This is a genomic window from Staphylococcus sp. 231237_7MaSpsaltlick (genome assembly GCF_043107035.1).
The window spans coordinates 1-57,671 of sequence record NZ_JBICNX010000012.1 but is presented as its reverse complement, the minus strand read 5'-3'; the positions used below and the strand labels follow the sequence as shown (position 1 = coordinate 57,671).

Annotated in this window: 47 protein-coding genes and 1 pseudogene (1 of these 48 running past the window's edge); 13 read left to right on the top strand and 35 right to left on the bottom strand. The window is 31.8% G+C overall.

The features are described 5' to 3' along the window. Window positions 1-675 carry the 3' portion of a lipoteichoic acid biosynthesis MFS flippase LtaA gene (ltaA, locus tag ACF91D_RS19940; RefSeq protein ID WP_039067745.1) on the top strand. 513 nt of this gene lie to the left of the window's left edge, so only the last 675 of its 1,188 coding nucleotides appear in the window; its start codon lies off the left edge, out of view; the stop codon is at window positions 673-675. A 362-nt stretch (window positions 676-1,037) separates the two neighbouring features. On the opposite strand, the gene ACF91D_RS19935 is transcribed toward ltaA, so the two are convergent. The 3 genes from ACF91D_RS19935 to ACF91D_RS19925 all read right to left on the bottom strand — a co-directional run bounded on the left by ACF91D_RS19935 (window position 1,038) and on the right by ACF91D_RS19925 (window position 4,046). Next, window positions 1,038-1,547: a YjcG family protein gene (locus ACF91D_RS19935; RefSeq protein ID WP_039067746.1), complete on the bottom strand. Its 510-nt coding sequence runs from the start codon at window positions 1,545-1,547 to the stop codon at window positions 1,038-1,040. A gap of 85 nt (window positions 1,548-1,632) precedes the next feature. Beyond that, window positions 1,633-2,379: an esterase family protein gene (locus tag ACF91D_RS19930; protein ID WP_039067747.1), complete on the bottom strand. Its 747-nt coding sequence runs from the start codon at window positions 2,377-2,379 to the stop codon at window positions 1,633-1,635. 95 nt (window positions 2,380-2,474) lie between these two features. After that, complete coding sequence (locus ACF91D_RS19925) at window positions 2,475-4,046, bottom strand: alanine/glycine:cation symporter family protein (RefSeq protein WP_327620685.1); 1,572 nt, start codon at window positions 4,044-4,046, stop codon at window positions 2,475-2,477. A 336-nt stretch (window positions 4,047-4,382) separates the two neighbouring features. On the opposite strand from ACF91D_RS19925, the gene cozEa reads away from it, so the two are divergent. Beyond that, window positions 4,383-5,468, top strand: a complete 1,086-nt coding sequence (gene cozEa / locus ACF91D_RS19920; RefSeq protein ID WP_039067750.1) for a lipoteichoic acid biosynthesis protein CozEa — start codon at window positions 4,383-4,385, stop codon at window positions 5,466-5,468. Window positions 5,469-5,608: 140 nt separating this feature from the next. Here cozEa and ACF91D_RS19915 read toward each other — a convergent pair. From ACF91D_RS19915 to ACF91D_RS19880, 8 genes and pseudogenes are all read right to left on the bottom strand, one after another. Then, window positions 5,609-7,283: pseudogene (locus ACF91D_RS19915) on the bottom strand (IS1182 family transposase). Window positions 7,284-7,560: 277 nt separating this feature from the next. Beyond that, window positions 7,561-8,331, bottom strand: a complete 771-nt coding sequence (fabI, locus tag ACF91D_RS19910) for an enoyl-ACP reductase FabI (protein ID WP_039067868.1) — start codon at window positions 8,329-8,331, stop codon at window positions 7,561-7,563. A gap of 400 nt (window positions 8,332-8,731) precedes the next feature. Continuing rightward, window positions 8,732-10,576 carry a monovalent cation:proton antiporter family protein gene (locus tag ACF91D_RS19905; protein WP_327620686.1) on the bottom strand — a complete coding sequence of 615 codons (1,845 nt, stop codon included), beginning with the start codon at window positions 10,574-10,576 and terminating at the stop codon, window positions 8,732-8,734. 9 nt (window positions 10,577-10,585) lie between these two features. Next, a complete protein-coding gene (gene mgtE, locus ACF91D_RS19900; protein WP_039067754.1) occupies window positions 10,586-11,971 on the bottom strand; it encodes a magnesium transporter in 1,386 nt (461 codons plus the stop codon). Between the two features lie 27 nt (window positions 11,972-11,998). Next, window positions 11,999-12,853, bottom strand: coding sequence for an RluA family pseudouridine synthase (locus ACF91D_RS19895; protein ID WP_101051349.1), 855 nt, complete (start codon window positions 12,851-12,853; stop codon window positions 11,999-12,001). Beyond that, a complete protein-coding gene (locus ACF91D_RS19890; RefSeq protein WP_039067757.1) occupies window positions 12,854-13,663 on the bottom strand; it encodes an NAD kinase in 810 nt (269 codons plus the stop codon). Between the two features lie 11 nt (window positions 13,664-13,674). Further along, entirely contained in the window at window positions 13,675-14,310 is a 636-nt protein-coding gene (gene yjbM, locus ACF91D_RS19885) for a GTP diphosphokinase (protein WP_017722299.1), read from the bottom strand. Between the two features lie 16 nt (window positions 14,311-14,326). Beyond that, a complete protein-coding gene (locus tag ACF91D_RS19880; protein ID WP_017722300.1) occupies window positions 14,327-14,674 on the bottom strand; it encodes a UPF0738 family protein in 348 nt (115 codons plus the stop codon). 188 nt (window positions 14,675-14,862) lie between these two features. Between ACF91D_RS19880 and ACF91D_RS19875 the strand changes: the two genes are divergently transcribed. The 3 genes from ACF91D_RS19875 (at window position 14,863) to yjbH (ending at window position 16,712) form a co-directional block, all read left to right on the top strand. Then, entirely contained in the window at window positions 14,863-15,447 is a 585-nt protein-coding gene (locus ACF91D_RS19875; RefSeq protein ID WP_101051350.1) for a CYTH domain-containing protein, read from the top strand. Between the two features lie 87 nt (window positions 15,448-15,534). Further along, on the top strand, window positions 15,535-15,906 hold the full coding sequence (locus ACF91D_RS19870; RefSeq protein WP_039067759.1) for a truncated hemoglobin YjbI: 372 nt from the start codon (window positions 15,535-15,537) through the stop codon (window positions 15,904-15,906). Window positions 15,907-15,923: 17 nt separating this feature from the next. Further along, a complete protein-coding gene (gene yjbH, locus ACF91D_RS19865; protein WP_039067761.1) occupies window positions 15,924-16,712 on the top strand; it encodes a protease adaptor protein YjbH in 789 nt (262 codons plus the stop codon). 397 nt (window positions 16,713-17,109) lie between these two features. Here yjbH and pepF read toward each other — a convergent pair whose 3' ends face one another. The 4 genes from pepF to spxA all read right to left on the bottom strand — a co-directional run bounded on the left by pepF (window position 17,110) and on the right by spxA (window position 21,632). Then, entirely contained in the window at window positions 17,110-18,918 is a 1,809-nt protein-coding gene (gene pepF, locus ACF91D_RS19860) for an oligoendopeptidase F (protein ID WP_069792445.1), read from the bottom strand. A gap of 53 nt (window positions 18,919-18,971) precedes the next feature. After that, on the bottom strand, window positions 18,972-19,970 hold the full coding sequence (locus ACF91D_RS19855; protein WP_101051351.1) for a competence protein CoiA: 999 nt from the start codon (window positions 19,968-19,970) through the stop codon (window positions 18,972-18,974). 211 nt (window positions 19,971-20,181) lie between these two features. After that, the gene (gene mecA / locus ACF91D_RS19850) at window positions 20,182-20,898 is read right to left on the bottom strand and encodes an adaptor protein MecA (protein WP_039067765.1); all 717 of its coding nucleotides are present in this window, start codon (window positions 20,896-20,898) and stop codon (window positions 20,182-20,184) included. 338 nt (window positions 20,899-21,236) lie between these two features. Then, window positions 21,237-21,632, bottom strand: coding sequence for a transcriptional regulator SpxA (spxA, locus tag ACF91D_RS19845; RefSeq protein WP_002483765.1), 396 nt, complete (start codon window positions 21,630-21,632; stop codon window positions 21,237-21,239). A 304-nt stretch (window positions 21,633-21,936) separates the two neighbouring features. Here spxA and trpS point away from each other — a divergent pair, with 304 nt between their 5' ends. Further along, entirely contained in the window at window positions 21,937-22,926 is a 990-nt protein-coding gene (gene trpS, locus ACF91D_RS19840; RefSeq protein WP_039067766.1) for a tryptophan--tRNA ligase, read from the top strand. Between the two features lie 77 nt (window positions 22,927-23,003). Here the strand turns inward: trpS and ACF91D_RS19835 are convergent, their stop codons facing one another. From ACF91D_RS19835 to opp3b, 5 genes are read right to left on the bottom strand one after another with little or no spacing between them, the layout of a single operon-like run. Next, window positions 23,004-24,653, bottom strand: a complete 1,650-nt coding sequence (locus ACF91D_RS19835; RefSeq protein ID WP_101051352.1) for a peptide ABC transporter substrate-binding protein — start codon at window positions 24,651-24,653, stop codon at window positions 23,004-23,006. Window positions 24,654-24,674: 21 nt separating this feature from the next. Continuing rightward, a complete protein-coding gene (locus tag ACF91D_RS19830; protein ID WP_039067768.1) occupies window positions 24,675-25,619 on the bottom strand; it encodes an ABC transporter ATP-binding protein in 945 nt (314 codons plus the stop codon). After that, a complete protein-coding gene (locus tag ACF91D_RS19825) occupies window positions 25,609-26,691 on the bottom strand; it encodes an ABC transporter ATP-binding protein (protein WP_392437591.1) in 1,083 nt (360 codons plus the stop codon). The genes ACF91D_RS19830 and ACF91D_RS19825 overlap by 11 nt, the downstream gene beginning before the upstream one ends. Before the next feature lie 18 nt (window positions 26,692-26,709). After that, complete coding sequence (opp3C, locus tag ACF91D_RS19820) at window positions 26,710-27,777, bottom strand: oligopeptide ABC transporter permease (RefSeq protein WP_069792448.1); 1,068 nt, start codon at window positions 27,775-27,777, stop codon at window positions 26,710-26,712. Next, entirely contained in the window at window positions 27,777-28,703 is a 927-nt protein-coding gene (gene opp3b / locus ACF91D_RS19815; RefSeq protein WP_039067772.1) for an oligopeptide ABC transporter permease, read from the bottom strand. Before opp3b ends, opp3C begins: the two co-directional genes overlap by 1 nt. Window positions 28,704-28,947: 244 nt before the next feature. On the opposite strand from opp3b, the gene ACF91D_RS19810 reads away from it, so the two are divergent. After that, window positions 28,948-29,322, top strand: coding sequence for a DUF3899 domain-containing protein (locus tag ACF91D_RS19810; protein ID WP_069792449.1), 375 nt, complete (start codon window positions 28,948-28,950; stop codon window positions 29,320-29,322). Between the two features lie 216 nt (window positions 29,323-29,538). Here ACF91D_RS19810 and ACF91D_RS19805 read toward each other — a convergent pair whose 3' ends face one another. The 3 genes from ACF91D_RS19805 to ACF91D_RS19795 all read right to left on the bottom strand — a co-directional run bounded on the left by ACF91D_RS19805 (window position 29,539) and on the right by ACF91D_RS19795 (window position 33,325). After that, a complete protein-coding gene (locus ACF91D_RS19805) occupies window positions 29,539-30,771 on the bottom strand; it encodes an MFS transporter (protein ID WP_101094337.1) in 1,233 nt (410 codons plus the stop codon). A 356-nt stretch (window positions 30,772-31,127) separates the two neighbouring features. Beyond that, on the bottom strand, window positions 31,128-32,372 hold the full coding sequence (gene fabF / locus ACF91D_RS19800) for a beta-ketoacyl-ACP synthase II (RefSeq protein ID WP_039067776.1): 1,245 nt from the start codon (window positions 32,370-32,372) through the stop codon (window positions 31,128-31,130). An 11-nt stretch (window positions 32,373-32,383) separates the two neighbouring features. Next, a complete protein-coding gene (locus ACF91D_RS19795) occupies window positions 32,384-33,325 on the bottom strand; it encodes a beta-ketoacyl-ACP synthase III (protein ID WP_039067777.1) in 942 nt (313 codons plus the stop codon). Between the two features lie 194 nt (window positions 33,326-33,519). Here ACF91D_RS19795 and ACF91D_RS19790 point away from each other — a divergent pair, with 194 nt between their 5' ends. Next, window positions 33,520-33,714, top strand: a complete 195-nt coding sequence (locus ACF91D_RS19790; RefSeq protein WP_101051354.1) for a YjzD family protein — start codon at window positions 33,520-33,522, stop codon at window positions 33,712-33,714. Window positions 33,715-33,932: 218 nt separating this feature from the next. Here the strand turns inward: ACF91D_RS19790 and clpB are convergent, their stop codons facing one another. Then, window positions 33,933-36,542: an ATP-dependent chaperone ClpB gene (gene clpB / locus ACF91D_RS19785; protein ID WP_039067781.1), complete on the bottom strand. Its 2,610-nt coding sequence runs from the start codon at window positions 36,540-36,542 to the stop codon at window positions 33,933-33,935. A 322-nt stretch (window positions 36,543-36,864) separates the two neighbouring features. Here clpB and ACF91D_RS19780 point away from each other — a divergent pair, with 322 nt between their 5' ends. Together ACF91D_RS19780 and ACF91D_RS19775 are read left to right on the top strand one after the other, a co-directional pair. Then, the gene (locus ACF91D_RS19780) at window positions 36,865-37,284 is read left to right on the top strand and encodes a nuclear transport factor 2 family protein (protein WP_039067782.1); all 420 of its coding nucleotides are present in this window, start codon (window positions 36,865-36,867) and stop codon (window positions 37,282-37,284) included. Window positions 37,285-37,387: 103 nt separating this feature from the next. Continuing rightward, complete coding sequence (locus ACF91D_RS19775; protein WP_039067784.1) at window positions 37,388-38,092, top strand: SDR family oxidoreductase; 705 nt, start codon at window positions 37,388-37,390, stop codon at window positions 38,090-38,092. A gap of 175 nt (window positions 38,093-38,267) precedes the next feature. Here the strand turns inward: ACF91D_RS19775 and ACF91D_RS19770 are convergent, their stop codons facing one another. Then, the gene (locus ACF91D_RS19770; RefSeq protein WP_327620687.1) at window positions 38,268-40,088 is read right to left on the bottom strand and encodes an acyltransferase family protein; all 1,821 of its coding nucleotides are present in this window, start codon (window positions 40,086-40,088) and stop codon (window positions 38,268-38,270) included. Window positions 40,089-40,310: 222 nt separating this feature from the next. Beyond that, window positions 40,311-40,619 carry a metal-sulfur cluster assembly factor gene (locus ACF91D_RS19765; RefSeq protein WP_039067787.1) on the bottom strand — a complete coding sequence of 103 codons (309 nt, stop codon included), beginning with the start codon at window positions 40,617-40,619 and terminating at the stop codon, window positions 40,311-40,313. Window positions 40,620-40,732: 113 nt separating this feature from the next. Here ACF91D_RS19765 and ACF91D_RS19760 point away from each other — a divergent pair, with 113 nt between their 5' ends. Together ACF91D_RS19760 and ACF91D_RS19755 are read left to right on the top strand one after the other, a co-directional pair. Further along, window positions 40,733-41,575: a Cof-type HAD-IIB family hydrolase gene (locus ACF91D_RS19760; protein WP_069792453.1), complete on the top strand. Its 843-nt coding sequence runs from the start codon at window positions 40,733-40,735 to the stop codon at window positions 41,573-41,575. A 32-nt stretch (window positions 41,576-41,607) separates the two neighbouring features. Continuing rightward, window positions 41,608-42,930 carry a CoA-disulfide reductase gene (locus tag ACF91D_RS19755; RefSeq protein WP_039067789.1) on the top strand — a complete coding sequence of 441 codons (1,323 nt, stop codon included), beginning with the start codon at window positions 41,608-41,610 and terminating at the stop codon, window positions 42,928-42,930. A 279-nt stretch (window positions 42,931-43,209) separates the two neighbouring features. On the opposite strand, the gene ACF91D_RS19750 is transcribed toward ACF91D_RS19755, so the two are convergent. Next, window positions 43,210-44,118, bottom strand: coding sequence for a ketopantoate reductase family protein (locus tag ACF91D_RS19750; RefSeq protein WP_101051360.1), 909 nt, complete (start codon window positions 44,116-44,118; stop codon window positions 43,210-43,212). Between the two features lie 137 nt (window positions 44,119-44,255). Between ACF91D_RS19750 and ACF91D_RS19745 the strand changes: the two genes are divergently transcribed. Beyond that, entirely contained in the window at window positions 44,256-44,777 is a 522-nt protein-coding gene (locus ACF91D_RS19745) for a TetR/AcrR family transcriptional regulator (RefSeq protein ID WP_327620688.1), read from the top strand. A gap of 150 nt (window positions 44,778-44,927) precedes the next feature. Here the strand turns inward: ACF91D_RS19745 and ACF91D_RS19740 are convergent, their stop codons facing one another. The 8 genes from ACF91D_RS19740 to ACF91D_RS19705 all read right to left on the bottom strand — a co-directional run bounded on the left by ACF91D_RS19740 (window position 44,928) and on the right by ACF91D_RS19705 (window position 57,147). Continuing rightward, window positions 44,928-45,317: a YisL family protein gene (locus ACF91D_RS19740; protein ID WP_039067792.1), complete on the bottom strand. Its 390-nt coding sequence runs from the start codon at window positions 45,315-45,317 to the stop codon at window positions 44,928-44,930. Between the two features lie 232 nt (window positions 45,318-45,549). Further along, window positions 45,550-46,455 (bottom strand): fumarylacetoacetate hydrolase family protein, encoded by a 906-nt coding sequence (locus ACF91D_RS19735; RefSeq protein WP_039067793.1) that lies wholly within the window; start codon window positions 46,453-46,455, stop codon window positions 45,550-45,552. Between the two features lie 222 nt (window positions 46,456-46,677). Continuing rightward, window positions 46,678-47,814, bottom strand: coding sequence for a DUF418 domain-containing protein (locus ACF91D_RS19730; protein ID WP_327620689.1), 1,137 nt, complete (start codon window positions 47,812-47,814; stop codon window positions 46,678-46,680). A 24-nt stretch (window positions 47,815-47,838) separates the two neighbouring features. Then, complete coding sequence (gene addA, locus ACF91D_RS19725) at window positions 47,839-51,495, bottom strand: helicase-exonuclease AddAB subunit AddA (RefSeq protein ID WP_327620690.1); 3,657 nt, start codon at window positions 51,493-51,495, stop codon at window positions 47,839-47,841. Continuing rightward, complete coding sequence (gene addB, locus ACF91D_RS19720; protein WP_327620691.1) at window positions 51,492-54,959, bottom strand: helicase-exonuclease AddAB subunit AddB; 3,468 nt, start codon at window positions 54,957-54,959, stop codon at window positions 51,492-51,494. The genes addA and addB overlap by 4 nt, the downstream gene beginning before the upstream one ends. A 477-nt stretch (window positions 54,960-55,436) precedes the next feature. Then, window positions 55,437-56,030, bottom strand: a complete 594-nt coding sequence (gene lepB, locus ACF91D_RS19715; protein WP_039067801.1) for a signal peptidase I — start codon at window positions 56,028-56,030, stop codon at window positions 55,437-55,439. Between the two features lie 18 nt (window positions 56,031-56,048). Continuing rightward, on the bottom strand, window positions 56,049-56,567 hold the full coding sequence (gene lepB, locus ACF91D_RS19710; protein WP_327620692.1) for a signal peptidase I: 519 nt from the start codon (window positions 56,565-56,567) through the stop codon (window positions 56,049-56,051). Window positions 56,568-56,571: 4 nt separating this feature from the next. Beyond that, complete coding sequence (locus ACF91D_RS19705) at window positions 56,572-57,147, bottom strand: TVP38/TMEM64 family protein (RefSeq protein ID WP_327620693.1); 576 nt, start codon at window positions 57,145-57,147, stop codon at window positions 56,572-56,574. Window positions 57,148-57,671: the final 524 nt, after the last annotated feature.

Genomic DNA, 57,671 nt, shown 5'->3' with positions numbered 1-57,671 from the left:
CTTGTTGTATTAATTGCTTGGATATTATATTATTTCGTAAAAATTAGACTCACAAATTATAATACTCGCCCCGTTAAACAGCAATTAGGTCAGATAGTAAATGTCACAAAACGACATTTACTTCTTTTTCCGGGGATTTTACTACAAGGTGCTTCAATTACTGCTCTTGTTCCTATATTACCTACATATGCAACAAAAGTTGTCGGTGTTTCAACAGTTGAATATACGATGGCAATCGTATTTGGTGGCATTGGCTGTGCGTTTTCAATGTTGTTCTTATCTAAGATAATTGATAATCATGGCACATTATTTATGTACAGTGTAATATTTAGTGGTTTTGTACTCTATACACTTATGATATTTGCTTTATCATTAATTACTGAAATTACATTAGTTTGGATATTAGCAGTATTTATTGGTCTTATGTATGGTATCTTACTACCAGCCTGGAACACATTTATGGCAAGCCATATACATTTGGATGAACAAGAAGAAACTTGGGGCGTATTTAATAGCGTTCAAGGTTTTGGCTCTATGATTGGTCCACTTGTCGGTGGTTTAATAACTGAGTTTTCAAATTCAGTAAATAACACATTTTATTTTTCAGCTTTTGTATTCTTATTCTTAGCAGTTTTTTATGGTATCTATTTTATCAAACATAAAAAACAACTTTAGAGGATTCTTAAATTTTAAAATAAATAGGAAAAAATGTTAAGCTTAATCAAGTTATCAATTGAAAATTATCATTAGCCAACCTTAAATATACATGTACGCATGAGTTATAACAACTCAAAAAATTTAGAACATGAAACTTAAAATGTATCTAGTTAAAAAAACGTCAATTTCTATTAAAAACATATAGAAATTGACGCTTTTTTTATTTTCATACAATTTTTCACCTTGCTCACGCCTAGATTGTATACCTACCAAAATTATAATATTTTAAATATAAAAGAGAGCTAACCTAAATTGATTAGCTCTCTATCTTTTTATGTCTAAACAAGAACTGTTCAGACAATAATCAAAATGAAACATGTTTACGCTAAATTAAAGTTTTCTAAAACTTTCCATTTATCTTCTTTTTCATCGTAATAAACTAAAGAAAGTTGCTCAATTGTTTCTTTGTAGTCAATTCCCGCTAGCTTCAATTGTCCATAAATATCTTCAAATTCTTGACTCGTCAACCCTTGGGCAATAGTAAAATGTGGTACAAATGAATGATCTGCAACCCCATAAAAATCGCCTTTGTTAAATTGATTAAATAAGTTTTCTAAAGTTTCTGTTTTTTCAACTTTAAAATAAATAACATTTGTAATCGGCGCAAAATTAGATGCTTTTGTTGCATGAACATCGACCGTTGGAATGCCTTCGATTCTCGATTTGATTGTCTCTTTTACAGACTCTAAATCGTCATCGTTTATTTTAAATTGCCCCTTTATCGTTATATGCGGCATAATAGATGCATAATGAGCATCATAACGCTTACGATATGCATTCACTTCATCTTGAAATGCTTTTGACGGAATTAATGCCAATCCTAAAATCATTTAAATTCCTCCTTTGTTTAACATAATTACATTATAGCAAATTTCAGAAAAATTCGTTACTCTAAAGTCAATTTATTTCAGAATATTAAAATGAAATATTATCAGATAAAAAATATTTTAACATTTCATCAAGTAAATATTGCCATGATTTCCATCTATGACCGCCTTCAAATTCTAAATAATGGTATGTAAAACCATTTGCTTTAATAATTGAATTTAATTCACGGTTTGGTGTTAAAAAATCTGCAGTTTTACCAGTAGTCGGTAACTTGAAATTTTCCTCTTCTAATCCAACCGCATGCCAAATTGAAAGTTGCTCTTTAAATTGACAGCGTTCAATCAATGTCTGGATAGCCTCATCATGTTGCGGACTTAATAATCCCACTTGACTAAATATACGCGGATACGACAATGCAGTAATTAAGGCCGCGCTACCAGCTAAACTATCTCCTAAAAGAACACGCGCATTACCTACTTTAAACGTTGGGAATGTCTTATCTATAAATGGTAATATTTCATTAGCCATAGCTTTCACAGTCAACGGTGTACGCGCACCTTGAGGGTGAAATTCTGCTCTTCTTTTATCAACGTCTTCATAGTGAAAACCTACAAAAATCGCTCGCTCAATTTCATTGGCTTCTCTTAACTTTTCATAAGTACGATGGATTCTACCAAAAGCAAAAAAGTCTGCCCCATCAAAGCAAAAAACAACTTTATATTTAAATAATTCTGTAAAATCCTTAGGTAAATAGATAGATAACGTAACATCTCTATCTAAAATCTCGCTAGGAAAATTAATCTTATTGATATTTCCTGGTTGAAAGTCATACATAAATCATGCGCCCCCTAGTAGTCTTATAGACATTGTACCAAGAGACACATGATTTTAAAATATTTCAACTTAACTTTTACAAATTGAGTGATTACTTAATCATCAATTTTTTCTTCTTTGAGGCGCTGAGGATAATCTTTTAGCCAGAAAACAGCATTAGGCACTTTACTAGGATCTGGTTTATAAATAGCGCGTTTACCTGATCCAAGTTTTTTCTTTTGCTTTTCATAATCTTTCAACGCATTGATTGCTGGCTTGTGTAGTATCCAAATAGCAATAATATTTAACCACGCCATCATACCTACGCCCAAATCCCCCATCATCCATGCTAAATCTGCAGTTTTAACTGCACCATATACTGTCGCTAAAATCAGAACGATTCTTATAATATTAATATATATAAAAGTGGTTTTCTTCGAACTTCTTCTAGTTAAGTACGTAATATTGGTTTCAGCAATATAATAGTATGCCAATATTGTTGTAAAGGCAAAGAAGAATAATGCAATTGCAATAAAGTATGATCCAAATCCTGAGAATGCAGGATCAAAATGATATCCACTGCCATGGAAAGCTTTATCAATACCCGCTTGCGCATACATCGCTGTACCTGAATAATCTTTATCTCCATTCGACATTTCTACAAATATTCCATTATCCTTAATCATACTTGCTTTACCATCTGACATCGATCCGCCATCAGTAACATTATATGTACCTGAGAGCAAAATAATTAAAGCAGTTGCTGTACAAACAAATAGTGTGTCTATATAAACTGAGAATGATTGTACTAATCCTTGTTTAGCTGGATGAGATACTTCTGCTGCAGACGCAGCGTGTGGACCTGTACCTTGTCCTGCTTCATTCGAATATAGCCCTCTTTTAACCCCAATTTCAATCATAGCGCCTACAATACCACCAAAAGCCGCTTCAAAACCAAATGCTGATTTAAATATCAAAGCAAATAGAGCAGGAACTTGTTCAATATTTATAAATATAATTATAACTGCCATTAATATGTAGGCAATTGCCATAAACGGAACGACTGCAGTTGCTGCATTTGCAATCCACTTAATACCTCCAAATATGATTAAGCCAATTAATACCGCTAAGAATAGTGCTACTATCCAAGGTTCTATACTAAACGCATTTTTCATCGAACTTGAAATTGCATTAGACTGCACGCCTGGTAATAATACCCCCACTGATATAACAGTAACGATTGCAAATATTAAACCGTATATCTTCCCTAATTTCCCCTTAATACCGTATTCAATATAGAATGCTGGACCGCCTCGATATTGTCCTTTCTCTTCACGTTTATATATTTGTCCGAGCGTGGATTCTATAAACGCACTACCAGCACCTAAAAATGCTGACGCCCACATCCAAAATATAGCGCCAGGTCCCCCAATAAATATAGCTGTCGAAACACCTACAATATTACCAGTCCCAACTCTACCTGCTAAAGATAAAGCTATTGCTTGGAAACTAGATATCCCTGTCGGTGATTTTTCCCCTTGAAACATTAAACGTATCATTTCTTTAAAATGTCTAAGTTGAAAAAACCGCAACATAAAAGAAAATAATACCCCAGTAACTAACAATCCATAAACTAATGGTTTGCTCCAAACAATATCATACAACCACGTAAGTAATCCCTCTAACATAACGTATCCCCCTTGTTGTACTATCATGTAAAATGATATATTTTTCATTATTATACACATATATAATATTCCGCGCAACGTATTCATTAAGTTATCTTTTTCACGAATTATATATTTTATTCTCTAATTTATATTAAATATTTCAGAGTACTATATTTCAATCGTTAAATAGTTTTACACCATTTAACACAAATTATTCTAATTCGTATGATTAACTTTCTATTTTTTTATAATAGTGGCACAGAAATTACTGAATTCTATTTTCATCTTTTGTTCTTTGTTTATTTGAGATATACTAAATAGTACTTAAAAAAGAAATTTAGGAGGAACTGTCCTATGCTAAATAAGGTTTGGTTTAGAACAGGAATTGCCTTATTAATCCTGTTTTTACTAATCAAATTAGTCATGGAAGTCCATAGTGTATTTTTACCGTTTGTAATTATTATTCAATCGGTATTGTTACCATTGTTATTAAGTGGCTTCTTATTCTATATTTGCTTACCTTTTCAAAAAATATTGGAAAAAAACAAAGTACCCCGTTGGGCTAGTATTACAATTATCTTTATCGCTTTATTTATCATTATCGGTATTATTATTAGGTTTATTGCACCACCTATTGCAGAACAAATTGAAAACTTAATTAATCAAATACCAGCATTGCAACATGAAATCCAATATATTATTAACTTTGCTTTAGATCAAATGGAAAGATTACCTGCTGATGTAACAGATAGAATAAATAAAATGGTTCAATCTATGAGTGATAACACTGCAGATATATTATCTAATTCATTTAGTTATTTAACTTCATTTATCTCAACGCTATTTTTACTTATCATGGTGCCATTTTTCTTAATCTATATGTTAAAAGACCATGAACGTTTTATACCTTTTATTGCTAAGCTATTTAAAGGCGATAGAAAAGTTTTTATTGTTGATTTATTAAAAGACTTAAACCATACAGTACAATCTTATATTCAAGGTCAAGTAACAGTTAGTATCATTTTAGGTATTATCTTATATATCGGTTATTCAATTATTGGTTTGAATTACACACTATTATTAGTTATGTTTGCCTGTGTAGCCAATATGATTCCGTTCCTTGGTCCATGGATGGCGTTTGCTCCAGCAGCCATTATCGGCATTATTCAAAGTCCAACTATATTTATATGGGTATGTATTATCACATTAGTTGCTCAACAACTAGAAGGTAATGTCATTACACCAAACGTTATGGGTAAATCTTTAAATATTCATCCCTTAACAATTATTGTTGTTATTTTAGCTGCTGGTAATCTCGGTGGCTTTGGCCTAATACTTGTAGCTGTCCCACTTTATGCAGTGATTAAAACGATTGTTCGTAATGTTTTCAAATACAGACAACAAATTATTGAAAAAGCAAACAGTGATGTTAAAGAATAGCTTAAAATAGCATTCTTGATAATATGTCATCGTTTTACGTTTAGTTACGTCACTTAAATCAGCTAGACAAATTATCTAGCTGATTTAAGTATGTATATTGAGGTCGTGATAAGTGCGCATCAAGACCTCAATTTTTTTAATTAAAAAAGAGCCTGGGACATAAAATTCTTAGACAAGTGAAAAAAGGCAATTTCTATTGAAATAATATAGAAATTGCCTTTTTCATTATTGTTTTGATTATAGTTAGCTCGTTGAGCTACTACTTTTCTTATATTAAGTGCCATTAATACAAATCCAAGTTCTCTTTTGACTTTATTTATGCCTCTAACCGACATTCAAGTGAAACCCGAAATAGCCTTCATAAATCCAAAAACAGGTTCTACATCAATTTTTCTTTGATTGTAGATTTCTTTTGTTTCTGGTTCTGAAAGCTTTTGATCGATTTGGGCTTTGAAATATTCCCAGTTATAATTTCTCATTATTTTTTTATTAGATTTTGAATTTGATTTCATACAATTGTTCTTCAGTGGACATTCTGAACAATTATCGCATTCATATAATTTAAAATCTCTCCTAAATCCATATTTATCATAGCGATAAGCATACCTTTTAAAACCAAGCCTTTTATGATTCGGGCATATAAATTCATCATTGATTTCATCATATTTCCAATTTTGAGTATTAAAAATGTCACTTTTATATTTGTTGGTTTTATCTTTAATAAACATGCCATAAGTTATGAGCGGTGTTCTATTAAATTCATCTATAATTGCCATATAATTAGGTTCACTACCATAACCAGCATCAGCTACGATATATTCAGATAAATGACCGTAGGTCTCTTTAATTAAAGTTAAAAAAGGCACCATTGTTCTTGTGTCTGTCGGATTTTGATACACATTATATGATAAAACAAATTGAGAATTTGTCGCTATTTGTAAATTATATCCTGGCTTAAGTTGTCCATTTTTCATATGATCTTCTTTCATTCTCATGAAAGTTGCATCATGGTCTGTCTTAGAATAACTATTTCTATCTTGGAGTATAGCTTTTTTGTTTTTTATATTTATACTTTCGTTCTGAATAATCAGCGAATTTCTTTTTATATCTTTTGATTTCAGTTCGCTTTTGACGTATTTGCTTTCTTAACCGAGTACATTTTTCATGTTCAATGTAATAATTTAAATCTTCGATTTCTTTATCCAAATGAGTACCAATTAAATCTATTTCTTCTTGTGTTAATTTATGATCATTATCTTCTTTAATCTTAGGTATGATTTTCTCTTTCACTAATTCGTAATATAGCGCTTTAGAATCTTCATTCATTTTTGATTCATAGTTTTGAATACTCTTTTTCCAAACAAATGTATATCTATTGGCATTAGCTTCCAGTTTTGTACCATCAATAAAAATAGTTTTATCATCTATAAGATTTTGTTTCAGACATTGGCTGTGAAATTGAATAAATAAAGATTCTAATAGCGCATCTACTTTAGGATTTACTCAAAAACGATTAATTGTTTTATAAGAAGGTGTTTGATTTTGTGATAGCCACATCATTCGGATACTATCATTAAGCAGTTTTTCTATTTTACGACCAGAAAATACGGATTGTGTGTAAGCATATAGAATAATTTTCAACATCATTTTGGGATGACATGATGTTGCCCCGAGATGATGTTTGAATTCATCGAATTCACTTTCCGGGATTGTTTCAACGATTTCATTAACATGTCGTGACATATCATTTGTGGGGATAAGAACTGAAGTTTCCATTGGTAGTGTAAGTTGAGTCATGTTATAATCTTTATACATAAGGCACCTCTCGTTAATTTAGTTTAGTTGTGTTTATTAAATTATACGAAAGGGCCTTGTTTTTTTAAAGTGTTTTAATGTAAAATTACATATTAATGAGACGTATTTTGGCGAGACTCTTGAGGGAACAGGACAAGCTGAAGACTACAGGCTGAAGCTGTCCCCTAAGAAAGCGAGCCAACAATACGAAGTATTGAATACAAAGGAAGCACTCAGATGAATTAAATCATCTGAGTGCTGTTTTTCTGGGATTTATGTCCCAACCTCTTTCATAATTTTATTTAACGATATGATAACCACTATCTACATGAATATTTTCTCCGGTCACACCACTTGAAAAATCGCTTAATAGATAAGCCGCAGTTTTACCAACTTCCTCTTGATCAATATTACGTTTTAATGGGGCACGTTCTGTTATTTCGTTTAAGATCGTGTTAAAACCGCCTACTCCTTTTGCACTCAATGTACGGATAGGTCCAGCTGAAATCGCGTTAACACGGATGTTTTCTTGTCCTAAATCTAACGCTAGGTAACGAACATTTGCTTCTAAACTTGCCTTCGCAACACCCATAACATTATAATTTTGAACTGCAAATTCGCCGCCTAAATAAGTTGTAGCTACAATACTACCACCTTCAGGCATAAGTTTTTTCGCTTCACGTGATACAAGCGTTAATGAATAAGAACTAATATCTTGTGCTAATAAGAAACCATCACGTGATGTATCAATAAAACGACCACGTAAATCTTCCATATTTGCAAAAGCAATTGAATGGTAAACGCCATCTATGTTGCCAACTTCTTCTCCAATTTTAGCAAACCCATTTACTACATCTTCATCACTTTGAACATCAATTTGGTACATATGATGTGTTTCTTGATTTAATTGTTCAACTAATTTTTCCAATTCTTTTTTACTACGATCTTTACGGTATGTAAATACTAATTTTGCACCAAGTTGATCCAATACTTTAGCAACGCCAAAACCGATACTACGTTTGTTTGCAATGCCCATAATGACGAAAGTTTTGTTTTCTAAATTTAACATGAAAATAACTCCTTTATTTAAATTTTCATTTTTAACTGGTTCGAATTCAGATGACACAGATATATCCACTTTTCATCGATACCAATATCAACATTCCTTATTTTAACATTGGTTATAATAAATAAACAATTTATTTTAATATCAATTGAATTTTTTATGCGTTTACATAGCAAAAGGGAATTAATCACCCTAAAACAGTTGCTATAAAAAGGTTCTAACATGATTTTGTAACAAATTGAAATCTAGTAATCACAAAATACTATTTTTTGAATTCCGCTCCTATATGTTAAAGGCTGAGACATTTATATATAACAATATGCATCAGCCTTCATATTCAAATATTGAATTTATCATTAGTAAGGTAATACAAGATAAAATATCACTTATAATCATAAACTGTTTAATAATAAAATTCTAATTCACGTTTCAATTCATCAACATATTCTTTAGAACCTGTAACAATAACACGGTCTCTGTAACGAAGCTGAGTATCACCATGTGGCACAATAGATTCATTATTTCTAATAATACGAACGAAAATAATATCTCCACCGAATGGGAAATTACGTAGTTGAATCTGATCATATTGATGGTTTAACATGGCAATTTCATACAGTGATGTTTCAACATTACTTAACAAGTTAAGCATATTAGGTGTTTCTATCAAACCTTTTAATAAAATCTTATTACTCATGTAACTACTAAACACTTCAATACCTTCTCTTTGAAGAGCCTCATCATTAGAACTAGATTCCAATCTACAAATAACACGTTTTACACCGTGAGCTTTTGCCATTAATGCTACTTTGCGATTAATAACGTCATCATTTGTTGAACACACAACGATATTACGTTTAAATAAACCAAGACGTTCAAGCAATTCTTCTTCATAATCTGCAATTTCGACCATTGAAATTGCATCAGATAATTTACGTTTATCACTTAAATCATTTCGATAATAAAGTGAAACCTGATAAAGTTGCGAAGATAAATTTTGAGCAATAGGTATAGTTAATTGGTTCTTTCCTATCAAACTCACTTCAATTTGTCTTGTGGCTTCATCCGGCATTGGAAACATTTTCTTAAAGATAATTGGCACAAACACACAAGTAATGACTGCACTTAAAATTAAAATTCCCGATATCTCAGGTGAAATTGTACCAAGTTGTTCCGCAATTTTAGCAGAAGCAATAACTAATGATAATGTAGATGTTAATAGAAATGCGGAAGAAATTGTAGTTTTCATATCAAACCATCTACGTATATAAAATACTGGTATCAATTTAGATATTATAAAAGCTAATATTAAAAATGGAATAATCAACAATAATGCCGGTTCTTTAACCAACTCTGGGATATTTAAATCTACACCAACCATAATAAAGAATATCGGAATAAAGAACCCATATCCAAATGAATCTAACTTTTCTACCATATCCTCATCCGGATTAAGAAGAGAAACTACAACCCCAGCTAAAAATGCTCCTAAAATATTTTCTGCACCAACACCTTCAGCTAAAGCTACTAATAATAGGATAAGCGCAAATACAGCACGTATACCAATTTGAGTAGTACCATCCATTAATTTTTGTAAGAATTGTGCCTTCTTGAAGAAACCACCTAAAAAGTAAAACACAATTGTAAATACGACTAAACTGCCGATTAACCACAAGGAGGTATTCCCCGAAGCATGTAACGTACCATATGCTGTTAATAAAATCATTGTTACTAAATCTGCTAGTACAGCAACTAACAAGATAAATTGTCCAATTGTCGTACGCATAATATTCATTTCTTTTAATGTTGGTACAACGACACCTAATGAAATCGTTGATATAATAATAACCATAAGCAAGACATCATCAATTAAGCCGAACCATTTGAACATATATGCAAAAACAATAGAAATAATCATAATAAACATAAATACAACTATCGCTAGTTGTAAATGACCTGGCTCTTGTTTTTTGACTTTTTCTTCTTGCTTAGTTGAACTTTTATCTCTTTTAAAGGCTTTAAAATCAATTTCCAAACCACTTAAAAACATTAAAAATATAAAACCTAAAGTTGATAATATATTGAGTATTGAATCACGTTCGACTAAATTTAAAAAAGAATGTCCTATAATAATACCCATTAATATTTCAGCCACTACTATAGGTAAAAAATTGATTCTTAGTCTATTGACTATAATTGGCGTGAAAAATGCCGTTAAAACTACGACAACAAGCGACACAAATTCCATATAACCCCCTTATGTTAAGTAAGACATAAATGATGTTGCTAATCCAAAATAAATCAACATACTGACAATATCATTAATAGTAGTGATAAAAGGACCACTTGCAACTGCAGGGTCAATTTTTAACTTGTTCATCACCAACGGGATCATTGAACCTACTAATGTACCCACTGTCATCGCAATTGTTAAACTACTACCTACAATGGTTGCTAAGATTGGTTGGCCGTATAAGACCATAATAATGATAAATAACAAGATTGCACAAACCAATCCACTTAAAAATCCACTGCCTGTTTCTCTTAATGCTACCTTAAATTTACTTTGTTCATCAATTTCACCCGTTGAAATGTTACGAACAGAAACGGCAAGTGATTGTGTACCCGAGTTTCCAGACATCCCACTAATAATTGGAATAAATGCAGCTAATAATGCAACTTTTGATAATGTATCTTCAAATGATCCTAAAATAGTCGCCGTAATCATACCTAAGAATGTAAGGATAATCAACCAAGGTAATCTTTTTCTTGCTGTTTTAATTACAGAATCATTTGTAGCGTCGACGTCTGAGACACCGGCTAAACGAGAATAATCTTCGCTTGCTTCTTCGTCCATAACGTCTAAAATATCATCGATTGTGATAATACCAAGTAAATGGTCTTGATAGTCAACAACTGGCATAGCTATGAAATCATAGTCTCTCATTTTTTGAGCGACGTCTTCTTGGTCATCAGCTGCATTTGCACTAATGACACGCTCACTCATGATATCTTCAATATATGCATCGTTTTCAGCTACAATCAAGTCTCTAAGTGAGAGTACGCCAGCTAATTGTTTATCATCATTCACTGCAAAAATAACATAAATAGTTTCTGCATTAGGTGCTTGTTCTTTTACATGGATAAGCGCCTCTTTTACAGGCATTGTTGCTTTCAACGAGATATATTCAGTGGTCATGATACCACCGGCAGTATCTTCCTCATAATGTAATAACGCTTTAATTTCTTTAGCGTCTTCACGCTTCATTAATGTGAGGAGACTAACTGTCTTTTGTTTAGACAACTGATTCATAATATCTACGGCATTATCGTAAGACATATCTTCTAAAATTTTACTAGCATAATTAGCATCCATCGTATCAAATAGTGCTTCATATTCATCTTCATCGATTTCTAATTGTTCAAAGAAATCGGCAACTTCTTCTGGCGATAGCACTTCAAAGATACGTTGTCGTATATCTTCATCGCTATCTTCAAAGTATTCACTTTGTTCATATGTATGCATAGATAAGAATTCATCTCTAAATTCGTCAATATGATTATTAATCAACAAATCATCTAGCAATACTTTATTATATACTTGTTCATCTTCTAATGTAATTGACTCTTTTTCATTAGCCATTAGCCCCACCTCCATAGTTCTTTTAAATTATATCATATTAAATATAGTTTCAATCGCGTCATATCTATCGTTTATTACAATCTTTTGATTTTTAATTGGATGTATAAATGATATCTGGATACAACGTAATAATTGATGATGGTAAGTTTCATCTTTACCACCATACAAGTCATCACCCACTAATGGATGACCGATATGTTGAAAATGCACACGTATTTGATGCGTTCTTCCTGTCAGCAATTTCACTTCACATAAGGTGCGGTTGCCTATATGTTCGAGCGCTTCATATCTAGTCTGTGAGGCCTTTCCTAAACGACTGACTTGGCGCTGAATAATACTTTCAGGATGTCTTGCGATAGGAGCATCAATTAAACCTTCACCGTCTAATAACCCCTGACAAATACATAAATATTTTTTATCAATTTTAATTTGGTTCATTAAATGATGAATAAATCCATGCTTGGCCAACACAACAATCCCTGAAGTATTACGGTCTAAACGCGTAACAATATGTGGGGTCAATGATATCTTTCTATCATTAAAATAACCCAACACTTGCTCTACTAAACTAAAATGTAAATGATCTCTAGAAGGTGCACAATTTTGTTGGGCAGATTTCGACACAATAATTAAATATGAGTCTTCATATAAAATATTTAATGTGTCGTAAAATGGATTTAAGTTAGGGCTAGGTGTTTCTTCACTTAAAAATACTTCTAAAATATCATTTATAGCTAATTGCTTTCTGACGGTAACTGGTTGTCCATTAACTAATAAAGCGCCATTATGCTTAATGGCGCTTATCGTCCGTTTAGAAAACTCTTGTTGCTGTAAAAATGTGCGAACCATTTCTGGTCGCTGTATCATATAAGTAAATTTCATTTACTCATCATCTCCACTCGAGATGAACGAGTCGTGTACCCTTTTCCAAAAAGGAAATGGTCTAAATCTAGCAAATCGAATTTTTTCATTTGCAACGCGATATTGTATCGCATTAACATTTTTATGTTTTATACTAACGTGGTCAATCGTCGTTAAAATAGTATCATGATTAACTGGTGTTATTAAACATGTATGATGTTTTGGTAAGACTAAAGGAGAGCCTACTGTTCTAAATACACGATTATTAATTGATGCAATTTCAGCAATTTGCATAGCTTCTAATGATGGGTGTATTAATGCGCCTCCTAGTGCCTTATTATATGCTGTAGAACCTGATGGCGTTGAAATACACAAACCATCACCTCTAAAGCGTTCAAATTGATTACCTCTAATATTCACATCGACAACTAAGGTCGAACCATTTTCAGTTTTCATAGTAGCCTCATTTAATGCTAAATGACGTGTCTCATATCCATTATCATTATAACGTACTATCATTTCTAACAAGGGATATTCAATAACTTGGAATTCAGAGTTATTAATCTCAATTATAAGTTTCTCAACTTCATGTGGCACCCAATCAGCATAAAAACCTAAATGCCCTGTATGAACACCTACAAACGCACAACGAGATAGCATATGACTATACTGATGAAAAGCTTGTAACAGTGTTCCGTCCCCACCAACAGAAATTACGATTTCTGGATTATCCGGATCTTCAACCATCTGAAAATCTTTCATATGGTTAATCATTTTATGTTTTAAAGCATTAGATTTTGAATCACCTTTAGATAAAATCGTGTAACGCATCGTAACATCCCCTAGTCATTATTATGCTTTTTCGCACGCTTTTTAGAATAATATTTCTGAGCTTCTTGAATTTCTTCTTTTATTTCTGACATCTCTTCATCTAGCAAAAATGCCGCTTCTGCAGCCCTTTCTAATCGATGTTGAATCTCTGGTGGATAATCTCCATCATATTTATATCTCAAAGTATGTTCTATCGTTGCCCAAAAATTCATAGCCAACGTTCTAATTTGAATTTCTGCTAATATTTTCTTTTCTCCATTTAATGTTTCAATAGGATATTCAATAATAACATGAAATGAACGATAACCACTTTGTTTGGTATTACTAATGTAATCCCGCTCTTCTACAACTTTAAAATCTTGACGCTGTCTTAATAAATTAACCACAATATCAATATCATCAACAAATTGACACATTAAACGCAAACCTGCAATATCATACATTTCTTCATGTAAACGATCAAAAGAGATTTGGCGTTTATTAGCTTTATCAATAATACTTGTCATAGGTTTGACTCGGCCTGTTACAAATTCTATAGGAGATGCATTATCTTCTACTTCGTATTGTTTTCTAAGCCCTTTTAATTTAATTTTCAATTCGTCTACCGCTTGTTTATATGGAGATAAAAACTGATCCCATTGATTCATTGTGCCTCACTCCGCTTCAATCTAATTCGAAAATGTCCTCTACAACGGAAACAAACTCCTTACCATAATTTGAATTACCCTGAATGTTATCCAATATGTAATTAAACTCATTTTCGAATTGTTTTAATTCTAAGTCGTCATTAACGATAATTTTCTTGCCTTTGTTTTCATGTAACATAGACCATGTTTCTTGAACAAATATCAAATAAGAATAGTTTTGTCCATCGTCTAATATATATGCAAAGCTGTAATTATCACTATCAACAAGCATTTGTCCTGCTTCTTGTAATCCTTCTGTGGATTGTTCTGTATAGCAATTAATACTATCTTCTGTAATTTTTATTTCATTCACATAAATACGCATGCTTGTTCCTCCTTATTCTTCATTATTTTAACATAATTTCATGCTACATAACATGTTCCAAGATAATGTTATAACAACATTAAGCTATCAATTTCAACTATTTATGTAATCACAAATGCAGTTCAATTTAAATTAAATAAAAAGTGTTTTAAAATAAAGGAACATACGCATCAGAAGGAGAGATTATAGTGGCAACAAACAACGAGATTGAATTCAAACAATTGTTAACAGAAGCACAATACAATGCTATTCATAAAATCTATTTCAGAGAAATTGAGTCTTTTAAACAAACAAATTACTATATTGATACGCCGGATTTTGATTTAAAAAATCATAAATCAGCTTTAAGAATTCGAGTAAAAGATGAATACCTAGAGATGACATTAAAAATACCAGCTGAAGTCGGTCTTACTGAATACAATTTTGAAACACATATCGTTCCTAAATTAGACAAACTTATTCCAGAACAATCGTTGCCTTCTGAAATTGCAGATCAACTTATAAAAATGGATATTGATTTAAGTCAATTAATTATTCTAGGTTCACTTAAAACTGAACGTTTAGAGAAAGAAATAAATGGAAACTTACTTGTGCTTGATAAAAGTACTTACCTAGATTGCGAAGACTATGAATTAGAATATGAAGTAGAAGATTATGATGAAGGTTTAATTCAATTTAAATCAATCCTTGAAAAATTTGATATGAAACATGAAATTCCATCTAACAAAGTACAAAGATTTTTTGATCGTAAATCAAATTTATATCATAACTAATTACATGCAATTGCAAAAAGTCGAATTACTTCCAAATGTAAAAATTCATGTTATATTAGTATTATATTAACAGGATACGGTGATATTATGACGCAAACACCATACGAAATCATTGGCCAAAAAGCCTTATATGAGATGATTGATTACTTTTATTACTTAGTTGAACAAGATAGTAGAATTAATCATTTGTTTCCTGGAGATTTTTCTGAAACAAGTAGAAAACAAAAACAATTTTTGACTCAATTCCTAGGTGGGCCAAATCTTTATACACAAGAACATGGTCATCCAATGTTGAAAAGACGTCATTTAGATTTTATTATAACAAATCATGAACGCGATGCTTGGCTCGAAAATATGTATAAAGCCATACAGCATGCTAATTTTCCCGAAGGTGTCGGTGATTATTTATACGAGAGATTACGCTTAACAGCGAATCACATGGTTAATTCCGAAAATTAATTGTAGGTGGAATAGACATGACTGAAGAATTAAGATTAATACAACCCAATAGTCGTGAAGATGTAAATCTTTCACCTGTTAGTAAGATAGAAATTTATTCCTTTTTTGATCCTTTCAGTAAGGAATGTTTTAAATTATCTGCAATCCTTTCTAAATTGCGCATTGAGTATAAACAATATATAAGTATTAGACATATATTGAACCCATCATTACGCGTTTTGACTAAATGCCAAGCGCAAAGTACATCTGATTTAGATAATATCGCACTTGCATATAAAGCTGCTGAGCTTCAAGGACGAATACGTGCGGAGCGTTTTATACATCTTGTACAAAATGAGATTATACCAAAGCGAGATATTATTACAGAATCGATGGTTAATAATTGTATCAGTAACGCAGGACTAGACTACGAAGTTTTTAAAGAAGATTTGCAAAGTAACTGTTTAAAAGAAAGTTTACAAGTAGATTTGCATATCGCACGAGAAATGGAAATTGAAGAAGCCCCTTCCCTTGTATTCTTTAGCGAAGACGTTCACGAAGAAGGGTTAAAAGTAGAAGGACTATACCCTTATCATATTTACACTTATATTATTAACGAACTCATTGGTTCAACAATAGAAAAAGAATTACCACCAAGTCTTGAAGAATACATCCAACAACAACAATTAGTTACTAAAGAAGAGTTACTAACAATATATGAGTGGCCAGAAAAATTAATGAATAAAGAGCTGAAAAAGTTAGCAATACAACAAAAAATTGAAAAACTTAAATCACCAGATGGTAAATTTTGGAAAGCTAAAAATTAATGTGATTAAGATTTAACTAAATCCCCTTTATGAATTAAATTTTAACATAAATAAAATGATCAAATTAAAAAGCGATGATTTTTACGAAACACAGTAAAAATCATCGTTTTTTGTTTTTCTATATCTTTTTTCACTTAAAGTTTATTGAATAGTTATTCAATTATACTCATTTTTAGAAGGATAATTTAAAAGGGCATAAAAAAAACGCCGTGTCTGATTACACGGCGCTAAACAAAGGGGATGGGAGAAATTTTTCACTTCAAACAAAGGGGTATGTTTGTTATGTGATTAATTTCATGTTTATAATATAACACGGTAAAATACACCTTTCAACCTTTTAAATTAAATAAGTTCAGTTTGTCACAAACTTGTCATATTGTAACCGAATACATTCATACTAAGCTTTCATTAGCTTTTCAAAAGCATCTAATTTTTGTTCAAATACTTGGCAAGCTTGTTCAATTGGTTCAGGTGTTGTCATATCTACCCCAGCATTTTTCAAGATTTCAATTGGGTAATTTGAACTACCTTTTTTCAGGAATTCATTAATATATCTATCTACTGCTGGTTGGCCTTCAGTTAATATCTGATGACTTAAACTTTGTGCAGCACTATATCCTGTTGCATATTGATACACATAATAATTCATATAAAAGTGAGGGATTCTTGACCATTCTTTGCTGATATCTTCATCCGTTTCAACTGAATCACCAAAATAAACACGGTTTAATTCAGCATATTCTTCGTTCATACGATTTGCTGTCAGCGGTTCTCCCGCTTCTTCTATTTGATGTATTTTGTGTTCAAATTCAGCAAACATCGTTTGTCTAAATAAAGTAGCACGGAAACGCTCTAGTTCTTGATTTAACAATAATAACCTACGTTCATCATCTAAATGTTTATCCATATAATCACTTAGTAAAGCTTCATTACATGTAGATGCTACTTCCGCGACAAATATTGTATAATCACTTGAATTAGATGGTTGATTTTTACGACTAAAATAACTATGAGCAGAATGACCAAATTCATGTACTAACGTATATAAATCAGACACAGTATTTGACCAATTTAATAAAATAAATGGATTTGTTAGATGTGCACCTGAAGAATAACCGCCTGAACGTTTACCTTTATTTTCAAAGACGTCTACCCAACGATTATTTAATCCTTCATTTACTACTTCCATGTATTCTTCGCCCATAGGTTGTAAAGCTTTAACCATCCAGTCTTTCGCTTCCTCGTATGGCATTTCAAACTTCACATCTTTAACTAAAGGAGTATACAAGTCGTACATTTTCATGTCTTCTAGACCTAATAATTCCTTACGTAATTTTGTATAACGATGCAATAATGGTAAATATTTGTGTACTGTTTTTACTAAATTGTCATAAACAGCTTCTGGAATATGATTATTACTTAAAGCTGCTGCTCTTGCAGATTCATAATTATGTGTACGCGCATTAAATACATTCTTTTTAACTTCTCCTGCTAATGTAGCACTTAAAGTGTTATTGTATGCACCATAAGCTTTATATAAATTTTCAAATGCAGATTTTCTCAATATACGGTCATCTGATTCTAAACATTTTATAAATGTACCTTGTGTAAGAGAATGACGATTACCATCCTTATCAATAGCATCATCAAATTCTAAGTCTGCATTACTAAACATACCGTATACATTGTCAGCAGTTGATAAAGCATCTTGTGCCTCAGTAAGTAATTTTTCTTTGTCTGCACTCAAGACATGTGGACGCTTTTCATTTATTAATTTCAAATCAAATGCGTATTGTTTCAAATCGTCATTTTCTTCAATAAATAATTGGATCTTATCTTCATCAATTTGTAAAATTTCAGGTACTAAAAAACTCCAACCTGAACTAAACTTAATTATTAACTGATGCGCACGCGCTTCATAGCCTGTATATTTATCATTTGCTGTGTCTTGATCTTGCTTTAAATGTGCATATACATAAACTTTTTCTAATTTAGAACCTAATTCATCTTCTAAAGCTAATGCTTGATATAAAGTTTCAGCACTATCAGCTAAATGACCTTTAAATTGTTGTTCTTTTCCTAAATTTTGCTCTGCTTCTTTAAAAGCTTCTTCAAAAGCTTCATCCGATTCGAATATGGTAGTTAAATCCCATGTATATTCAGGATATTTACGTTCTTGTTCTTCTCTTGTTAATTGTTGTGTCATAATTTTAGTAAACCTCCTATTAAATTCAATACTATAATTTTCTCATGTAAGGCTCAATTTTGCACGTTATTATACCCAATATTTTGATATGATTTTTGAAATTTGTGAACAATTCTTTGAGCTATTAACAGTCTATTAACTTCATAATTATAAAATTCATTATATTTAATAGTATTCGAAAATTCCCTTACATTAATTTTATTTTTATCAATTCTATTCATCAATTGTAATTGCCAATAAATAGGGTGGGATTGTATAAATATCTGCTCTGGATACACTATGCCTAAATTTTCACAAATCCATGTTTCCCCTAATTGCAAATTATAAATAACGCTTAAACTAGGCTCTTTAACAGAGCATTGACGTCTGCAATTCTTAATGTATTGTTTAATCGCAGAGTGCGTTAATTTAAAATTACATGGTAACATTACAGAATCACTTTTATAAAAATAATATGTAAATTGTTTATAGGAAAGTTGTTCCCTATGTGCTATAAAACGATTCCCTCCAATAAATTGGACTATTTTATATCTATATAATACAAACGTATCACTATGCCATGAAAATAGTTGCCTTTTTTTCAAATCAATATACGCCCGTTCGCACTTATTTAAAGTCAATATATTCGTCCTTTTATTATATTTCAATTTACCGATAATCCAAACAACATCAAAACCAATTTTAGCTAAAGCATTGCTTCGTTTTTTAATATTATCAATTGTTATATTTGAAAATTGAATTTCAACCGCAATTTTATTATTAATAATTAAATCTGGATATTGATAGCACTGTGATATATATGGTTCAATCACTACATAAAAATTTAACTCATTCAATTTTTGTGCTAATTCGTATTTAAACATATAGTGTTCGTATGTCTCACTCTTGTTACAAAGGTTTGAATTTTTATGTAAATGAGCAAAATGTGATGCTTTTATTGACCCATTTTTTAAAACAACTTTGTTTTTACAATATGGACAGTGATAATCACCGTTTTTATTAGCATTACGCGCAATCATTAATGTGTCGTTGCTATCCTTGGCATATAACATATTTAAATCACCTCATTTAGTATACACGGTGATTTCACACAAATTACTTTAATAAACTGTACTATATACTCACTTGATATAATGATATAAAAAAACCAACAAAACATAAGCTTTGTTGGTTTTAAATCTTTTTAAACAAAACATAACTCTATATATTACAAATTAATTGTAGAAATGGTTATGTTGTTCTTTATAATTTTATTCATATTAATTATTCTGCAGTGTTTGGAAAATAACGTCTCACTTGCGAAGCGACATTATGGCTCATAATTATTTTTGCGTAGTCATTTAAATATACTTCTGATTTATCAGTAGGATATGCGAACTCAAGTAATTGACTATAACTATCATTAATTGTTTCTTGATCTACATTTTCGTCAAAGTGCACAGCGTAATAATAAATATTGTTAAGACTATATAATAAATCTTCAAATGCATCTGTCACTTGATCGTTGTGATGTGCATAATCGATTACTTCTTCTAAATCACTAAATTTAACAATAACGGTACGTGTATTTTGTTGCTTATGGTCGTTGCGTTCTTGGCTATGGCTATTTTCTTTCTGTTGTTGACGTTGCTCAAATAAATCTTCTAAACTATCGTCTTGATCAAACGTCTGTGATAATAAATCATTTACTTGGTAATCAAGCTGTTCACTATCGTCCTCTGACATATTAATCAAATCTTCATTTTTAGATTTAGATATCGTCACCTCAACACCTTTTTCAAAAGCATGTACTTGAATCCATAACGGGCCTTCAACAACAAAGTCTTCTTCTTCATTAATTTCTTCCATCATATTCCAAAAGAATTCTTCTCCACGTTTGCGATTAGTCCATAAATCTTCACGTTTAAACCCTCTTGCTTCAATATCACTATATGTTATAAATAATTTAACGGTAGTATCGTCAACGCGCTCTATTCTCATATCATCTCACTCCTTACAGTCGATGAATAGTAATCATATTGTATTAGAACATAGCAATAATTACAATTGATTTGTTTGATTAAATTTCACTAAATTCCAATTAGTATCTTATATTAACATATACCCTTATATTAGCCAAAAAAACAGCACTAACTATTCAAGCGTGCTGCGTCAAAATTAACTTATCTCTATATTAAATCTATTTTTTCACTTAGGCAACCTTTGCGTTTGACCTAAGCCCCTGAATATTTGTTATGTTAAATATAACAAAACCATAAAGTAACTTTTAATTCATTACTTTATGGTTTAAGGTTTATTTATTTCACTTATAATTTGTCTTAGTCAACCATACGTTGCGCTTCTTGCAATTGGAACGTACGAACTTTTCTTGGTAAGAAACGTCTGATTTCATCTTCGTTATAACCAACTTGTAGACGTTTTTCGTCTAAAATAATTGGACGACGTAATAAACCAGGGTTGTCTTGAATAATTGAATATAAATCTTGAAGTGGTAATGCATCAATATCTACATTTAATTTTTGGTATGTTTTAGAACGTGTAGATATAATTTCATCAGTACCGTCTTCAGTCATTTTTAAAATTTGTTTGATTTCGTCAATTGTTAAGTGTTCTGAAAAAATGTTACGCTCCGTATACGGAATGTCATGTTCTTGTAACCATGCTTTCGCTTTACGGCAAGATGTGCAACTTGGTGAAGTAAATAATGTTACCATACATCTCACTCTCCTATTTTTCATGAATGTAAATTCATTTGATTTCAATATTTATATGATTAGGAAACTTTATAGTTTTCTTCGCCTTCCTTAACCTTACAATGAAAGTATACCCTTTCAACATTAAAATTAAATGAGAATTCTCTAATTTTTTTCAAAAAATTTAAAATAAAAGTATTTCTCAATAAATTCAACTAGAAATATTGATGTACAAGTAGTTTAACATAACTTACAAATGATTGAAATACTGTTATAATAAACGTATTGTGTATTAAATTAAATTTCAGAAAGTAGGCATCATAAAATGGAAACATTATTTTCAGGTATCCAGCCTAGTGGGATTCCAACAATCGGTAATTACATTGGCGCATTGAAACAATTTGGTGAAGTACAAGATGATTACGATTGTTTCTTTTGTATCGTTGACCAGCATGCAATAACGGTACCCCAAGATCGATTAAAGCTTCGTAAACAAATTAGACAACTTGCTGCAATCTATTTAGCTTCTGGCATAGACCCAGAAAAATCAACACTATTTATACAATCTGAAGTGCCTGCGCATGTTCAAGCTAGTTGGATGCTCACTACGATTTCTTCAATTGGCGAACTAGAACGTATGACGCAATTTAAAGATAAAGCAGTAAAACAAACTGAAGGCGTACCAGCCGGATTGTTAACTTATCCACCTTTGATGGCTGCTGATATTGTTATTTATAACACTAATATCGTGCCAGTTGGTGATGATCAAAAACAACATATGGAGTTAACACGTAATCTAGTAGACAGATTTAACTCTCGTTATAATGATGTATTAATCAAACCAGAAATCCGTATGCCAAAAGTTGGCGGCCGTGTGATGAGTCTTCAAGATCCAACTAAAAAAATGAGTAAAAGTGATGACAACCAAAAGAACTTTATCTCATTGCTTGATCAGCCAAATGTTGCCGCTAAAAAGATTAAAAGTGCTGTAACCGATTCTGACGGTATCATTAAATTTGATCGTGAAAATAAACCTGGCATTTCTAATTTATTATCTATTTATTCAAGCTTAACTGATGAATCGCTTGATTCACTTCAAGAAAAGTATAAAGACTCAAACTATGGTGTGTTTAAAGCAGATTTAGCAGAAATCGTAAAATCATTTTTAACTAATTTCCAAGAAAAGTATGAATACTATTTCAATTCTGATGAGCTTGATACAATTTTAGATAATGGTAGAGATAAAGCACAAAAAGTCTCATTTAAAACATTGAAAAAAATGGAAAAAGCTATGGGCTTAGGTCGTAAAAGATAAGTTATTGACCTTAAAATGCCCACAATATAAAAAGGAGAATCCAGTACATTGGATTCTCCTTTTTTAATGCTTATTTTTTATTTCTTTTTACCAGTTTTAGGATCAATACTCTTATCAATTTTCACATGTTTTAGTGTTGTATCTCCACCAATTTGATGATATACCAAACCTTTAACTTGTGGGTTAGTTAAGTGCGCTTCCCCTTTTTGGTATATTGGTGCAACTGGTGCTTCTGCTAATAGTAACTCCTCTGCTTCCTTCATAGCTGCATTACGTTCTTCCGGTTTCTTCAATAATTTGCCATTGGCATCTTTAACTAATTTATCGAATTCTTTATTACCCCATCCTGTATTATTAGATGGATTACCTGTAGTCATAATATTCAAGAATGTTAATGGATCTGGATAATCTGGCCCCCAACCAGATAATGATGCTTCAAATGTTTCAGAATGTTCTTGGTTCACTCTTTGTTTAAATGGTAATTGTTTAATTTTCAATGTAACTCCTGGCAAATTACTTTCAACTTGCGCTTTAATATACTCTGCTGATATTTTTGCATCTGGAGTATCTTCTGTATTCATTGTAAATGTTAATTCTTTGATCCCTAAATCTTTTTTGGCTTTCTCTAAATGTTGTTTTGCTGCTTTTGGATTATATGTTAATGGCGAATCGATTGATTCGGTAAAATCCTTACCGTCTGGTGTTTTAGCTGTTAATTTAGAAGTAAAACCATCTGTAGCCTCAGAACCATTATTTTTAACTGAATTTACATAGCCTTCTTTATTGATAGCTTGTGAAATTGCTAATCTTAAGTCTTTGTTTTTAAATTCCGGTACATTGTCTCGATTTAACTTAATATAAAATGTACTTGCTAATAAACGTTTCTTTAATCCAGGATTATCTGCATATTTATCTACTTGATCAGCTGTAATCGTTGTGTCATCTATAGAACCTGTATCATACAATGAGGCCCCTGCTTGCTGGTCTTTCAACACTTTATAATTTACACGGTCTAAATTCACTGCTTTTTTATCCCAATAATCATCATTTTTAACAAGTTGTATTTTATCTTCAACTTTCCAATCTTTGACTTTAAATGGTCCATTGAATACTGTTTTATCAGCTGTAGTGCCATATTGTTGCCCGGCTTTCTTCACAGCTTTTTCATTTTGTGGCATAAACGTTGCAAAGGCCAGCATCTCGTTCATATATGGTATAGGTTTTGTTAATTCTACTTTCAATGTGTGGTCATCTACTGCTTTAACGCCTAGCTCATCTACGTCTTTTTTGCCCATATTTATTTCTTCAGCATTTTTCAAATCATACATAATATAAGCATATTCAGATGCCGTGTCTGGATTAACGACGCGTTTCCACGCAAATTCAAAATCATGCGCCGTAACTGGATCTCCATTTGACCATTTTGCATCTTTACGTAAATCAATTGTCAAAGTTTTACCGCCGTTGCTTTCTTTGGGCATAGCTTTTGCGACACCTGGTTTAGCTTTATCATTTTCGTCTAAAGTATATAGCCCTTCATATACTTGATTATATATATCAAATGAAACTGTATCAGTAGCTAATGCCGTATCTAATGAAGAAATATCTTGTGGTATCACTTTTCTAAATACCTGACCTTTATCTGAGTACACCCCTTCAGCGTTACCACAACCTGCTAACACAACTGATAGTGCTACTAAAATAATTAAGAACTTGAATTTTTTCATCATATTCCCCCCCTTTCCCTGTTAAACAGAAGCTGCTTGTGATTGAGATTTTAATTCTTCAGCTTCTTCATCTGTGGTAAATACATAATGACTTGCTCTAATTTCATGTAACGATCGTTGACTATTTTTAGTGTCATCTTCTTTAAAGTGAGTTCTTTTTCTAACTCTTTCACTTTCAGGGTCAGGCTGAGGTACAGCAGAAAGTAATGATTTTGTGTATGGATGCATTGGATGATTGTAAATTTCATCTGCACTACCTATTTCTACAATTTTACCAAAATGCATAACTGCAATTCTGTCTGAGATATATTTAACCATCGATAGATCATGGGCAATAAACAAGAATGTAATGCCACGCTCTCTTTGTAATTTCAATAATAAATTTACCACTTGAGCTTGAATTGATACATCTAATGCCGAAATAGGCTCATCGGCAATGATAAACTCCGGTTCCACTGCTAATGCTCTTGCAATTCCTATACGTTGACGTTGTCCACCTGAGAATTCATGGGGATAACGATTGGCATGCTCTTTACTTAAACCAACAGTTTCTAGCAAATCATAAACACGTCTTTTACGATCTTTTACCCCTGTTGAAAGTTTGTGTATATCAATACCTTCAGCTACGATATCCATTACTTTAAGCCTTGGATTTAATGAAGCATAAGGATCTTGGAAAATCATCTGAATTTTTTTATTGAATTTCAAAGAATCTTTACGGTTTTTAATTTTTTGGATATCTACACCTTCATATAAAATCTCGCCATCTGTTATGTCATTTAATTTAATAATTGCTTTGCCTGTTGTTGACTTTCCACAACCAGATTCACCAACAAGTCCAAAAGTTTCGCCCTTATATACATCAAAAGAAATATTTTCAATAGCTCTAACTTCATTTCGCTTACCTTCGTTAAAATATTGTTTTAAATTTTTCACTTGCAATAATAGCTCATTACTATTCTCCATTGAACGACACCCTTTCTACCTGTTGTGGTTTACCAAAGTTATTCGGCATATTACGCAAACGTTTTTTGACCATTTCAGGTGGTTCTATATGAGGCGCAAGCTCGTCCAATAACCATGATTTTACAAAATGTGTTGGCGATACTTGAAACCACGGTGGTGGTGTCTTGAAATCAATGTCTAAAGCGAATTGACTACGGTCCGCAAATGCGTCGCCTTTTGGTGGGTGTAGCAAATCTGGCGGTGTACCCGGTATTGCTAGTAACTCTGTATCTGTACCTGTTGATAAATCTGGCATTGAGGAAAGCAATCCCCAAGTATATGGATGTTTAGGATCATAGAATATTTCATCTACATCACCTGTTTCTACCATTTGGCCGCCATACATAACAGCAACTCTATCCGCTATGTTTGCTACAACACCTAGATCATGTGTAATAAATATAATAGAGGTGCTAATTTTATGTTGAAGCTCTTTCATAAGTTCTAATATTTGTGCTTGCATAGTCACATCGAGTGCTGTAGTAGGTTCATCTGCGATAAGCACTTTAGGTTCACATGCGAGTGCTGTTGCTATTACGATTCTTTGTCTTTGTCCACCTGAAAATTGATGTGGATATGCATTAAATCGTTTTTCAGCATTCGGTAAGCCCACTAGATTCAAAATTTCTAACGCTCTTTTTTTAGCGTTCGCCTTATTATAATTTTTATGTTTAATTAGTGGTTCCATTACCTGTTTCCCAATTTTCATTGTTGGATTTAATGATGTCATTGGGTCTTGGAAAATCATAGAAATATCTTTACCACGTAATTTAATTAATTCTTGTTCTGACTTTTTAGCTAAATCTTCACCTAAGAAATTAATTTGTCCTTTTTTAATTCTCCCGGCGTCACCTTGAAATAATTTCGTAATAGCTTTCGTTGTTACCGATTTACCTGAACCAGATTCACCAACAATTGCTAATGTCTCCCCTTTATCGATAACAAAGTCAACGCCTCTTACCGCTTGCACTTCCCCTGCGTCGATGTCAAAGGAAACATGCAAATCACTAACTTCTAATATTCTTTCTGACATATCTGTTGCCTCCTTTTATTATCTACGCATTTTCGGATCAAATGCATCACGTAATCCATCACTAAATAGATAGAAGAATAAAATCAATAAACTCAATACTAATGCTGGTATAAATAATTCATGCGGATGGATGAGCAACATTGCTCTTCCTTCATTTACCAATGAACCTAATGATGTTCTTGGTGCAGGTACCCCAATACCAATAAAGCTTAAGAATGCTTCAAAGAATATTGCGTTAGGTACTGTAAACATTGAAGTAACTACGATAACCCCTAACGTGTTAGGCAAGATATGTTTGAAAATCAATTTAAATTTTGATGCTCCTAATGTCTTCGATGCCAAAACAAATTCTTGATTTTTTAATTTTAAAAATTCTCCACGAACGACACGACTCATACCAATCCAGCCTGTTATAGCCATCGCTAAAATAATCGTCCATATAGATGGTTCAAAGATCAATACAAATAAAATCACAACAATAAGTGTTGGAATAGAAGCAACTATTTCTATAATACGTTGCATGACATTATCTAACCGACCACCAAAGAATCCTGATATCGCTCCATAAATGACACCTATAAATATATCTAGTAAGGCAGCGACAACACCAATAAATAATGACACTTGTGCACCTTGCCATGTTCTTGACCATAAATCTCTACCTAATTGGTCTGTACCAAACCAGAAATTCTCTTTAACGCCAGCTTCTTTATAAGCATCAACACCTTGTGCGCCTTCACCATCAAAAGGTAAGAATGAAATTTGATCTAACACTGGTATTTTAGCTGGTAAGTTACGACGTTCAACATCTTGTTCAGCATAATCATGTGAACTTAACAGCGGCCCTATCAACGCTAATAACACAATAATAATTAAACCAATCATACCTACTACTGCGAGTTTATTCCGTTTCAATTGCGTCCATGCATCTTGCCAAAAGTTTTTGCTCTCTCTTTGCATTTCTGGTTCTTTTTCTATATCGTTGTTACTTCTAATAAAATCAGATGCTGGAATAGCTTCAGAGGTAGTAGTCATCACTGCATTTGAATGATCATCATTTAATTTTTCATCTCTTTTATCAGACATTATTTTTTACCCCCTTGTACACGAATACGTGGATCAATAACACCATATAATATGTCTACAAGGAAAATAGAAACGATAAATAGTGTACTGAATAAAATTGTCGTAGCCATGATAACTGGGAAATCATTTGTCGTTATTGATCTAACGAATTGATCCCCTAAACCAGGCACGCCAAAAATATTTTCAATTGTCAATGTACCCGTTAGTATACTCGCTAACATCGGTACTATAATTGTTATAACTGGAATTAATGCATTTCTTAATGCATGACCGAATAAAACTCTCATTGTTGAATTACCTTTGGCGCGTGCTAACAAGATATAATCTGAACTTAATACTTCAATCATTTCCGCTCTTATGTATCTAGCCACGGTTGCCAGTACTGCTGCAGATAAAGCTAGTGAAGGTAGCACTGCTGTTGATATCCCTTCCCAACCAGCAACAGGAAACCATTGTAATCTTACTGAAAAGACATACTGTAATAATACTGCTAACACAAATGAAGGTACTGAAACCGCAATAACCGAAATTACCGTTGCAGAATAATCCACCCAGGTGTTTTGCCGTACTGCTGCTATAACCCCCAAAATCAAACCTAGTATTACTCCGATAACCATCGCCGTCATCCCCATCTCAAACGATGGTAATAACCTAGGTTTTATTAAATCCCAAACAGGTTGATTGTCATATTGGAATGAGTTACCAAAGTCCCCCGTAACAACATTCTTTAAATAACTGGCATACTGTACAGGTACCGGATCATTTAGACCATATTTTTCATTTAAAATTTGTTTCTGCTCTTCATTTAATTTTTCATCATTAAATGGTGAACCTGGCATTAACTTCATTAAGAAAAACGTGATCGTTATGATTATGAATAATGACAAAATCATATACCCTAAACGCTTCATAATATACTTAAGCATATTTTATCCCCCTTTAATTTCAGAATAAACATTCCCTTCAAAATATTCAGAAATATTTAATAACATTATACTTTTAGTTCGTATTTTAATCAATATTGTTTTACTTTACATTATTAAAGGAATCATTTTTTAAATAAATTTATTAATCTTATAAGTATTGTTGTAAAAGAAATTCCATCAATTATTATTCATTTCTAAGTAATTTTAAGTTACAATAAATTTATTAATTAAAGGAGACAAAATAATGAAAAATTTAACTTCAATACTTGGTTGGGCACTTTTAACACCAATTCTTTCTTTGCTATTTTGGTTTTTCGTTTCACATACCTTAATCTATTTCATTAATATTTTCTTCTATATATCTATTTCGTTAACCGTATTCTTTTTTATTATTATCATCGTACAAGAAGGTATTTTCGACCCTACAAGTTATGGTTTTAGAAGACTAAAATATCAGCTTTCAAGTAAAAAGCACAAAGATACCATGGAAAATGATGAATTTTTCAAACCTAAGCAAGTCAAAAAAGATGACTATTTTGTCTCTCCATGGGTGAAAATTGCATTTAGTTTTAATTTATTTTATTTAATACTCACAATCGTCATATCATTTTCAATTTAAAGCCCAACCTAATTGGTTAATTTAAATAAAAATAGTGATACGTTATATATTTTTTGTAATGCTAACAAACATTCAAAACAAAAAATTAGTCCGAGACATAACTAGTTGTCTCGGACTAATGCATTATATAAACAGAAAATGATTATATCTTTACTAAAAACAGATTAATTCTACTAAATCATTCTAGCCAACAATGATTTCTTGCTCTCTTTTTTATTATTTCGTTTCAATATTCGGGTTACAAAACAAAGCATAATATAACAATACAAACCCTATTAAAACAACGATTGCAACGTATATCGACATCATCCATGGTAAAACAAAAGCCCCTATAATTAATCCAGAACGTGCTAATAAATTACCACCATAAAACGAAACCATACCAAATGTATTGTATGTACTTCGTTTATCATCTGGTATCATTAAAAATCTTTGTGCGTTTTGTATAGGTGAGTATATCAATTCCCCTAATGTAGCAATCATCGAGAATAAACATAAAATCCAAAATGAACTCGCAGATGTCAGCACACTATAACCAACAGTATATAATATAATACCTAAAATAAATGCAATTCTTTTGGATGTTGATTCCACAACTCTATTTACTGTAAAAGTTAATGTAGCTACAACAAGTGTGTTGATTATCATAATAACAGTAAACATTCTCACTCCATCTATGTAAAAACCAAAAAAGTTTAATGGGTCAAAATCAGACTTCAATCTCACTACAACGTAAGAATTTAAACTTAACTCAGCCATAATAACTAACATATAGCCTAAATTTAGCATCATAAAATATTTATCTTTAATAACAGTATGGTAACTATTTATAAAATGTTTAAATTTAGAAGTTAACTCTTCTTTTTTATTATATACTTGCTCAACATCATAGTATTTCTCAAAAAGGTACCAACTTATGAGCATTGCTACGAAAAAAATCACAAATAATAATCGTTTATGACCTAAATAGAGTAGAGCGCCTAGCACCATACCAATTGCTGTACTTATATTAAACATCCAATAATTTAGTTGATAAACGTATTCGCGAACTTCTTCATAAATTGCATCCATAATCGCTGCCTCAAAGATAGGTTCGCTCGCTGCAAACATAATTTCAAATATAAAGACTGTCGCACAAAATACAACTAATCCTATCCCATCCATAGTAACGGTTATACTTAAAATAATAAGACAGATTGCATAAAGAAAATGGATGTAATTCACCACTTTCTTCCTATTATAATTATCTCCAATATATCCACCTATGAAGGATACAATAAAACTTACTATTAGATTTGCAATTAAGAAAACACCGGCAAATACCGCATTTACTTTACTAGTTAAATATAACGCCAAAAAAGGTAAAATCGCTTGGCTTGCAATAATCAAGATAAAATCTGCTATAAGCCGTGTTTTTAATGTCGTGGATAGGGTCAAAAACCTTTTCATCTTATATACCCCCTTGTTCATTTCATGAATGTTTACTATTATACATTAAACGTATATTGTTAATAGATGATTATTAAATAAATTATACTTTTAAATGATAATCTTGCCAATAAGCATAATTTTCAATACTTTAAATAATCTAAAAATTTATATTCATTTAAAGAAGTTTAATTCATAATAATAAGGAGTACCATGAAGATTAATCTTCATATTTTAAAAAATAATAAAATAGAAGTTAAAATTTTAAAGAAAACTTTCAAAATATCATTGAACACAAAATAAACCAAACACTAAAAACATAGTGTTTGGTTTATTTTAATATTTATAACATAACAGTATTTGACTATTATACAATTTTAGTCACTAAATTTTTTCAATACAATTACTGCATTATGCCCACCGAAACCTAAGCTATTACTCATTGCATAAGTAATATTTAAATCTTCTGCTTGGTTAGGAACAATATCTAAATCACATTCTGGATCTGGTGTATTCGCATTAATTGTAGGTGCAATACGACTATCTCTAATAGAAAGCGCAGAAAAGATTGCCTCAATACCACCTGTTGCACCAAGTAAGTGGCCTGTCATTGATTTAGTTGAGCTTACTTTTAATGTAGAAGCAGCTTCACCAAATGTATTTTTAATGGCTTGAATTTCAGTTAAGTCACCCACTGGCGTACTTGTACCATGCGCATTAAGATATTGAATGTCTTTGGCTTCAATACCAGCATCATCCATAGCTGCTTGCATAGCACGAGAACCGCCTTCACCTTGTGGCGCCGGAGCTGTAATATGATATGCATCTCCAGTTGAGCCATACCCTACAACTTCTGCATAAATTTGAGCTCCACGTGCTTTTGCTGAATCTAAAGATTCTAATACTACAATACCAGCACCTTCACCCATGATGAATCCATCACGACCTTCTTGGAAAGGACGACATGCTGTTTCTTTATCATCGTTTGTAGATAACGCACGACTAGCACTAAATCCTGCGATTGCCATATGTGTGATCGGAGCTTCAGCACCACCAGTAACCATTGCATCTGCATCGCCACGTTGAATAATCTTAAATGCTTCTCCGATTGAGTTTGTACCAGTTGCACAAGCTGTTACCGTTGAACCATTTGGACCTTTGGCCCCAATATCAATAGATACTTGACCAGTAGCCATATCAGGTATAAGCATTGGTACAAAAAATGGACTCACTTTTCTTGGACCACGATTGATTAATTGACTGTGAGAAATTTCAAATGTTTCCATACCACCAATACCTGAACCAATCCATACTCCTATTCTATTAGCAGTGTTGTCGTTAATTTCAAGTTTAGCATCTTGAACCGCTTCTCTAGCAGCTACTACTGCATATTGAGTGAAACGATCCATTCTGCGTGCTTCTTTTTTCGGAATATGATCTTCTATATTAAAATCTTTTAGTTCTCCAGCTAAATGAACACTGTAATCTGTTGTGTCTATTCTTGTAATATTATCAATACCATTAACACCTTTCAATGCGTTATCCCACGATGATTTAGCATCGTTGCCTAGAGGTGATAATGCGCCAATTCCTGTTATTACAACACGCTGTTCTTTGCTCATAATTTATCCTCCTATTTTCCCCATCTTAGTGTGACAGCACCCCATGTTAAGCCGCCACCAAAACCAACTAATACAAGGACATCGTCATCTTTAATTTTGCCATTTTCTAATTCTTGGGCGATACTTAATGGAATAGATGCTGCTGATGTGTTACCGAATCGATCTACAGAAACACTCATTTTTTCTTTTGGTATACCTAAACGTTCCCTAGCAGATTCCATAATTCTAATGTTTGCTTGGTGTGGTACGAACATATCAACGTCGTCTGGGCTTAAATTTGCTTTAGCCACAGCATTTGTTGACGCTTCCCCCATGATTCTTACAGCAAACTTAAATACTTCACGACCATTCATAAATATTTTGCCATTTTCTGGATTTAAAAATAAATGTTTTGCTCCTGAACCATCTGAACCTAGTTCATAACTTAAAATACCACGGCCTTCTGATACTTCACTAATAACTACTGCACCAGCGCCATCTCCAAATAAAATGGCTGTTGAACGATCAGTAAAGTCAGTAATTTTAGACAACTTATCTACGCCGACAACTAATATATTTTTATAATCACCAGATTGTACAAATTGTTTTGCATTAATCATTGCATACATAAAGCCACTACATGCTGCAAGTTGATCCATGGAAGCAACTTTACCAACACCTAATTTTTCTTGTAAAATGTTAGCGACGGTTGGAAAAGGAAAATCGCCTGTTGATGTCGCTACAATAATCATGTCAATTTCTGAAGCTTCAATCCCTGCATCTTCGATTGCTTTTAAGCTCGCTTGATAAGCCATGTCAGAAGTTTCTTCATTTTCATCTGCCCATCTACGCTCTTTAATACCAGTCATTTGAGAAATCCACTCATCTGAAGTTTCTAAAAATGATTCAAAATAGGTATTTTCTACAACTTTTTCAGGTGCGTATGCACCAAAACCTTTAATACCCACATCCATGGTTGTACACCTTCTTAATCTTAATTTTAATGTTCATTTAAATTACACTTTTAATACCAGGTATTAATTTAACATAATACACATTTCAAATACAAGAACAACACATCGAAATTTTAAATATTACTTCTCTCTATACAAACTACACTTAATTATTTATAATGAAGTTATATATATTATATTGGAGGCATTACATAATGAAATACCTCGCAGTTTTATTTTGGTCTATTGTTTTATTACAAATGATTAATTTCGTACTTAATAGCTTGAATGGTGGCGGTGCACTTAACTATGTAACACCGATTTTTGGAGCGATTGCTTTTACCATTATTATTGTTTTATTTGATATGGTTATTAAACCTAAAAAGCATGATACCAAAGAACAACACTAAATACAGGGTAAGACAGCAATCGGATAATTCCATTGTCTAACCCCGTCAAAGATAACTATATCATTAAATAAGTCCGAGGCATATAAATGTCTTGGACTTGTTTTTTAATATAAAAAAAGGGAACACGTCAGAAAACAATTGTCTACTTTGTTTTCTAATACGCGTTCCCAAATAAAATTATTTTATTAATTAAAATTACTGGCTATTAATCATGGTTGTTAAACTATTTCTGGTTTGTTTTCAGAAAATGTTAAGCCATCATCAGTTAATCCTATATCAATAGTTGTGCCTTCAGGTAAGTTTTCTCTTATCATTTTACGTGCAAGTGGCGTTTCAATTTGTCTTTGGATGAAACGTTTTAATGGTCTTGCACCAAACTGCGGTTCATAAGCTTCTTCACCTAACCAAGCCTTCGCATCATCTGTGACGTTGATTGAAATACGTTGACCCATTAATCTAATATTTAGTTCTGTTAGTATTTTATCAACGATTAAACTCATGTCATTAATAGATAGTGGTTTGAATAAAACAATATCGTCCATACGGTTGATAATTTCAGGTTTAAAGTATTGATTTAAACTGTTCATAACAGCTTTTTCTGTTGTTTCAGTAATCACACCAGTATCTTTTACATTTTCTAATAAAATTTGTGAACCTATATTACTAGTCATAATAATAATTGTATTTTTAAAGTCTACTTCTCGTCCTTTAGAATCCGTTAAGCGACCTTCTTCAAGTATTTGTAATAACACGTTAAATACGTCGCCGTGAGCTTTTTCAATTTCATCTAATAAAATTACAGAATATGGATTACGGCGAACCGCTTCAGTTAATTGTCCCCCTTCGTCATGTCCGACATAACCTGGAGGCGCACCAATAAGACGAGAGACAGAATGTTTTTCCATATACTCACTCATATCAATACGAATCATATGTTTTTCAGAGTCAAATAACGTAGACGCTAATGATTTAGCTAATTCTGTTTTACCAACACCTGTAGGACCTAAGAATAAGAAACTACCAATAGGTCTGTTAGGATCTTTAATTCCTGCGCGTGCTCTTACAACAGCGTCAGAAACTAAATCTACTGCTTTATCTTGCCCCACAACACGTTCATGTAGTATATCTGAAAGGCTTAATAGTTTCTCTCTTTCAGTTTCAACAAGTTTTGAAACTGGAATACCTGTCCATGAACTAACGATATCTCCAATTTCTTCATCAGAAACAATTTCACGAATGATACGTTCATTATCGCCATTTTGTTCATTTTGAAATGCGTCTTCTAATTCGCGTAACTCTTTTTCTAATTCTGGAATTGTACCGTGTTGCAATTCAGCCGCTCTTTCTAAGTTATAATTATTTTCAGCATCTTCTAGTGCTTTTCTATTTTCATCCAATTCCGTGCGTTTTTCTTGTAATTTCGCAATTTTTTCTTTTTCTTCTTCAACACGAGATTGAATTGCGTTTTGTTTTTCTTTTTCATTAGATAATTCTTGTTGTAATTCTTGTAAACGCTGTTTACTTGCATTATCTGATTCATTTTTTAAAGCACTTTCTTCGATTTCTAATTGCATTACACGACGATTAACTTGATCTAATTCTGTTGGATTAGAACCCATTTCTGTTCTAATTGTCGCACATGCTTGGTCCACTAAATCGATTGCTTTATCTGGTAAAAAGCGATCTGTGATATAACGGTCTGAAAGCTCTGCAGCAGCTACTAATGCTTTATCTTGTATACGTACACCATGATACACTTCATAACGCTCTTTTAAACCACGCAAAATAGAAATTGTGTCTTCTACATCTGGTTCCGATACATTCACTTTTTGGAAACGACGTTCTAAAGCTGAATCTTTTTCAATATATTCTCTATATTCATTTAGGGTAGTAGCCCCAATACAGTGTAATTCACCTCTTGCAAGCATTGGTTTCAACATATTTCCGGCATCCATTGCACCCTCTGTTTTACCAGCGCCTACAAGCATATGAATTTCATCTATAAATAGTATGATTCTACCATCTGAATCTTTTACTTCTTTCAATACTGCTTTTAGTCGCTCTTCAAATTCACCACGATATTTTGCACCTGCAACAAGTGCACTTAAGTCTAATTCAAATATTGTTTTATCTAATAGCGACTCTGGTACGTCTTTTCTAACAATTCTCTGTGCCAAACCTTCAACGATAGCTGTTTTACCTACACCTGGTTCTCCAATAAGCACAGGATTATTTTTTGTTTTTCTACTTAAAATTCTCACAGTATTTCTTATTTCTTCATCCCGTCCAATTACTGGATCCATATTACCTTGGCGTACTTCTTCAACTAAATCTCTACCATATTTTTCTAAAGCTTCATAATTTGCTTCTGGATTTTGTGTTGTCACATGGTTTCCTCCTCTTATTTTTTTAATAATCTCTACGATAATCTCTTTTTTATTATCTACGTATTGTTTTGTTGTATCATCAATGTCCATTGCAGCTAATATGATATGTTCCATAGAAATGTATTCATCTTCATATGATTTCATATATGATTCTGCACTATTGAATAATTCATTTGCTTTGGGACTGATATATTGTCCGTATTGAATATTATCTCCTTGTACAGTTGGATAGTTTTTTAATTTATTAGTATATGCGCTATTTAAATATTCAGTATCAATATTAGCTCTTTCTAGAACACTTTTAAATAAACTTTCGTTTTCTTCAAGAGCTGCTTTTAAGACAGCTTCAATTTCTATATTTTGGTTTTCATGTGCTTTTGCTAATTCAACTGCTTTTTGTAAAGCTCCTTGAACTGCATAGGTCATTTGATTAATATCCAAAATGATTCACCTCACCATTTAGTATTTGATCAAGCGTCTTCAAGTTTGACTTTGACTTTCTTTGACCTTAAATATATTATAATACTTCCTATTAAATTAATCAACAATAAAGGACGCTTTTTTATATTCTTTTCATGAGACTTAAAAGCTTACTACACCTTATATTTTGCCTGCTTAACATAGAATAAAACATACATTTATTATTAATAAATAATAAAAATCATCTAGCATTTTCGTATTGATTAACTAAATAAACACAATAACAGTTCTTAGAATTATGTTACGATTATTGTAAATACTCATTATAAGGGAGTGTGCTTACATGGAACAAGAAATTAAAAAACCAATACCACCTTTTAATAAGCAGACAGCGTTAGAAAAAGTAAAGATAGCTCAAGATGCATGGAATACACGAAATCCAGAAAAAGTTTGTCTTGCTTATACGGAAGACTCAAAATGGAGAAATCGTACTGAATTTTTTGAAGGACGTGAAGCAATCAAATCTTTTTTATATAGAAAATGGAATAAAGAACTTGATTATAAATTAATGAAAGAATTATGGTGTTACACAGATAATCTTATTTCTGTCCGATTTGAATATGAGTGGCGTGACGCAGAATCAAATCAATGGATGCGAACACATGGCAATGAACATTGGGAATTTAATAAAAATGGCCTCATGACTAGAAGAGATATGAGTGCAAATGATTACCCGATTAACAAAGAAGACAGAAAATATTAAGATTAAATATAGATTAATGAATCTCACTATGATTAATTCTATTTTTTATATTTATAGAGGAAAATAGAGACCCTTTATACTGTTAACCAAAGGAGATTATAATATGGATCAAAATTCAATGTATAAGACTGCATTAGTGACAGGTGCGACGAGTGGTATAGGTAAAGCCATCACAAAGAAATTACTACAAATGAATATGAATGTAGTAGCTGTAGCTAGAAACCAGGATAAATTAAATAGTTTAGCTTCCGAATTAAATAACGACTCTACATTACTCACGGTACAAGCAGATGTTTCTAATAAAAAAGAAATAGAATTTGTAGTTAAACAAGCCGAAACGCGTTTTGAAACCGTTGATGTTCTTGTTAATAATGCCGGGAAAATGGGTTCTAGTAGGGTCTTAGATGGTTCGGTATCTGATTGGGAAGATATGATTGATATAAATATTAAAGGTTTGCTTTATGGTGTTAATTCGGTAGTTGGAAATATGGTCAATAATCAAAAAGGTCATATCGTCAATATTTGTTCCGATTCAGGATTTGAAGTTATTGAACGTTTATCTGTTTATTGTGCTACAAAATTCTCTGTGCGCGCTATTTCTATTGGTTTAGAAAAAGAATTAGCTAATACAGGTGTACGTGTAACAAATGTATCACCAGGTATGGTGGAAACGGAACTCAGTTCGAAAAGCCCCTTTGAAGAAAACAGAAAAAAATTAGAACCTAAAGATATTGCTAACGCTGTATCCTATGCTATTTCTCAACCAAAGCATGTTAATGTTAACGAAGTCACTGTGCGCCCCTCTTAAAATAGTTAAATTATAAAAAATGTATGCTAAGAAAACAAGTGCTTTCTTAGCATACATTTTTAAGTTCTAAACTTTAATTTGATTTATAATATCATTGACATTTACATGCGATCTTTTTTCTACAATTTTAGATTTTAATAGAAACAAGAACTCAAACATTATTATGTTGTTTAATCTATTTAGATTTTTTGGTAATATGTTTTAATATTTCATCCGTTAGTGCTTTTACACCTTTTGCTTCTAAATGGATACCATCTGGTGCAAAATATTCTGTATGGCCTTCTGAACGTTTATACCAGTCAATTAGAGTAACATTATCATATTTTTTGGCAGCATCAGCCATCAATTTATTAACATGAGATTCATAACTTCTAGGCACTCTTGTATTTACTAAATACACTTGCGCATCACCGAACTTTTTAATTAATTCATTTAATTGTTCTTTAGAAAAATCGCCGTTTGTTCCTAACTCTAAGATAACTTGATCTGACTTTTGGTTATAATTTTGATATTTTTGATCAACTAATGGACTCGCTTCGTATAAATTTCTACCAACTTTTCCATCAATATTAGCATGAGGTACTCGCATCTTAAAGGTTTCTCCAATATCCACCATTACAGAATCTCCAATTAATAATGGTTTCAAATCTGCATATACTTCATTATCTTTCTCCTTTTTAAAATTAGAATCTCCTAAAAAGTTAACGTCATTAACTGGAATTGGTCTAACTAAATATTTATCTATTTCATCTGTATTATATGAAGTTGCTTTATGGTTTATGTCATTTTCACCTAGTTTATCAAAGCTTCCTGCAAAGACAAACATAGTAGGAATTAAAAATAAAATTAAGACGATAGTTCTAATCACTGCCTGTTTATTTAAACGTGAGATATTAAATACTTTTATTCCTCGTTTTCTAAACGGTGTCTCTATATAACGATATGACAACTCTGCCAAGACAATGGTTAAAATGATATCTACTGCGTAAATATAAAAAGGTAATTGGCCATCTACATAATATGAATGTACAAAGCTAATTACAGGGAAATGCCATAAATATAAACTATAAGATCGTTTCCCTATGTATACAAATAATGGATTACCTAGTATTTTGGCAAAATAACCAGAAGGATGTACCGCACTAATAATTACTAGTAACGTCAATCCTGAAATTAAATAAAAACCACCATTATATATCCAATTACTATTATCATTCACTTTTAAGAAAAGGATTAATAAAAGTGCAATTCCAACCACACCTATACTATCGATGATAGTTCTCAATAAATGATTGGGATTTTTCTTTAATTTAAACGGAGGCCAAACAAATGCAAATATTACACCTAATAACATTGTCTGTAATCGGGTATCAGTCCCAAAATAGACACGTGAATGCCCTGTTTGTGATTGGGCAATAATAACCATTGTTAATAAAGAAATTAGTGAAACTATCCACAATATCAAAGTCACATTTCGGTATTTCTTTATTGTAAGTAGTAAAAAAATGAAGACAGTGGGAAAAATAATATAGAATTGCTCTTCAATTGCAAGTGACCATAAATGTTTTAATGGCATAAAAGCAAACTGTTCGAAATAATTAACATCCGATGCAATGTACCACCAATTTGACACATAAAAAACAGCTGCGAAAGCATCTTGTTTAATATTTACTATTTCATCAGGTTTAAGTATTAATGTAGCTACCGTAACAACCATCACAAGTAATGACATAGCTGGAATTAATCGTTTAACTCGCCTTAACCAAAACTGTTTTAAATTAATAATACCTGTAGATTCATATTCAAAAAGTAATAAGCTAGTTATCAAATAACCAGAAATCACAAAAAATGTATCCACACCTAAAAAACCGCCAGTCAACCATTGTTTGTTTAAGTGATAGATGATGATGCCTATGACCGCAATTGCTCGTAATCCATCTAAACCTGGCATATAACGCGTACTATACTTTAACTGCTTATTTAAATTATTGCTCATTTCTATTCATTCTTTCATCCCCAATTAAAATATTTCGCTATTGTCGTTATCATTCACTCAACCATTGTAATACTTCTGTAATATTACTGCAATTATTTTAATGAATTGCACTATAGAAAAATTATATTTTTAAATGGTTAGTATTTTAATAATTTTAACAAAAAAATAGCCCAATGTACGATAAGTACATTAGACTATTCTTTAGTTACTATTTATTTTGTTTTAACCGATACCTAAAGCAATTTTAGCGTAACGAGACATCATTTCTTTACCCCATGGCGGACTCCAAACGATGTTTACTTCTGTATCTGAAATCTCTGGAATTTCTGCTAATACCATTTTAACTTGGTTTACAATTTGAGGTCCCATTGGACAACCCATAGATGTTAATGTCATTTCTACAGTACATAAACCTTCGTCATTTACATCTACATTATATATTAAACCTAAGTTAACGATATCGATACCTAACTCAGGGTCAATAACCATTTCTAAAGCATTCAATATGCTATCTTTTAATCCTTCATCCATACATTTCACCTCTTCGTAATTAATCATACTAACAATATATCAAATATCTTACAAAACTCCAATAAAATGCTATGATATTCATACGTCAATTATTAAACATTAAGGAGAATTCAATGGAACCTTATTTAATTTGTCTAGATTTAGACGGAACGCTTTTAAATGATGAAAAAGAAATCACACCTTATACAAAAGAAGTATTAACTAAATTACAAAAACAAGGGCACAAATTAATGATTGCCACTGGTAGACCATATAGAGCTAGCCAAATTTATTATCATGAACTGAATATGGATACACCAGTCGTGAACTTTAATGGCGCATTTGTACATCATCCTAAAGATGATCAATTCGAAATTAAACACGATGTATTAGATTTAGATTTATCGAAAAGCATTATAAAAAGTTTAAATGATTATGGTGTATCTAATATTATTGCCGAAGTTAAAGACTACGTATTTATTAATAACTATGATCAAAGATTATTTGATGGGTTTTCAATGGGTAATCCAAAAGTAGAGACTGGAGATTTACTTACTTCATTAACTGAATCCCCTACCTCAATTTTAGTTGAGGCGGAAGAGTTCATGATCCCTAGAGTCAAACAAATGTTAACACGCTTTTATGCAGAAAATATTGAACACCGTAGATGGGGTTCACCATTTCCAGTCATTGAAATTGTTAAACAAGGGATTAGCAAGGCACGCGGTATAGATTACGTAAAATCTCATTTAGAAATCGATAGAAATCATATTATTGCATTCGGCGATGAAGATAATGATTTAGAAATGATTAAATATGCTAAATACGGTATTGCCATGGATAATGGATTGGATGAACTTAAACACGTTGCAAACCAAGTTACATATTCTAATAATGAAGATGGTATTGGACGATATTTAAATGATTATTTCCAATTAAATATGCCTTATGAAGAAACTATAAAATCTCAAATTTAATTCGAGATTTTAATTTGAGGAGGCCTTTCAGTATGAATAAAATTGTAGTTGTTGGTGCAGTTGCTGGAGGCGCAACTGTGGCTAGTCAAATCAGAAGATTGGATCAAGAAAGCGAAATTGTTGTTTTCGAAAAAGACCGTGATATGAGTTTCGCTAACTGTGCGTTACCTTACTATTTAGGCAATGTCGTTGATTCACGCGATAAAGTGCTTGAAGCAACGCCAGAAGCTTTTTATGATTCTAAAAATATAATTGTAAAAACGTATCATGAAGTGACATCTATAAACGATGATTCACAGACAATTACCGTTTACGATTACGTGAATAATACTTCGTTTGAAGAACATTATGATACTTTAATATTAAGCCCTGGATGTAGTGCAAATTCGTTGAACTTAAATAGTCCAATAGCATTTACTTTAAGAAATATGGAAGATACAGATGCAATTGAAGCTTTTATTGAACAACATCAAGTTAAAAAAGCACTAGTTGTGGGCACGGGTTATATAGGTTTAGAAATTTTAGATAATCTATATGAACGTGGTATCGTACCTACTCTAATCCATCGCTCAACGCATATCAATAAATTAATGGATCAAGACATGAACCAATCTATTATTGATGAAATGGATAAACGTCATATCACTTATCGCTTTAATGAAGAAATAACAAAAGTAGATGGTAACGAAGTATATTTCTCTTCTGGTAATGTAGAAGCTTTTGATTTAATTATTGAAGGTGTAGGCGTAAAACCAAATTCAGGCTTTATTAAATCATCTAGTATCACTTTAGATAACAAAGGTTATATTCCTGTTAATGACCAATTTCAGACTAATGTGCCAAATATATATGCACTTGGTGATATCATAACTTCACATTATAGACACGTTGATTTAACCGCACACGTTCCGCTTGCTTGGGGTGCACATCGTGGTGCAAGTATTATTGCTGAACAACTAGCAGGTAACCCTAAAGTGAAATTCAAAGGCTTTTTAGGTTCAAATATTGTTAAATTCTTTGATTATACTTTTGCTAGTGTAGGCGTATCACCGCAAGAATTAGAACATTTTGATTACGGAATAGTTGAAGCTAACCAAGGCGAACATGCAGGATATTACCCTGGAAATAAAAAATTACACTTACGTGTTTACTTTGATAAATCTAACAGACGCATTATTCGTGCAGCCGCAGTTGGAGAAAAAGGTGTAGATAAACGCATTGACATCTTATCAATGGCAATGATGCAAAAATTAACAATTGATGAACTGACAGAATTTGAAGTCGCTTATGCCCCTCCATATAGCAGACCAAAAGATATTATTAATATGATTGGCTATAAAGCTAGGAATAAATAAAAATAATCTGTGTTTGGAAAACATAAAAATATCGATGATTTCTACACTAAAATTAAGTAGAAATCATCGATTTTATTATTTATATTAAAGCCTTATCACTTATTTTATTAGTGGTTTAAGATTTAGACTTCTATAAAACTGAATCTTTTTATAAAATCCTCTTCTTTCTTATAAAAAGATTTCAAGTTTTCTTTACTATATATTTTAACAATTACAATAATGATATTAACTTAGTAATCATACCTAAAAAATTAATAATTATAATACAATTCAACTTAATTATATCGATTCTTTAATCAAATCATCTAAATGGTTAGTTGTTAATGCCGTTTGCTTATTTAATAACTTTATATCTTCGTATAAAGTGTTAACTTCTGAATTTGAACCTTGAATTTGGTTCATCATTTTGATGTTAATAATTAATTTTAACAGTGGATAGGCAATATATTTAAATTTTTTAAACAGAATCGACTGTAATTTTGGTGTAATGTTATAGTTACTATGTTCAATTAATAAATGTAATTCATTATATGACCTAATGATATTACTGATAAGTTGCTTTTGATTTCCTTTGTATTTATTTTTCAGTGATAACCCAGTATTTAGAGGTATTATCATTGCTGCATGTGACATTAACCAATCTTCAAATTTTGTTTCGTAAGTTAATTTTATAGATGAATTTTTAAAAATTTCATCAAGTTTATTATGAAATGGTATTACTCCATTAAGGTTGCTTACTTTTAATTCCCCTGCATTAAATCGAATAACAGTGGTTTCACTATCCGTTCTGTTACCTCCAGTCATTAAAAACCCAAAAGATATATTTTTAGATGTAATTGATTGCTGGATTACTGTTTGGCGAAGTTTATGAGGATTAGTGTTATTACCTATAAAAATAATATTGGTGCTTATATTTTGAGCTAATGAAGGTACAACTGAGTAAAAATCTGAATACTTCATTGTTACAAAGATAACATCATAGTTATCATTCTTCCCTAAATTACTTACATAGTTAAAGTGATCTGTAGTTCTTTTATTTTGTAAATAATGATTCAACACAACCCCTCTGTTATTTAAGTGATTATAATTTTGACCTCTAGCTAATAATGTTATGTTATTTTCAGGTTGATTTAATACATATGCTAAATATTGCCCTTGTACACCAGCGCCATAAATAAGAATATTCATATGCGTCCTCCTTTTTAATGAACATTTGTTCATTAACTTGAACTTATCATTATAAAAAGTTAAACTCAATAAACAAAACAAGTATATTGATGCTTATTGTACAGATTTCAAAAATCGTTGATAAATGAGGAATAGTTATGGATAAAAGAAAAGAAAAATCACGTCAACTTATTATCGAAAATTTTATAAAACTAATGCAAAAAAAGGACATTGCTAAAATATCTATGAAAGATATTGCCGAAGCTTCTAATATCAATAGAGGAACGATTTATTTAAACTTTTTAGATAAATACGACATACTTAATCAATCATTAGATTTTATATTAGCTGAAGCAATTGAAAAATGCGAGCGTACAATGAATCTTCAACAAGATGGTAAAACAAATATGCGTGAAATACTCATAGCTATAGATAAACAATATGTGATCTTGAAACAATTAATACAAAAATCTGATTTAAATATATTAAGACAAACGCTTTCTGAAAAATTTATGCAAAACATAAAACAAAAAGATAATGAAATAGCGTTACAATTTTTAGGTTCGGCAATTGTAGGTGTTATTATATGGTGGATAGAGCACTCTAGACCCTACTCTATTGATGAGTTAAGTAATGAACTATGGCATCTGTTAGAGCCACATATTGATACATTTCTATAGATTAAATGAGAAAGTTTCAGCGCAATTTTAATACTTTATGTTAACGTTCGTTATCTCACACTATAATACCTTTTAGTTTAAACAAATTTATCTACCGGCAAAACAACAAAAGAGGCTATGACAATGAAGTCGTAGCCTCTTTTATATAACTTACAAACCAAACATTTGTGTAATTGGTCCCATCGGTAAAATAATACCAATAATGATAGTCAAGATGATAACTACAATAGTAGTCCATAATAAACTATGACTTGGTTGACCTTTTTTACGTTTAGTAATTGTCACTTCCATCAATGCAACGACTGCTACACCGCAAATCATTTTCAATGTCAGTAACATATGTCCACCTGCATTATCAGATGAGAATGATTGAATCCAAACCCAAAAACCTGAAATTAACACAAGCAACATAAATAATCTTAAAACCATATGAATCGGTTTAAAATAAGGTGAAGCGCCTTGTTTTTCAGAAAAGTTAAAGTAAGCCGCAAAGAATAAAATAATTAATAATGCCCAACTTGCTATATGCATATGTAACATAAAATATAACCCCCACACACGTTTTTCACTTCAAAAGTATATAAAACAGAAGTATATTGTAGTCTTTTAATTATAAAATCAAAAGATTACTTACCCTATCATACTTAAAATCACTTCATTTTTCAAAAAGAATTCTATATTAATCTACTAATGATTAGGAAAAAAAAGCGGGATACAAATCAAAATTTTAAATTTGATACGTATACCCGCACTTTTTAATATCTTAATATTTTTATTTGTCAGCAATAAAATTAGTTAATGTTCCGATATTATCGATTGTAACTTTAACCTCATCACCTGGTTGTAAAAATTTAGGTGGATTCATGCCTGCACCAACGCCTGCTGGTGTACCAGTTGCAATTATATCACCTGGGTGTAATGCCACAAATTTAGAAATTTCTTCTATCAATTCATCTATTTTAAGAATCATTTGACCTGTGTTACCATCTTGACGGATTTCATTATTTACTTTCGTAACGATGTTCACATCTTCTGGTGTAGGTAATTCATCTTTTGTCACAATATAAGGACCTATTGGGCAACCACCAGTTAAACTTTTAGATAAGAATGCTTGGTCTTGTTCATTTTGCGCTTTACGGTCGGTAATATCATTAATAATTGTATAACCATATACGTAATCTAACGCTAAACCTTTAGGAATTTTTTCACCAGATTTACCAATTACAATACCAAGTTCACCTTCATAATCTAACTGATCAGTAATATCTTTATGGTTTGGAATCGTGCTATTATCACCAGTTAATGATGAAGCAGCTTTTGTAAATACATATAAACGTTGTACTTCATGATTTAATTCACTAGCATGATCTTGATAATTGCGTCCAAATGCAATTACATTATTTGTTGGCGTCACAGGTGGTAAGAACTCTATTTCACTAAATAGCACTTTATAGTCGTCACCTTTACCACTATCTTCTGCTGCAACTACAGCTTTACGAACTTGTTCTTGAAAATCGACAACTTGATTTTGTTGAAGTCCGTTTAATAATGTTTTCGGGTGAAATTCGCCTTCAGCAAAATCTGCAAAAACTTTTTTTAAGTCCCATGCAGCCTCTTCACGTTTAACTTTCACACCATAAGATGTCTGTCCTTCATGTCTGAATGATAGGAATTTCATTCAATATCAGCTCCTCATCTATATCTTATTACATATTATAACTATATTTACCCCGAAATAACAAATAAATAACTAGCGCTTTCAAAAATTAATATATACTTAGTGAGAACGTATTTTTCATGTTGCAAGCCTTGTTGGATTACAAATTCAAAGCAGTATATACATTTTACCATTTAAACATAATTTTATAGTAAATAAATACAACCAGTGTAAGGGGCTAATTTATTTTAGGTATGTGATTTTTCGCCATACCCATTCAAAAGGTCCCATTTTAAAGTGTTTTAAATAAAAGTAACAGCCAACTAGTTGTATGCCATAAACAATTAAAGCAATGATATAAGATTGATATAGTGGCAATTGGTTATATAAGCCTAACCCTATACCTAAAAATATTATCGACAAAACAACGCTCTGCGTTAAATAAACAGATAAACTCAGTTTACCTGGATAAGTAAATACTTGGAGCAAGTTTGCAATACGCAAACTTTGGTACATAGCAATAAAAATCAATATATAACCTGCAGCAACAATTGGTCCACCAACAATATTGATATTTTGGTATGCGCTATTTGAAAAATCTAGCGCATATGGCATTTTAACAACATATCCAATAATTAGGCATAAAATGCCCCATTTAATGGCGCTTTGTTTTTGAAGTTGAATTTTTTTAACTAAATTTAATTTTTGTGCAGCTATACCTAAAAGAATGTATGGTAAAAATTCAAGATAAGCAGACCCCATCACCACATCTAATACATTGTATAAATTTTCTAGCGCATTTATTTTAAGAAATTCTGTAAAATGCCCTTGTTGTTTAATTTCTATTAATTTAGATAAGGACACACCACTAAAATTATGTTGACTATATGGATTATTTATTAAGGAATATACTACAAACGGTATAACTAGCAGTAACATTTTTAAGATAAATAAGATGATTGCTGCTTTTATTAAACGCTTGGCTTTGACTTTAATAAATAACACTGCTATTGCTCCTGTAAACGCATAGCCAAATAAGATATCTCCTGAAAATACAAAGAACCCATGTAACAAACCCATAAACATAAGAAAGAACAATCTTCTAAATATTATTGGGTAATAGTTAATTCCTTTTAACTGACTATTGTCATACATAATACTCAATCCATAGCCAAATAGGAATGTAAAAATAGGATAAAAAGAACCAATTATTAATAAGGTAATTACGTGCAATAATACAGCATCAAATCCATGCACAACATCACCCAACATACTTTCCTCATAAGGAAAACTAAAAACTAATATATTCATTAAAATAATACCTAACAAACTTAATCCACGTAATGCATCTATTTCATGTAACCTCTGCTGCGATGACACAACAAGCACCCCTTATAGTTTTGTTTATTCATCAATAGAAAGTTGCCCAAATTTAAAGAAATATAAATAACCTTTAACATTTGTTTTTAAGATAGTTTCTAATGTATTTCGATAGTATTCCATTTGTATTTTATAGCGTTCTCTTAGTTGTGCACCTATTGCTTCATCCGACATATCACGGCGTCTATTAAATGCATCTGTTTTATAATCCACAAAGTAATATTGTCCATCTTTTTCAAAGATAAGGTCAATCATTCCTTGAATTATAGAAGCATCTGCTTCCATATTTTCAATACGGTCTACTTTAGCTTGATTGACTACAAATGGTAATTCACGATATATACGGTCACTCATAGCAATCGTTGTATAAAGTTCACTTTCAATAAACTGGTAAACATCTTCAAATCGGATATCTTTTTTAGCATCTTGATCAATAATATGTTTATCTATCAACTGATTGATAAATGTATCCACGTCACTATGAGATAGCCCTTCCTTTCTGAACGGCAAATGTTGCATTACCGTATGCATAAGAGTTCCAATTTCATTCGCTTTCCGTTTCGTATTATGACTTAAAAACCCTGGTCTTTCGTAGGAAGCTGAGCCAATTCGATATTGTCTAACTCTATCGTAATTTGTGTCAGCTTGCTCAGTCTCGAGTTGTCGTTTCAATTCTGAGACGGATTGTTTTGATGGTTTTTCAATAGCTAATTGATGTGGGTAATTGAAACTTAATTGTTCATGAATCTGTGACTTGAGCTCATCATTACCAGTCTGAGTCGTTTGTATATCTGTAAGTGTACGTTGCTCACTTTCGGCTATAACAATTTCTGACGCAATATCTTCATAAAAGTCTGTTTTTAGCTGGACAAAAGGCGTCATCGAATCATCAATGTCATTGATTGTTGCTTCAAAACGCAATTCTTTTGGCAGTGAAGTAGATTGATATTTAGCCAATATAGGATAAATCATATCAATCGGTCGTTGCGCTGTTAAACGGTAGCTAACTGGTAAATGCGTCTCTGAAATTGATACCTGTTCAAACTGAGTTAGTTCTTTTTCATCTTTTACGCGACCTATTAAAAATAATTGTTCTTTAGCGCGTGTCAACGCAACATATATTAACCTCATTTCTTCTGAAACCATTTCTTTTTCTGCTATCGCCTTATACGTAACAGATGATAACGATGGATAAGATAAGTGACTATCAATGTCATAGTACGTCATACCTAAACCATAACTTTGATTTAAAATTACTGGTCTGTGCAAATCATCTCTTCTAAAACGTCTCGATAGTCCTGAATAAATTACGAATGGGAATTCTAATCCTTTACTACTATGAATCGTCATCATTCGTACAACGTCATCATTTGGACCAACAATATTTTCTTCACCAAAGTCTTTACCTCGTTCTATTAATTCATCTATAAAACGGATAAATTGATACAACCCACGGAAACTAGAATTTTCAAATTCTACCGCTTTATTAAATAACCCGTACAAATTTGCACGTCTTCCTTTACCACCGACAATGCCACTAAAATATTGAATAACATAATGGTCATTATAAAACTTATCGATTAGTTGATAGACAGGATGACTTTGGCTATAACGTTGATATATTTCAATATCTTTCAAGAAAGCTTCTAGTTTAGCGACTAATTTTTTATTAGCCACATCATTTGCTATATAATGCTGTATCGATTGATAAAAATAATCATCATTGGGACTAAACACCCTGATATTTGATAATTCATCCTCAGTAAACTGGTAAATCACAGAACGCATGAGTCCAACTAAATAAATATCTTGTAGTGGGTTATCTACTGTTCTTAAAAAAGACAATATAAGTTGTACTTCAGTCTGTTCAAAGTATCCCTCTTTACTATTAACATGAAAAGGAATGTTATGATCCTTAAACGCTTGTTGTATCTTACGTGCCTGTCCATAAGAACGTTCCAAAATAACGATATCTTTATAACTAGGTTTTCGATACTGCTCAGTTTTCATATCATAAATTTCATGCTCTGACATAATTTTTTCTACTTGTTGAACAATATATTCTGCTTCTTGTTCCGAACCATTTAAGTCCGAAGAAGCATCTTCAACTAACATATTCATCTGAACGTCATGCGGCTCATTATCGAAAGGTGCGCCGTAATAAAGTTGTGCAGCATCATCATATACAATTTCTCCAACCGCTTCATCCATCATATGCTTAAATAAATAGTTCGTTGTAGTCAAGACTTCTTTTCTAGAACGGAAATTTTGTGATAAATCTATGCGCATACCATTCTCTGAACCATCTAATGTAAAACGGTTATACTTTCCTATGAATAAACTGGGGTCCGCTTGTCTAAATTTATAAATAGACTGCTTTACATCGCCTACCATAAATAAATTCCCATCTGCCTCACTACCTCGTTTAATACATGCAATAATTTGCTCTTGTACACGGTTGGTGTCTTGGTATTCATCCACAAGTATTTCTTCGAATTGATTGCGATACATATCAGCGATGTCTGATGGGGCACCATCTTCATTCATCAATACCCGCAATGCAAAATGTTCATAATCCGAAAAATCAAGTAAATTTCTGCTACGTTTCTTTTGATTAAATAACTCAATCACATCTGCTGTTACTTGTGCTAAATATGCTACTCTAGGCGCTAAACGCTGCATATCCAATATTAAATCTTCAGCATTACGCGAAAAATAATCTTCTTGTACTTTAGTTACCAATGCTTTGTATTGATCGTAATGTTTTTTACCATCATCGTATGCATCTAGCATCATCTCATTGGCTTCTTTTATTTTTTTATTCTTAGCTGGAAAACGTGCTTCAAACTGATGATCGGCGATAACTTGTGTATTTAATATACCGCCTTCCATCGCTTGGGCAATAAAACGACGCTCTTTTTCTAAGACCTCAACTTGTTTATCCACTTCTTCTAGCATCATGAATAAATCATAGCTTTTATTCAGCGCTTCCAATGCAGAATTCATAAAGACCATAGCTAAATCACTTAATAACTTTAATAAGTCATCTTGCTTTGTAACATCATCATATGGTGCTGATAACTGCTCCAACCAAGCCATTGGGTTTGGGTTCGCCACGCTAAAATAAAACATTTCTTTAACTGTGTTACGTAGTTGATTATCATTACGATCAGATGATAATTGTTCCGTTAAATCAATAAAGTTAGAATCTAGCTGGTCGTAATGTTTTTCTAATACTTCATCTATTGTCTGTTCAAGTAGCAATATATTTTCAGCTTCACTGCTCGTTCTAAAATTAGGATCGATATCAAGCACATCATAGTGGTGTTGAATTAATTTCAAACAAAAACTATGTAACGTAGATATCTGCGCTTGATGTATCTTTACTCGCTGATTTTTTAAATGTGTGTTATTTGGGTCCTCATTTGAAGCTTCTTGAATTCTTTGGTCTACGCGGTGTTTCATTTCTCTCGCACTTGCATTCGTAAATGTGACAACTAGGAGTTTATCAACATCAATTTTATCTTTAATAATACGTTGTATAATGCGCTCTACTAGTACGGCAGTTTTACCAGAACCTGCAGCAGCTGCAACAAGTATATCTTGTCCCTTTGCATAAATACTCTTCCATTGGTTATCTGTCCACCTCGTATTTTCAGGTTTCACTGGTATTTGACTCATTCTCCATCGTCCTCACTTTCTACAATCACATTCTGCACTTCTTCTAATGGATCAATAGACTCGTCAACTGTACGATAACGTTTACTATCTATCATACCGTCTACATGGCAGACTGATTTATAACTACAAAAGTCACATGGTAACGTCTGATTATATTTCATCGGCGCTACTTCTGTATGTCCATCCATAATATTTGATGCCGTTTCAATAAAGTTTTGTTTATTATGATGAATTAATTTGTAAATAGTATCTTCGTCTGCAACCTTACTATTACTTTTAATAGCGCCATCTTTTTTCAAACCTAAGGGTACAATATCAGAATTATAACTTGGCTCCAATCTACTATCAAAAGCATCTAATACTGATTCATCACTATTTAGCAAGCCACTTAACTTGAAGGATTGAATGAATTCAGAGTCTCTTTTTTCTTCCGACAATTGGTTCCATGCTAGTTTAATACGAGGTTCATGTACATGGAAATACAATAGCCCGCCAGGTTTAGTGAGGTCTGTTAATCCTAGACGTGATTTATTTTGAAGTACGATATCCATATAGGTCATCATTTGCATTTGCATACCATAATAAACTTTTGTTAAATCCAAAGTTCCACTATATTTAGATGACTTATAGTCAATAATATTTACAAAACTCTCTTCGCCATTTTTATACGTATCTATCCGATCAATCTGTCCACGTATATTTATAGGTATACCTTGTTTTGTATATAATGGTTTGGCTAATAATTCGCTATTATCTTTTGGTTTTCTTCTAAAACCAGCTTCAAATCGTTGTGGCGTAAATTTAGTATAGTTACCTTGATATTTTAATGCCGTTAAAGTCGTTTCTACAATTGCACCAATACGTTGAGATAAATAACGGTAATAGGCTGTTGAATTTAATAAGTTAAATTGTACTTCAGGCAATATTTCACTTAATGCTTCAACTGTTAGCTTATGAATTTGTTTTGGATTTAGATTCTTAAAATCACCATTCACTTTTTCTGAGATGAATTTTAATACTTGGTGGAAAATATCTCCCAGATCAAAGTTTTCCAATTTATATTTTGTACGTTCGTTTAAACGTAAACCATGTGATGCAAAGTGTTTAAAGGGGCAAGCTTGATAACCTTCAAATCTAGACACACTTGCGTTAATTGTAGAACCGTACAATTCTTTAGATAAAGATTCACTTAATTGAACCGTTTCATTATCATAAGTTAAAGCAGATAATAAGTAATCTAAACCATCATTTAAACTTTCATCATCTCGCATTACTTGATATGTATCTAACCAAGTTTCTGCAACAATTTCATCATCTAACCAAGCCTTTAACGATTCGAACAAAGCAATTTTAGTTTGATGCGGATGTTCCATTAAAGTGAGTGGTTGCGCTTGATGTTGATGATGTATATTTTGAACTTCTAAATTAGTAAATAATTGTTGAATTTGACTTAAAAATGGGCTCGGTTCTTTTTGATCGCCGCCAGAACCCATGAGTGAGTATGAAAATGTAACCTGCTTACAGCTACGCGTCATCGCAATATAACATACAAATGCTTCATCCATTTGTAATATGTCTGCCGTAGGACTTAATTCTATAGAGGATTGTTCTTGAAAATATTTCTTCTCTTCGTCCGTAATTAAACTTGAAGATGAAACGGTTTGCGGTATAACACCATCATTTGCTCCTACTAAATATACGTGCTGTTTGTTATCTACTTTTGCCAAGTCCATAGTACCAACACTTACTTGATCAAGTGTTTGAGGAATCATTACAAACTCTAACTGTTCTAAACCAATATCAAACAACTCTAGAAAACGTGATTTAGACATCGTTTGCTCGCCAAACACAGTGACTAAGTCATCCAGTGTTTGAATAAATCCATGCCATATCTGGTCAATTTCTTCAGCGTCTTTATGTTGGCCGTTAAAATCTAACGTATCACGTTCGGTCATTAATTGGCTTGGTAAGTCGAAAGCTTCCAATGATTCATAGAAAGCAGTTGCAAATTCAATAGCTGTTGTTGCATGATTCATACGCTCTTCAAAAATCATCACTTTATTGATGACATCTGTTTTCATCTGAATAACGCGTTCAAAAGTCTCACGTTCTTCATCTGTTAATGGCTGTCGTTTTAGACCCATTTTTCTAAATTGTTCAATATCAAAATATTTTCCATCCAACCAACGTTTGCCATAAATACCACGTTCTAAAACAAAATTCTCTAATATATCTATTAAGTAATGACTATCCTTAAATTTCTTCGACAGAATATCCGTTTTAAAAAGCCGCATAAGTGGATCGAAATTCCAATTGGTTTGTATTACTTCTATCAATGACCTTATCATTTCCATAATAGGATGATGTGTCATTGACGGCTTTACATCGATGTTATATGGTATGTCAAATTGCGGCAAAATCGACTCCATGAGATAAGCATAGGCTTCATCTCTATATAAAATAGCGATGTCTTGAAACCTATATCCTTTTTCACGTGTTTCTCTTAAAATACGACGAGCAACTTCATTTATTTCTTCTCTCATCCCACTAGCTTCTAAAATCGCTATATCACCATTTGACACTCTAGGTTCAAATTGTAATGCATTAAAATTACGCTCTAAATTGACTAGGTCAGAATTCTCAAAACGGTACACTTCATCAAAACGCTTAGTATGTAATCCTACGTTGAGATCATTTGCAATTTCTTCTATATGTGTCAATGATTCCGAAGGTTTTCTAAATAAACTAAACATATCTTTATCGCCATCAGTTGTTAATACAACCGTAACTTTTTTAGCGTATTTAACTAAACTACGGATAATTTGATACTCTAATGTCGAGAAGTTATGAAACCCATCAATATAGATTTCTGCTCGTTTCAACCATTCAGATTGTTCCATCATCGTGATGAATCTTTGCAAACTATCTTCAGTAGATACATATGTCCCGTCAATTCTATCTTCTAAATGTTTATAAACCAGTGCAATATCTTGTAACTTATGTTTTGTTCTTGTTTGTAAATCATTTTCTGAAATATAATCATTTAATTGTTTCGGCGTTACCGCATATTTTTTAAAATCTTGTATTTGTTCATAGAGCTTTTCACTAAATCCATAATATTTAACTTGAGAACGGTATAATTTCAATTCTGATTGATGTTGCTGTATGATGTCATAAATCATCATTTCAGTTCCTGCTTTAGATAATTGTTGTTCTACCAAGCCACCAACTTCTTGAAATACACGATAACTTAATCGTTCAAAGTGTAAAACTTCGGTTCTCAAACTACCATTTAGTGATTCATCATTTACGAATGATTGCTCAAGTTGAAAAGTATTTTGTGTAGGCGCAATTAAGACAATAGGATCGCCTAATGGATCTTCTCGCATTTTTGTTTTAATTTCTTCAATTATTGCTTTTGACTTCCCTGTGCCTGCTCTGCCAATATAAGCATTTAATTCCATGATTTACGCCAACTCCTTTGACTCATATTTTAACATATATATGGTTGTGTATAACTATTCTGACACCTTAGACGTCGAATAAATTAGTATATGTCTTTACTGTAATTTTGATTAATTAATAATAGTTTATGGAATATTAGAAAATGGTGGAATAAAAATCTAATTTCTTTAAAAAGATCTCGTCTTTTCACCTCAGATGAAGGCTATGCATAAATCCCACTTACTCAATAAATTGAGTAACAAAGCTTTAATTCTTTATCCAGTAACATACTGCCAATACAATAATTGAGGCTAAGACAATTATTATATTTGTCCTAGCCTCCTCTTACATATTCTTTACGTTAGTTTTTTGCATTATGATTGTACTTTTAAAATATAAGTATATTCATAACATTAAACCTTTTATTTTATAATAAGTTAGGGCAATGAAATCTTATTTAGTTAATAAAATTTCATTGCCCTACTCTCAATATTTTATTATTCATACTTTGTATCTGGATTAAATCCAAATTTCATTTCATTTAATGGCCAAAAACTAAACGACACTTTACCAACAACTTGGTCTTCGTCAATTAAACCAAACGAACGACTATCTTTACTTACTTCACGGTTGTCACCCAATACAAGTAATTTACCTTCTGGGATTTTATTTTTATCTTTTACTTTATCTAAACCTTCAGTTTGTTCGTTCATCTCTTTTGTTGTAAAACTACCAGTTATATAATTATAATCTTTATGTTTTTCATTATAATCTAAATAAGGTTCATCTACTTTTTTACCATTAACAAATAACTGATCTTCTTTATATTCAATGTTATCCCCTGCTGTACCGATAACACGTTTAACATAATCATTATCCTTAGTTGCATGGAAGACAATAACGTTACCTTTTTCAACATCTCCAAATCGTTGACCAATTAAATTAACAATAACGCGTTCCCCATCTTTTAATGTAGGATCCATAGAGTCCCCTTTAACTGTATATGATTTCCCTACGAAGTTAACAATTAGCAATACTAAGGCCACTGCAACAACGATGGACACAATCCATTCTACTATTTCTTTTCTCAATTCCTTCACCTCGTTTATTTAATTAAAAGTCACTGTAAAATTTTCAAACGGATAATATCTTAAGCTTGTGTTGCCAATGATATCTTTCTGATGGACGAAACCTAATGTTCTTGAATCGTTTTTATTTTCACGATTATCATTAAGTACAAAATAAGCATTCGGTGGAATAATATCACTTTCAGAATCTTTAAGGTTTCTAAGTGACAAGTTATTAATGCTATTCTTTGTATACGGCTCATTTACTTTCCTATCGTCTCTATATAATGAACCATTTTTAAATGAAATAGATTGCCCAGATTTTCCGATAATTCTACTAAACTGGATTTCTTTTCCGTTACGATACATAATAATATCATTATTATCTAAAAAATTAAATGTCGTTTTTATTTTATTAACAATAACACGATCACCTTGTTTTAGATTTGGGGCCATTTTATCGTCTTTTATCACTGATCCTGTAAGTACAAATGCCTGAATCAATAGTACAATAATAATCGCAAATATAATGGAAATCAAATGTTTTAATAATTTTCGCAAGTTGTCACTCCTCTGACGAATGCATAAAATGTTTCTCTAGTTTTCTACCAACGAACCACACTATAGCAATCACTAACACTATAGTTATCAACCTTATCGGATTAGTGAAAAGTGTTGTAATGTCATTACCTAACCAGCCAATAAGACCAATCATTATAAATTTAGATGCTATTAGTACAATTAGATAAGCGTGCGCTTTAATATGAGATAAACTTGCCACAATATTAACAAGTGCACTTGGTGTGAATGGAAAACACATTAAGATAAAAATAGGGATGACACCTTTTCTATCAATAAAATGTATTAAACGCTGAACTGAGGTCCGCTGTTGAATTTTTTGCATATATTTTGTATGTGCTAACCTTCTAAAAATTAAAAATACAATGTAACTTCCAACTACAGTACCTAGCCAAGCTAATAAAGTACCTACGAACCAACCAAATGCATTAACGTTCACGATTACAAACACAATGATTGGTAGAATAGGAATAAATGCCTCAATAAATGGTAATAGAAATCCTGCGATGTATCCTAAACTCCCAAATATATCAAACCAATACTGTACTTGTTCCTCTGTCATCAAATCCATCCTCGTCATCACTATTCTTTATAATTATAAGTGTAAAGTTGCTTTTTTAAAACTATAAAGCGTTCAATATAATATAAATCAGTCTTAAGAACGACATAACTTCAAAGGCGTCATCGAATGATTATTTATACTTTCGATTAGCACTAATTTTGAAGAAAATGAAAAAAATAATAACCACACTAATGTTTACTTTAATTAATAAGTTTGCAAAATGTTCGTATGTATAAGAAGAAAAGCGAGTTAGATGAAGAAATCTAATTTATTTAAAAAGATTTCTTCATCCCATCTCGGCAAAAATGACTAGAATTAAAAGGAATAAAAGATTTACGAGAGCTAATGCTCATGCATAAGCCCCACTAACTCAACTAATTGAGTAGCGGGACTTTAAATAGCTCTATACTAAACAGGACTGATTTTTATATCAGTCCTGTTTTTTGATACCAAAAAAGCGCAAAAATCTCTATAATTTAAATGTCCTACCAAATAAACTAAGGAGAGATTATGCGCCTATGAAT

Excerpts from the sequence above, each read along its gene's own strand:
- ACF91D_RS19925 (WP_327620685.1), bottom strand. The coding sequence starts at position 4,046 with ATGTTAGAGGGATTACTTACGTGGTTGTATGATATTGTTTGGAGCAAA.
- ACF91D_RS19825 (WP_392437591.1), bottom strand. The coding sequence starts at position 26,691 with ATGTCAGAAAGAATATTAGAAGTTAGTGATTTGCATGTTTCCTTTGAC.
- ACF91D_RS19750 (WP_101051360.1), bottom strand. The coding sequence starts at position 44,118 with ATGAATATTCTTATTTATGGCGCTGGTGTACAAGGGCAATATTTAGCA.
- fabF (WP_039067776.1), bottom strand. The coding sequence starts at position 32,372 with ATGAGCAAAGAACAGCGTGTTGTAATAACAGGAATTGGCGCATTATCA.
- fabI (WP_039067868.1), bottom strand. The coding sequence starts at position 8,331 with ATGTTAAATTTAGAAAACAAAACTTTCGTCATTATGGGCATTGCAAAC.
- ACF91D_RS19810 (WP_069792449.1), top strand. The coding sequence starts at position 28,948 with ATGAAAAATTTAACTTCAATACTTGGTTGGGCACTTTTAACACCAATT.
- ACF91D_RS19870 (WP_039067759.1), top strand. The coding sequence starts at position 15,535 with ATGACGCAAACACCATACGAAATCATTGGCCAAAAAGCCTTATATGAG.
- ACF91D_RS19745 (WP_327620688.1), top strand. The coding sequence starts at position 44,256 with ATGGATAAAAGAAAAGAAAAATCACGTCAACTTATTATCGAAAATTTT.
- ACF91D_RS19735 (WP_039067793.1), bottom strand. The coding sequence starts at position 46,455 with ATGAAATTCCTATCATTCAGACATGAAGGACAGACATCTTATGGTGTG.
- ACF91D_RS19805 (WP_101094337.1), bottom strand. The coding sequence starts at position 30,771 with ATGAAAAGGTTTTTGACCCTATCCACGACATTAAAAACACGGCTTATA.
- ACF91D_RS19755 (WP_039067789.1), top strand. The coding sequence starts at position 41,608 with ATGAATAAAATTGTAGTTGTTGGTGCAGTTGCTGGAGGCGCAACTGTG.
- yjbH (WP_039067761.1), top strand. The coding sequence starts at position 15,924 with ATGACTGAAGAATTAAGATTAATACAACCCAATAGTCGTGAAGATGTA.
- ACF91D_RS19855 (WP_101051351.1), bottom strand. The coding sequence starts at position 19,970 with ATGTTATATGCCAAGGATAGCAACGACACATTAATGATTGCGCGTAAT.
- ACF91D_RS19930 (WP_039067747.1), bottom strand. The coding sequence starts at position 2,379 with ATGTATGACTTTCAACCAGGAAATATCAATAAGATTAATTTTCCTAGC.
- spxA (WP_002483765.1), bottom strand. The coding sequence starts at position 21,632 with ATGGTAACATTATTTACTTCACCAAGTTGCACATCTTGCCGTAAAGCG.
- ACF91D_RS19830 (WP_039067768.1), bottom strand. The coding sequence starts at position 25,619 with ATGGAGAATAGTAATGAGCTATTATTGCAAGTGAAAAATTTAAAACAA.
- cozEa (WP_039067750.1), top strand. The coding sequence starts at position 4,383 with ATGCTAAATAAGGTTTGGTTTAGAACAGGAATTGCCTTATTAATCCTG.
- ACF91D_RS19765 (WP_039067787.1), bottom strand. The coding sequence starts at position 40,619 with ATGGATGAAGGATTAAAAGATAGCATATTGAATGCTTTAGAAATGGTT.
- pepF (WP_069792445.1), bottom strand. The coding sequence starts at position 18,918 with ATGACACAACAATTAACAAGAGAAGAACAAGAACGTAAATATCCTGAA.
- ACF91D_RS19880 (WP_017722300.1), bottom strand. The coding sequence starts at position 14,674 with ATGCGTATTTATGTGAATGAAATAAAAATTACAGAAGATAGTATTAAT.
- ACF91D_RS19760 (WP_069792453.1), top strand. The coding sequence starts at position 40,733 with ATGGAACCTTATTTAATTTGTCTAGATTTAGACGGAACGCTTTTAAAT.
- trpS (WP_039067766.1), top strand. The coding sequence starts at position 21,937 with ATGGAAACATTATTTTCAGGTATCCAGCCTAGTGGGATTCCAACAATC.
- mecA (WP_039067765.1), bottom strand. The coding sequence starts at position 20,898 with ATGAGAATAGAGCGCGTTGACGATACTACCGTTAAATTATTTATAACA.
- ACF91D_RS19935 (WP_039067746.1), bottom strand. The coding sequence starts at position 1,547 with ATGATTTTAGGATTGGCATTAATTCCGTCAAAAGCATTTCAAGATGAA.
- ACF91D_RS19770 (WP_327620687.1), bottom strand. The coding sequence starts at position 40,088 with ATGAGCAATAATTTAAATAAGCAGTTAAAGTATAGTACGCGTTATATG.
- ACF91D_RS19780 (WP_039067782.1), top strand. The coding sequence starts at position 36,865 with ATGGAACAAGAAATTAAAAAACCAATACCACCTTTTAATAAGCAGACA.
- ACF91D_RS19795 (WP_039067777.1), bottom strand. The coding sequence starts at position 33,325 with ATGGATGTGGGTATTAAAGGTTTTGGTGCATACGCACCTGAAAAAGTT.
- ACF91D_RS19835 (WP_101051352.1), bottom strand. The coding sequence starts at position 24,653 with ATGAAAAAATTCAAGTTCTTAATTATTTTAGTAGCACTATCAGTTGTG.
- addA (WP_327620690.1), bottom strand. The coding sequence starts at position 51,495 with ATGAGTCAAATACCAGTGAAACCTGAAAATACGAGGTGGACAGATAAC.
- ACF91D_RS19740 (WP_039067792.1), bottom strand. The coding sequence starts at position 45,317 with ATGTTACATATGCATATAGCAAGTTGGGCATTATTAATTATTTTATTC.
- yjbM (WP_017722299.1), bottom strand. The coding sequence starts at position 14,310 with ATGAATCAATGGGATCAGTTTTTATCTCCATATAAACAAGCGGTAGAC.
- ACF91D_RS19775 (WP_039067784.1), top strand. The coding sequence starts at position 37,388 with ATGGATCAAAATTCAATGTATAAGACTGCATTAGTGACAGGTGCGACG.
- ACF91D_RS19890 (WP_039067757.1), bottom strand. The coding sequence starts at position 13,663 with ATGCGTTACACGATTTTATCTAAAGGTGATTCAAAATCTAATGCTTTA.
- opp3C (WP_069792448.1), bottom strand. The coding sequence starts at position 27,777 with ATGTCTGATAAAAGAGATGAAAAATTAAATGATGATCATTCAAATGCA.
- mgtE (WP_039067754.1), bottom strand. The coding sequence starts at position 11,971 with ATGGCTAATGAAAAAGAGTCAATTACATTAGAAGATGAACAAGTATAT.
- addB (WP_327620691.1), bottom strand. The coding sequence starts at position 54,959 with ATGGAATTAAATGCTTATATTGGCAGAGCAGGCACAGGGAAGTCAAAA.
- ACF91D_RS19895 (WP_101051349.1), bottom strand. The coding sequence starts at position 12,853 with ATGAAATTTACTTATATGATACAGCGACCAGAAATGGTTCGCACATTT.
- ACF91D_RS19705 (WP_327620693.1), bottom strand. The coding sequence starts at position 57,147 with ATGACAGAGGAACAAGTACAGTATTGGTTTGATATATTTGGGAGTTTA.
- ACF91D_RS19790 (WP_101051354.1), top strand. The coding sequence starts at position 33,520 with ATGAAATACCTCGCAGTTTTATTTTGGTCTATTGTTTTATTACAAATG.
- opp3b (WP_039067772.1), bottom strand. The coding sequence starts at position 28,703 with ATGCTTAAGTATATTATGAAGCGTTTAGGGTATATGATTTTGTCATTA.
- ACF91D_RS19905 (WP_327620686.1), bottom strand. The coding sequence starts at position 10,576 with ATGGAATTTGTGTCGCTTGTTGTCGTAGTTTTAACGGCATTTTTCACG.